54 protein-coding genes, 2 pseudogenes and 1 riboswitch (1 of these 57 only partly in view) are annotated in these 55413 nt (G+C 73.2%); of the genes and pseudogenes, 28 read left to right on the top strand and 28 right to left on the bottom strand.

Annotation, left to right across the window (positions count from 1 at the left end):
• From JL106_RS05155 to JL106_RS05145, 3 genes are all read right to left on the bottom strand, one after another.
• On the bottom strand, positions 1-555 hold the 5' portion of the coding sequence (locus JL106_RS05155; RefSeq protein WP_205259684.1) for a pyridoxal phosphate-dependent aminotransferase. It extends 555 nt beyond the left edge of the window; 555 of the gene's 1110 nt are visible here — the first part of the coding sequence; it begins with the start codon at positions 553-555; its stop codon lies off the left edge, out of view.
• Between the two features lie 104 nt (positions 556-659).
• A complete protein-coding gene (locus tag JL106_RS05150; protein ID WP_205259630.1) occupies positions 660-842 on the bottom strand; it encodes a hypothetical protein in 183 nt (60 codons plus the stop codon).
• 119 nt (positions 843-961) lie between these two features.
• Positions 962-1774, bottom strand: coding sequence for an HNH endonuclease family protein (locus JL106_RS05145; RefSeq protein ID WP_205259629.1), 813 nt, complete (start codon positions 1772-1774; stop codon positions 962-964).
• Positions 1775-1964: 190 nt separating this feature from the next.
• Here JL106_RS05145 and sigK point away from each other — a divergent pair, with 190 nt between their 5' ends.
• The 4 genes from sigK (at position 1965) to JL106_RS05125 (ending at position 4852) form a co-directional block, all read left to right on the top strand.
• On the top strand, positions 1965-2558 hold the full coding sequence (sigK, locus tag JL106_RS05140) for an ECF RNA polymerase sigma factor SigK (RefSeq protein ID WP_205259628.1): 594 nt from the start codon (positions 1965-1967) through the stop codon (positions 2556-2558).
• Entirely contained in the window at positions 2555-3367 is an 813-nt protein-coding gene (locus JL106_RS05135; RefSeq protein WP_205259627.1) for an anti-sigma factor, read from the top strand. Before sigK ends, JL106_RS05135 begins: the two co-directional genes overlap by 4 nt.
• A 73-nt stretch (positions 3368-3440) precedes the next feature.
• Positions 3441-3983 (top strand): SigE family RNA polymerase sigma factor, encoded by a 543-nt coding sequence (locus JL106_RS05130; RefSeq protein WP_205259626.1) that lies wholly within the window; start codon positions 3441-3443, stop codon positions 3981-3983.
• Positions 3980-4852: a hypothetical protein gene (locus JL106_RS05125; protein ID WP_205259625.1), complete on the top strand. Its 873-nt coding sequence runs from the start codon at positions 3980-3982 to the stop codon at positions 4850-4852. The genes JL106_RS05130 and JL106_RS05125 overlap by 4 nt, the downstream gene beginning before the upstream one ends.
• 37 nt (positions 4853-4889) lie before the next feature.
• Here the strand turns inward: JL106_RS05125 and JL106_RS05120 are convergent, their stop codons facing one another.
• A complete protein-coding gene (locus tag JL106_RS05120; protein WP_205259624.1) occupies positions 4890-6419 on the bottom strand; it encodes a carboxyl transferase domain-containing protein in 1530 nt (509 codons plus the stop codon).
• A 235-nt stretch (positions 6420-6654) separates the two neighbouring features.
• On the opposite strand from JL106_RS05120, the gene purB reads away from it, so the two are divergent.
• Positions 6655-8073, top strand: coding sequence for an adenylosuccinate lyase (gene purB / locus JL106_RS05115; protein WP_236006874.1), 1419 nt, complete (start codon positions 6655-6657; stop codon positions 8071-8073).
• A 5-nt stretch (positions 8074-8078) separates the two neighbouring features.
• Here the strand turns inward: purB and JL106_RS05110 are convergent, their stop codons facing one another.
• Complete coding sequence (locus tag JL106_RS05110; RefSeq protein WP_205259623.1) at positions 8079-8738, bottom strand: alpha/beta hydrolase; 660 nt, start codon at positions 8736-8738, stop codon at positions 8079-8081.
• Positions 8739-8802: 64 nt separating this feature from the next.
• Between JL106_RS05110 and JL106_RS05105 the strand changes: the two genes are divergently transcribed.
• Positions 8803-9216 carry a DUF1801 domain-containing protein gene (locus JL106_RS05105; RefSeq protein ID WP_205259622.1) on the top strand — a complete coding sequence of 138 codons (414 nt, stop codon included), beginning with the start codon at positions 8803-8805 and terminating at the stop codon, positions 9214-9216.
• Between the two features lie 2 nt (positions 9217-9218).
• On the opposite strand, the gene JL106_RS05100 is transcribed toward JL106_RS05105, so the two are convergent.
• On the bottom strand, positions 9219-10616 hold the full coding sequence (locus JL106_RS05100) for an HNH endonuclease (protein ID WP_205259621.1): 1398 nt from the start codon (positions 10614-10616) through the stop codon (positions 9219-9221).
• Positions 10617-11088: 472 nt separating this feature from the next.
• Between JL106_RS05100 and JL106_RS05095 the strand changes: the two genes are divergently transcribed.
• Entirely contained in the window at positions 11089-11523 is a 435-nt protein-coding gene (locus JL106_RS05095; RefSeq protein ID WP_205259620.1) for a hypothetical protein, read from the top strand.
• Positions 11524-11606: 83 nt separating this feature from the next.
• Here the strand turns inward: JL106_RS05095 and JL106_RS05090 are convergent, their stop codons facing one another.
• Both JL106_RS05090 and JL106_RS05085 read right to left on the bottom strand, forming a co-directional pair.
• Positions 11607-14135, bottom strand: a complete 2529-nt coding sequence (locus JL106_RS05090; protein WP_205259619.1) for a DUF2156 domain-containing protein — start codon at positions 14133-14135, stop codon at positions 11607-11609.
• A gap of 59 nt (positions 14136-14194) precedes the next feature.
• Positions 14195-15595, bottom strand: coding sequence for an alanine--tRNA ligase-related protein (locus tag JL106_RS05085; protein WP_205259618.1), 1401 nt, complete (start codon positions 15593-15595; stop codon positions 14195-14197).
• 236 nt (positions 15596-15831) lie between these two features.
• On the opposite strand from JL106_RS05085, the gene JL106_RS05080 reads away from it, so the two are divergent.
• Positions 15832-17244, top strand: a complete 1413-nt coding sequence (locus JL106_RS05080) for an amino acid permease (RefSeq protein ID WP_205259617.1) — start codon at positions 15832-15834, stop codon at positions 17242-17244.
• A gap of 3 nt (positions 17245-17247) precedes the next feature.
• On the opposite strand, the gene JL106_RS05075 is transcribed toward JL106_RS05080, so the two are convergent.
• Complete coding sequence (locus JL106_RS05075) at positions 17248-18651, bottom strand: CapA family protein (RefSeq protein WP_205259616.1); 1404 nt, start codon at positions 18649-18651, stop codon at positions 17248-17250.
• Between the two features lie 192 nt (positions 18652-18843).
• On the opposite strand from JL106_RS05075, the gene JL106_RS20730 reads away from it, so the two are divergent.
• Positions 18844-19500 (top strand): uridine kinase family protein, encoded by a 657-nt coding sequence (locus tag JL106_RS20730; RefSeq protein WP_236006849.1) that lies wholly within the window; start codon positions 18844-18846, stop codon positions 19498-19500.
• Here the strand turns inward: JL106_RS20730 and JL106_RS20725 are convergent.
• The 7 genes and pseudogenes from JL106_RS20725 to JL106_RS05045 all read right to left on the bottom strand — a co-directional run bounded on the left by JL106_RS20725 (position 19484) and on the right by JL106_RS05045 (position 23515).
• Complete coding sequence (locus JL106_RS20725) at positions 19484-19669, bottom strand: hypothetical protein (RefSeq protein ID WP_236006847.1); 186 nt, start codon at positions 19667-19669, stop codon at positions 19484-19486. The two genes, JL106_RS20730 and JL106_RS20725, sit on opposite strands and share 17 nt — an antisense overlap.
• Before the next feature lie 34 nt (positions 19670-19703).
• Positions 19704-19892 (bottom strand): annotated as a pseudogene (locus JL106_RS22410) (GPP34 family phosphoprotein); the annotation flags it as partial.
• Entirely contained in the window at positions 19889-20263 is a 375-nt protein-coding gene (locus JL106_RS05065; RefSeq protein ID WP_205259614.1) for an aminotransferase class III-fold pyridoxal phosphate-dependent enzyme, read from the bottom strand. The gene JL106_RS05065 and the pseudogene JL106_RS22410, both read right to left, overlap by 4 nt.
• A gap of 217 nt (positions 20264-20480) precedes the next feature.
• Complete coding sequence (locus tag JL106_RS05060; RefSeq protein WP_205259613.1) at positions 20481-21017, bottom strand: flavin reductase family protein; 537 nt, start codon at positions 21015-21017, stop codon at positions 20481-20483.
• Positions 21018-21102: 85 nt separating this feature from the next.
• Positions 21103-21618, bottom strand: a complete 516-nt coding sequence (locus JL106_RS05055; protein ID WP_205259612.1) for an NADPH-dependent FMN reductase — start codon at positions 21616-21618, stop codon at positions 21103-21105.
• 228 nt (positions 21619-21846) lie between these two features.
• Positions 21847-22503 (bottom strand): trimeric intracellular cation channel family protein, encoded by a 657-nt coding sequence (locus tag JL106_RS05050; RefSeq protein WP_205259611.1) that lies wholly within the window; start codon positions 22501-22503, stop codon positions 21847-21849.
• Between the two features lie 61 nt (positions 22504-22564).
• Positions 22565-23515: a PAS domain-containing protein gene (locus tag JL106_RS05045; protein ID WP_205259610.1), complete on the bottom strand. Its 951-nt coding sequence runs from the start codon at positions 23513-23515 to the stop codon at positions 22565-22567.
• A gap of 283 nt (positions 23516-23798) precedes the next feature.
• Between JL106_RS05045 and JL106_RS05040 the strand changes: the two genes are divergently transcribed.
• Positions 23799-24695, top strand: coding sequence for a phosphoribosylaminoimidazolesuccinocarboxamide synthase (locus JL106_RS05040; RefSeq protein WP_205259609.1), 897 nt, complete (start codon positions 23799-23801; stop codon positions 24693-24695).
• Between the two features lie 15 nt (positions 24696-24710).
• On the opposite strand, the gene JL106_RS05035 is transcribed toward JL106_RS05040, so the two are convergent.
• The gene (locus JL106_RS05035) at positions 24711-25649 is read right to left on the bottom strand and encodes a hypothetical protein (RefSeq protein ID WP_205259608.1); all 939 of its coding nucleotides are present in this window, start codon (positions 25647-25649) and stop codon (positions 24711-24713) included.
• 110 nt (positions 25650-25759) lie between these two features.
• Between JL106_RS05035 and JL106_RS05030 the strand changes: the two genes are divergently transcribed.
• The 4 genes and pseudogenes from JL106_RS05030 to JL106_RS05020 form a co-directional block, all read left to right on the top strand.
• On the top strand, positions 25760-26608 hold the full coding sequence (locus JL106_RS05030) for a DNA-3-methyladenine glycosylase family protein (RefSeq protein WP_205259607.1): 849 nt from the start codon (positions 25760-25762) through the stop codon (positions 26606-26608).
• Positions 26536-27018, top strand: coding sequence for an acetyl-CoA carboxylase biotin carboxyl carrier protein subunit (locus JL106_RS20720; protein ID WP_328841378.1), 483 nt, complete (start codon positions 26536-26538; stop codon positions 27016-27018). The genes JL106_RS05030 and JL106_RS20720 overlap by 73 nt, the downstream gene beginning before the upstream one ends.
• Positions 27019-27021: 3 nt before the next feature.
• A complete protein-coding gene (locus JL106_RS20715; RefSeq protein ID WP_236006843.1) occupies positions 27022-27234 on the top strand; it encodes an acyl-CoA dehydrogenase family protein in 213 nt (70 codons plus the stop codon).
• Positions 27164-27648 (top strand): annotated as a pseudogene (locus JL106_RS05020) (acyl-CoA dehydrogenase family protein); the annotation flags it as partial. The gene JL106_RS20715 and the pseudogene JL106_RS05020, both read left to right, overlap by 71 nt.
• 161 nt (positions 27649-27809) lie before the next feature.
• On the opposite strand, the gene JL106_RS05015 reads toward JL106_RS05020, so the two are convergent.
• From JL106_RS05015 to JL106_RS05005, 3 genes are all read right to left on the bottom strand, one after another.
• Positions 27810-28349 carry a hypothetical protein gene (locus JL106_RS05015; protein WP_205259605.1) on the bottom strand — a complete coding sequence of 180 codons (540 nt, stop codon included), beginning with the start codon at positions 28347-28349 and terminating at the stop codon, positions 27810-27812.
• 105 nt (positions 28350-28454) lie between these two features.
• The gene (locus JL106_RS05010; protein ID WP_205259604.1) at positions 28455-28997 is read right to left on the bottom strand and encodes a hypothetical protein; all 543 of its coding nucleotides are present in this window, start codon (positions 28995-28997) and stop codon (positions 28455-28457) included.
• Positions 28997-29560 carry an RNA polymerase sigma factor gene (locus tag JL106_RS05005; RefSeq protein WP_205259603.1) on the bottom strand — a complete coding sequence of 188 codons (564 nt, stop codon included), beginning with the start codon at positions 29558-29560 and terminating at the stop codon, positions 28997-28999. Before JL106_RS05005 ends, JL106_RS05010 begins: the two co-directional genes overlap by 1 nt.
• Before the next feature lie 214 nt (positions 29561-29774).
• Here JL106_RS05005 and JL106_RS21530 point away from each other — a divergent pair, with 214 nt between their 5' ends.
• Together JL106_RS21530 and JL106_RS04995 are read left to right on the top strand one after the other, a co-directional pair.
• A complete protein-coding gene (locus JL106_RS21530) occupies positions 29775-30659 on the top strand; it encodes a YceI family protein (protein ID WP_205259602.1) in 885 nt (294 codons plus the stop codon).
• Between the two features lie 77 nt (positions 30660-30736).
• A riboswitch (guanidine-III (ykkC-III) riboswitch) is annotated at positions 30737-30803 on the top strand.
• Positions 30804-30812: 9 nt separating this feature from the next.
• Positions 30813-31127, top strand: coding sequence for a DMT family transporter (locus JL106_RS04995; RefSeq protein WP_205259601.1), 315 nt, complete (start codon positions 30813-30815; stop codon positions 31125-31127).
• Positions 31128-31145: 18 nt separating this feature from the next.
• Here the strand turns inward: JL106_RS04995 and JL106_RS04990 are convergent, their stop codons facing one another.
• Positions 31146-32174, bottom strand: a complete 1029-nt coding sequence (locus JL106_RS04990; protein WP_205259600.1) for a PHP domain-containing protein — start codon at positions 32172-32174, stop codon at positions 31146-31148.
• A 154-nt stretch (positions 32175-32328) separates the two neighbouring features.
• Here JL106_RS04990 and JL106_RS04985 point away from each other — a divergent pair, with 154 nt between their 5' ends.
• Positions 32329-33489 carry an iron-containing alcohol dehydrogenase gene (locus tag JL106_RS04985; RefSeq protein ID WP_205259599.1) on the top strand — a complete coding sequence of 387 codons (1161 nt, stop codon included), beginning with the start codon at positions 32329-32331 and terminating at the stop codon, positions 33487-33489.
• 386 nt (positions 33490-33875) lie between these two features.
• Here the strand turns inward: JL106_RS04985 and JL106_RS04980 are convergent, their stop codons facing one another.
• The 4 genes from JL106_RS04980 to JL106_RS04965 form a co-directional block, all read right to left on the bottom strand.
• Entirely contained in the window at positions 33876-34505 is a 630-nt protein-coding gene (locus JL106_RS04980) for an MBL fold metallo-hydrolase (protein WP_205259598.1), read from the bottom strand.
• Positions 34506-34553: 48 nt separating this feature from the next.
• Positions 34554-37376 carry a helix-turn-helix transcriptional regulator gene (locus tag JL106_RS04975; protein ID WP_205259597.1) on the bottom strand — a complete coding sequence of 941 codons (2823 nt, stop codon included), beginning with the start codon at positions 37374-37376 and terminating at the stop codon, positions 34554-34556.
• A gap of 160 nt (positions 37377-37536) precedes the next feature.
• Positions 37537-38124: a TetR/AcrR family transcriptional regulator gene (locus JL106_RS04970; protein WP_205259596.1), complete on the bottom strand. Its 588-nt coding sequence runs from the start codon at positions 38122-38124 to the stop codon at positions 37537-37539.
• Positions 38125-38450: 326 nt separating this feature from the next.
• Positions 38451-39242 carry a CPBP family intramembrane glutamic endopeptidase gene (locus JL106_RS04965; RefSeq protein WP_205259595.1) on the bottom strand — a complete coding sequence of 264 codons (792 nt, stop codon included), beginning with the start codon at positions 39240-39242 and terminating at the stop codon, positions 38451-38453.
• 59 nt (positions 39243-39301) lie between these two features.
• Between JL106_RS04965 and JL106_RS04960 the strand changes: the two genes are divergently transcribed.
• The 5 genes from JL106_RS04960 (at position 39302) to add (ending at position 45843) form a co-directional block, all read left to right on the top strand.
• Positions 39302-40510 (top strand): acyltransferase family protein, encoded by a 1209-nt coding sequence (locus JL106_RS04960; RefSeq protein WP_205259594.1) that lies wholly within the window; start codon positions 39302-39304, stop codon positions 40508-40510.
• 685 nt (positions 40511-41195) lie between these two features.
• Positions 41196-41495, top strand: a complete 300-nt coding sequence (purS, locus tag JL106_RS04955) for a phosphoribosylformylglycinamidine synthase subunit PurS (protein ID WP_205259593.1) — start codon at positions 41196-41198, stop codon at positions 41493-41495.
• Positions 41492-42232: a phosphoribosylformylglycinamidine synthase subunit PurQ gene (gene purQ / locus JL106_RS04950; protein ID WP_205259592.1), complete on the top strand. Its 741-nt coding sequence runs from the start codon at positions 41492-41494 to the stop codon at positions 42230-42232. Before purS ends, purQ begins: the two co-directional genes overlap by 4 nt.
• 125 nt (positions 42233-42357) lie before the next feature.
• Positions 42358-44709, top strand: a complete 2352-nt coding sequence (gene purL, locus JL106_RS04945) for a phosphoribosylformylglycinamidine synthase subunit PurL (RefSeq protein ID WP_407940101.1) — start codon at positions 42358-42360, stop codon at positions 44707-44709.
• A gap of 117 nt (positions 44710-44826) precedes the next feature.
• The gene (gene add, locus JL106_RS04940; RefSeq protein ID WP_205259591.1) at positions 44827-45843 is read left to right on the top strand and encodes an adenosine deaminase; all 1017 of its coding nucleotides are present in this window, start codon (positions 44827-44829) and stop codon (positions 45841-45843) included.
• 234 nt (positions 45844-46077) lie between these two features.
• On the opposite strand, the gene JL106_RS04935 is transcribed toward add, so the two are convergent.
• Entirely contained in the window at positions 46078-46767 is a 690-nt protein-coding gene (locus JL106_RS04935; protein WP_205259590.1) for a TIGR03086 family metal-binding protein, read from the bottom strand.
• A gap of 59 nt (positions 46768-46826) precedes the next feature.
• Between JL106_RS04935 and JL106_RS04930 the strand changes: the two genes are divergently transcribed.
• Entirely contained in the window at positions 46827-47648 is an 822-nt protein-coding gene (locus tag JL106_RS04930) for a helix-turn-helix domain-containing protein (protein ID WP_205259589.1), read from the top strand.
• A gap of 26 nt (positions 47649-47674) precedes the next feature.
• On the opposite strand, the gene JL106_RS04925 is transcribed toward JL106_RS04930, so the two are convergent.
• Positions 47675-48214: a hypothetical protein gene (locus tag JL106_RS04925; protein WP_205259588.1), complete on the bottom strand. Its 540-nt coding sequence runs from the start codon at positions 48212-48214 to the stop codon at positions 47675-47677.
• Positions 48215-48606: 392 nt separating this feature from the next.
• On the opposite strand from JL106_RS04925, the gene JL106_RS04920 reads away from it, so the two are divergent.
• Positions 48607-49632, top strand: a complete 1026-nt coding sequence (locus tag JL106_RS04920; protein ID WP_205259587.1) for an SDR family NAD(P)-dependent oxidoreductase — start codon at positions 48607-48609, stop codon at positions 49630-49632.
• A complete protein-coding gene (locus tag JL106_RS04915) occupies positions 49625-50767 on the top strand; it encodes a hypothetical protein (RefSeq protein ID WP_205259586.1) in 1143 nt (380 codons plus the stop codon). Before JL106_RS04920 ends, JL106_RS04915 begins: the two co-directional genes overlap by 8 nt.
• A gap of 424 nt (positions 50768-51191) precedes the next feature.
• Here the strand turns inward: JL106_RS04915 and JL106_RS04910 are convergent, their stop codons facing one another.
• Positions 51192-51830, bottom strand: coding sequence for an alpha/beta hydrolase (locus tag JL106_RS04910; RefSeq protein WP_328841366.1), 639 nt, complete (start codon positions 51828-51830; stop codon positions 51192-51194).
• 126 nt (positions 51831-51956) lie between these two features.
• Here JL106_RS04910 and JL106_RS04905 point away from each other — a divergent pair, with 126 nt between their 5' ends.
• The 3 genes from JL106_RS04905 (at position 51957) to purM (ending at position 55331) form a co-directional block, all read left to right on the top strand.
• Positions 51957-52271 carry a sterol carrier family protein gene (locus JL106_RS04905; RefSeq protein WP_205259680.1) on the top strand — a complete coding sequence of 105 codons (315 nt, stop codon included), beginning with the start codon at positions 51957-51959 and terminating at the stop codon, positions 52269-52271.
• Positions 52272-52539: 268 nt separating this feature from the next.
• Positions 52540-54051 carry an amidophosphoribosyltransferase gene (purF, locus tag JL106_RS04900; protein ID WP_205259679.1) on the top strand — a complete coding sequence of 504 codons (1512 nt, stop codon included), beginning with the start codon at positions 52540-52542 and terminating at the stop codon, positions 54049-54051.
• Positions 54052-54227: 176 nt separating this feature from the next.
• A complete protein-coding gene (purM, locus tag JL106_RS04895) occupies positions 54228-55331 on the top strand; it encodes a phosphoribosylformylglycinamidine cyclo-ligase (protein WP_205259585.1) in 1104 nt (367 codons plus the stop codon).
• The last annotated feature ends 82 nt before the right edge of the window (positions 55332-55413 follow it).

Genomic DNA, 55413 nt, shown 5'->3' with positions numbered 1-55413 from the left:
CTCGTCCGAGATGAGCCGGATACCGCGGTCGGCGCACCGGGTGGCGAGAGTCGCCAGTTCCGCTTCAGGCAGCACCGTGCCGGTCGGATTGGCCGGGCTGGCCACGATGAGCCCGGCCAGGTCCAGCCCGTCGAGCATGGCGACGGTCGGCTGGTAGCGGGTGTCCGGCCCGCAAGGCAGGTCGACCACCTCGCAGTCCAGCGACCGCAAGATGTTGCGGTACGCCGGATAGCCGGGCCGGGCCAGGCCGACCCGGTCGCCGGCGTCGAACCCGGCCAGGAACGCGAGCAGGAACCCGCCGGACGATCCGGTGGTCACCACGATCTGCGCCGGATCCACGGGCAGGTCGTAGCGGTCCCGGTAGTGGGCGGCGATGGCCCGGCGCAACGGCGCGATCCCGACCGGGTCGGTGTAGCCCAGCACCTGCTCGTCGAGCATGCGGCGGGCCGCGGCCAGCACCGGTTCGGGGGCCGGGGTGGCCGGCTGGCCGGCGGCCAGGTTGAACACAGGCAGCCCGGCCTCGGTCCGGCGGGCCGCCGCAGCCAGCACCCGCATCACGTGGAAGGGCGCCACCCCGGACCGGGTGGAGCGGGAGAAGCGCGGGACCAGGTCGGCGGATCGCTCGGACACCCACCCATCCTGCCCGCCCCGGACGGTGGTCAGCGGCGCGGGCCGACCTGGTTGCGCGACTTGTTGGCGATGGCCGTGACGGCCCAGACCCCGCCGGCGATCAGCGCGATCCAGAACACCGCCGAGATCAGGAAGCCCAGCAGCTTGCCCACGATCGCGAACGCGACGAAGGCCAGCACGACGATGCCGACGATCTTCAGGAAGCGGTCCATCATTCCTCCTCGGAACATCCGGACCCTCGTCCGGCGACACCGTCCACTCTGCCCGTCGCCCGGCCGTCGTGTCCTCGGGGGGCACCCTGAATTCACCGTCCGGGGCGTCCGGGTGTTCCTCAGGTGGCCGGGTCCGGGGTGACCACGCCGGGATCGTCGGCTCCGGGCAGCGGCTGCCCGGGGCAGCCGTCGAGGATCCGGGCGATCGCTTCCTGCTCCGGCGGCGTGACCCACAGTCCGTAGCTGCGCTTCACCGCGACCTGCCGGGCCACGTACCCGCACCAGGACGAGCGGGCCGGCGGCAACCAGGTGGCGGCGTCCCCGGCGCCCTTGGCCTGGTTCACCGACCCCTGCACCGCCATCAGGTTGAGCGGATCGGCGGCCAGTTCGGTGCGTCGCTGCTCGTCCAGCTGCTGCGCCCCGGTCTGCCAGGCGTTCGACAGTGCGACCACGTGGTCGATCTGCACCTGCGCCGAGGTGTCCGGACCGCGGACGAAGGACACGGTGTCGCCGGTGTACGGATCGAGCAGGGTCCCGCTCAGCGGCACGCACCCCCGCGAGTCCGGCTTCAGGACCACCTCGCGCAGGTCCCGGCGCAGCACGTCGGACCGCTGGTCGCAGCCGTTGTGCCCGCTGGGCAGGTCCACGTCGTCGGTCCAGGCACTGCCGAACTCGTCCCGGTCGTAGCCGGTGCGCGGGGCCCGGCCCTTGACCGGCAGGGCCTCGAGGGCGGCCTGGGCGGTGAGCGCCCCGGTGGCAGAGGTGGTCGACACGCCGGCGCCGATCGCGGAGGACGCCGGCGCGGTGCCGGCCGACGGGGCCGGGTCGGTCGGCGGCAACCAGGCGCACCCACCCGTCCCGACGACCAGCAGCGTCAGCGCCGCGGCCAACCTCCGGCGCGCGTCGCCCGGACGGGGGACTGCACAGCGCACGGGCCTCACCGGTCGGAACTCCTCCTCGTCGATCGCGGCCGTCCAGGATCACCCGTCCAGGGCACCGTCCCAACCATCCACGCCGGTCCGTGGGCCGAATCACCGGCAGCTCGTCCGATTCGTCCCGACCGGCACCCCAAGCCATCCGGGGATGCGGGACGGGGAGATCGGCACGGGTGAGGATGGGGGCATGACGCCCCCACCACGACGCACCGGCGTCCCGGCCGGAGATCCGCCGGGCACGTCGGCCGAGGACCTGCTGCAGGCGATCGCCGGCGGCGGTCGCGGCGCGTTCGAGGAGCTGTACGACCGCTTCGCCCCCCGGATCTACGGGATGGCGCTGCGGGTGGTCCGGGACGCCAGCCAGGCGGAGGAGGTCGCGCAGGAGGTGCTGCTGGAGGTGTGGCGGCGGGCGGCCAGGTTCGACGCGGCCCGCGGGTCGGCGGCGGGCTGGATCCTGCGGATCGCGCACGCCCGGGCGGTGGACCGGGTGCGCTCGGCCCAGGCGTCGTCCGACCGGGAACAACGGTCGGCCGCGGTGATGACGGAACGGGAGGTGGACACGGTGAGTGAGACGGTGGAACGGACGGCTGAGCGCACGGCCGTGCGCCGCTGCCTGGAGACGCTGACCGCGCTGCAGCGGGAGGCCATCCTGCTCGCCTACTACGGCGGCCTGAGCTACCCCGAGGTGGCCGGCCGGCTCGACACCCCGCTGGGCACGATCAAGACGCGGATGCGGGACGGGCTCATCCGGCTGCGCGGCTGCCTGGAGGTGGGGGCATGAGCGCGCCGACCGGCAGTGACCGGCCGGGCGGGGACCGGCTGGCCGAGGACGCGGCCGCGATGGCGCTGCACGCGCTGCGCGGCGAGGAGGCCGAGGCCTTCCGCCGGACCGTCGCCGGCGATCCCGAGGCCGCGGCCGAGTACGCCCGCCACCTGGACACGGTCGCACGGCTGGCCGACCTCGATGCCCGGACCCCGCCGCCGTCGTTGCGGGCCGCGGTGTTCGACCGGCTGGCCGACACCCCGCAGGAGCCGCCGGCCACCGGGTCGCCGGTGTCTCCGGTCCCGCCGGTCACTCCGCCGACGGAGCTGGCCGGTCGTCGCCGCCGCCCGGATCCGGAGACCCCGTGGTTCCGCCGCCGCGGTGTGTGGCTCAGCGCCGCGGCCGCGGCGGTCGTGATCGCCGGCGGCACTGCGCTCGGCGTGGTGCTCAGCGGCAGCGATCATCCGGACAACCAGGTGGCCGCACTGACCAGTTGCGTGGTCAGCGCGACCGACGCGACCGAACTGGAACCGAGCAGCGGTGGCGGCATGCAGGTGACCGTCTCGCGCAGCTGTGGTGGCGCGGTGCTGGACATCACCCGGTTCCAGGCGCTGCCGGACGGAAAGCAGTACCAGCTGTGGGCGTTGTCCGAGGACGAGCCGCCGCGGTCGCTGGGTGTGCTCGGCCCGGCGTCGCGCGGGGTGACGCAGCAGCAGACGGTGGAGCTGCAGCCCGACGAGGGCACCGTGGCGGTGTCGGTGGAGCCCGACGGCGGCTCGGCCCAGCCCAGCGACGAGATCGTCTTCACTGCGCCCGTCCCGGGCTGACCGCAGACCCGGGCTCGTGCCGAGCAACCGATCACCGGTTACCGTCCGTCTTCACCGACAGTGGGAGGGCCGGGTGCGACCGGAACAGGAGTCGGCGTTCGCCGAGTACGTGGCGGCGCGCCGCGACCACGTCCGGCGCACAGCGTTCCTGCTCTGCGGTGACTGGCACCGCGCGGACGACCTGACCCAGATCGCCTTCGTGAAGCTCTACGGGGCCTGGGAACGGGTGCGGGACCGCGCGGCGCTGGACGCCTACGTCCGGTCGTGCCTGGTCCGGGCGGTGGTGGACGAGTCGCGTCGGCCGTGGCGGCGGGAGCGGTTCGTCGAGGTGCTGCCGGAACCCGATCCCGGCGGGACCGGGTCCGAGCCGGACCTGGCCGAGATGGTCGCCGACCGGGACCTGTTGCGGGTCGCCCTGCAGGAGGTTCCGCCGGGGCAACGGACAGTGCTGGTGTTGCGCTACTACGAGGGGATGGACGTGCGTCAGGTGGCCGAGGCGCTGCGGTGCTCCGAGGGCACCGTGAAGTCGCAGACCGCACGCGGCCTGGCCGCGCTGCGGGTCGCGGTGACCGCGTCGCGGGCGGACGACCAGGTCGGCCAGGGAGGCGACCGATGAAGGAGCGGCCCGGACCCGATCCCGACGAACGGCGTGCGGGAGCCCCGCTGGGCGCGGCCCTGGCCGCCCTGGCCGCCGACGAGTCGGCACCCCCGTCGGCGGTGACCCCGATGACGGTGCTGGCCGCGGTGCGGCGGGAGCAGCGGGAACGCCGCCGCCGCTGGGCCTGGACCGGCGGGCTGGCGGCGGCCGTGGTGGTGGCCGCGGCGGTGGTCGTGCCGTTGGCCGTCCCGGACCGGTCACAGGACGCGACCACCAGCGCGGCGATGGCATCGGCCATGTCCGAGGCAGCGTCGGGGGCAGCGTCGGGGGCTGCGTCGGGGGCTGCGGGGTCGGCCGAGCTGGCGCCGTCCGCGACGAGCGCCGCGGCGGACATGGCCGCGCCGATGGCGGCGCGGGGTGGCTGGGCGACCGGCAGCCCGTTGCCGCCCGGCGACGAGTCGTGCGTGGCGACCGGCCTGGACGAGGCGGCGACCGCGGCGGTGGTGGACGCCCTGCAGCAGGACGGCACGGCCACGCTGACGCCCGCCGCTCCGGCCCGGGTGGCGTGCGACGCCGGCAGCCTCGTCGGCACCACCTTCGACGTCCGGGTGGGGGACCGCAGCGGGTCGGTCCGCGTCGTGGTGCAGACGGCGGCGCCAGGCGGGTGCCCGGACGACCCGCAGCCGTGTCTGCTGCGCGATGACGCCGACGGGGTGCAGGTGGCCGAGCGGTTCGACAGCGTGGCCGGCTCGTCGGGCGTGCCCCGGTGGGTGGTGCTCGACCACCAGCGGGTCAACCTGACCGGGCTGCCCGAGCTGACCGAGCCGGTGTTCACGCCCGAGCACCTGGTCGCCGCGTCGGCCGCGCTGGTCGCCGCCTCCGGCTGAGTCCTCGCCTGGTCGCCGGGGACGCCCAGGCCGTCGGTCAGCGGGCGGCGGCGCCCGGCATGCCCAGCCAGCGGTACCGCTGGTGCCGGCGCCGGGCGCGCTCGGCAGGCGGCACCGTCATGAGCCGGAACAGCTCGTCGGCCAGCGCCGTGCCCATCCGGTGGCAGAACGCGGTGGCCTCGTCGGCCGCGTCCGGCAGCTCGTCGACGATGCGGTCGACGATGCCGGCCGCCTTGAGGTCGGCGCTGCGCACGCCCTGCTCGGCCGCCATCTGCGCGGCCTGGTCGGTGGTGCGGTGGATGATCGCGCTGGCGCCCTCCGGTGGCAGCGGCGAGAGCCAGCTGTGCCGGGCCGCGACGACCCGGTCGCACGGCACCAGGGCCAACGCCCCGCCGCCGGTGCCCTCGCCGAGCAGCACGCTCACCGTCGGAGCGTCGAGGGTGACGAGATCGGCCAAGCTGCGGGCGATCTCGCCGGCCATGCCGCCCTCCTCGGCCTCCCGTGACAGTGCCGCTCCCGGGGTGTCGATGACGGTGACCAGTGGCAGCTGCAGTTCGGCGGCCAGCCGCATGCCGCGGCGGGCCTCGCGCAGTGCGGCCGGTCCCATCGGGGCGTCGGGGGTCTGCCCCTGCCGGTCCTGGCCGAGCACGATGCACGGGGCGCCGGAGAACCGGGCCAGGGCCAGCAGGATGCCGGGGTCGACCTCGCCGGTGCCGGTGCCGTTCAGCGGGGTGACGTCCGTGGCCGCGGTGCGCAGCAGCCGGCGCACGCCGGGCCGGGACCGGCGCCGGGAGGCGACGATGGAGTCCCACGCGGGGACGGCGGGATCCGGGTCGACGTCGGTGGCCGGATCGGTCGGGGTCGCGCCGGTGGGGTAGCGCGGCGCGACCAGCACGTCGAGCACCCGGGCGGCGATGCCGGCCAGCTCCCTGGGCGGCAGGACGGCGTCGAGCAGACCGTGCCGGTACAGGTTCTCGGCGGTCTGCACGCCCTCGGGGAAGGTGTCGCCGTAGAGCGCCTCGTAGACCCGCGGCCCCAGGAACCCGATGAGCGCGCCCGGCTCGGCGACCGTGAAGTGACCCAGCGACCCCCAGGAGGCGAGCACACCGCCGGTGGTGGGGCTGCGCAGGTAGACCAGGTACGGCAGCCCGGCCCGCTTGTGCGCGGCCACCGCCTCGGCGATCTTCACCATCTGCAGGAAGGCGACGGTGCCCTCCTGCATGCGGGTGCCGCCGGAGACCGGCGACGCCAGCAGCGGCAGACCCAGGGCGGTGGCCCGTTCGATGGCCAGCACCAGCCGCTCGGCGGCGGCCACCCCGATCGACCCGGCCAGGAAGCGGAACTCCCCGGCGACCAGGGCGACGCGGCGGCCGCGGAGCAGACCCTCGCCGGTGATGACCGACTCGTCCAGCCCGGTCTTCTCCCGCGCGGCGTCCAGCGACGCCGCGTACTCCGGCGACATCGGGACGGTGATGGCCGGCTCGTCCCAGCTGACGAACGTGCCCGGGTCGAGGAACTGGTCGATCAGGGCGCGGGCACCGGTGCGGGCCGGGGCGGGGACGGTCATGCCGGGCGGGCTCCGTTCTCTGGGCGGTCGGGACCCACGCTAGCCAGGGGCGGCGAGGTCCGGTTCCGGATCGGGAGAGAATGCGGGTGTGACTTCCGTGCCGACCCCTGAGCCGACCCCTGAGCCGACCAATGAGCCGACCGCTGCGCCTGCTGTCCCCGACCCCGCCGGTGGCGGCCGGCCGGCCAAGCCGCCGGTGGAGAACGTGCTGGCCCAGCGGTACGCGTCGGCCGAGATGGTGCGCATCTGGTCGCCGGAGCACAAGATCGTCGCCGAGCGGCGGCTGTGGCTGGCGGTGCTGCGCGCCCAGGCCGCGCAGGGCCTCGGGCCCGGCCCGGGTGAGGCGGGCATCGAGCAGGTGCTGGCCGACTACGAGGCGGTCATCGACCAGGTCGATCTGGCCTCGATCGCGGCCCGCGAGCGGGTGACCCGGCACGACGTGAAAGCCCGCATCGAGGAGTTCAACGACCTTGCCGGGCACGAGCAGGTCCACAAGGGCATGACCAGCCGGGATCTCACCGAGAACGTGGAGCAGGCGCAGGTGCTGGCCGCGCTGTCGCTGGTCCGGGACAAGACGGTGAGCCTGCTGGCGCACCTGGCCGCGCGGGCCACCGAGTTCCGCGATCTGGTGATGGCCGGGCGGTCGCACAACGTGCCGGCCCAGGCGACCACGCTCGGCAAGCGCTTCGCGTCGTCGGCCGACGAGGTGCTGCAGGCGTACGCCCGGGTGGAGTCGCTGCTGGACCGGTACCCGCTGCGCGGCATCAAGGGGCCGGTCGGCACCGCGCAGGACATGGACGACCTGCTCGGGTCGCCGGACGCGGTGGCGGCGCTGGAGCAGCAGGTGATCAGCGAGGTGGTCGGGCAGGCGCTCGGCACTGATCCCCAACCGCGCGCCGTGCTGCACTCGGTCGGGCAGGTCTACCCGCGGTCGCTGGACTACGACGTCATCTCCACGCTGGTGCAGGTGGCGGCCGGCCCGGCCGCGTTGGCCACCACCATCCGGCTGATGGCCGGGGCCGAGCTGGCTACGGAGGGGTTCCAGCCGGGGCAGGTCGGGTCGTCCGCCATGCCGCACAAGATGAACGCGCGCTCCTGCGAACGGGTGTGCGGGCTCGCGGTCATCCTGCGCGGGTACGCCTCGATGGCGGGGGAACTCGCCGGGGCGCAGTGGAACGAGGGCGACGTCTTCGACTCGGTGATCCGCCGGGTGGCGCTGCCGGACGCGTTCTACGCGCTGGACGGGCTGTTCGAGACGTTCCTGACCGTGCTGGAGGACTTCGGGGCGTACCCGGCGGTCATCGACCGGGAGCTGGAGCGGTACCTGCCGTTCCTGGCCACCACCAAGGTCCTGATGGGTGCGGTGCGCGCCGGGGTCGGTCGTGAGACGGCGCACGAGGCGATCAAGGAGCACGCGGTCGCAGTGGCGCTGGAGATGCGCGAGGCGGGCCGGGCCGACAACGACCTGCTGGACCGGTTGGCGGCGGACGAACGGCTGCCGCTGAGCCGGGACGAGCTGGGGCAGTTGGTGGCCGACCGCATCGGCTTCACCGGCCTGGCCGGTGATCAGGTCGACGCGGTGGTGGCCCGGGTCGGCGAGATCACGGCGGCGCATCCAGACGCAGCCGCCTACCGGCCCGGCGCGATCCTGTAGCCCGGTCAGCTCCCGGCGTGCAGGAACCGGGTGAGGAAGCGTGCCACGTCGGTGATCTCGGGCAGCCCGACGCCGTGCCCGATGCCCGGGTAGCGGTGTTCCTCCAGCTCGGTGTGCTCGTGCAAGTACCGCCGGGCGTGATCGGTGGCTCGGATGGGGACGATCGGGTCGGCCGGGTCGTAGCCGAAGAACGCCGGCACCCCGGCGCCGGCCCGGACCCGGACGGACAGCTCCGCATCGCCGGGCTGCCAGTCGTCGTAGACGAAGCCGCTCAGCCCGACGACGGCTCGGACCAGCTCCGGGTGCCGGCGCAGCAGCGTGACCGCCATGCACATGCCCTGCGAGAAGCCGAGGACGACGGCCCGTCCGGTGTGCTGCCGGACCACTCCGGCCACCGCATCGACGGCCAGGGCCACCGACTCGGCCGGCGGTTGCTCCCGGACCGACCCCGGGAACCACGAGTACCCGCGCGGGCGGCCGAGGGCCGGGAAGGATCCGCGGACGGCCAGCACCTTCGCGTGCACGTCCGGCAGGAACATCTGCATGGCGGGGACGAGCTGGATGAGGTCCTGTTCGTGCGAGCCGTGTCCGTGCAGCAGCACCAGGGTGGGCACGGTCGGATCGTCCGGTTGCGGACGGCCGAGCCAGCTGATCACCGCGGTCATTCCCGCCACGGTAGGTGACGCCGCGGCCGGGTGGTCGTGGCGTGACCGGCCTACGATCCCGCGCATGGTGGAGACCGGCGGGGACACCCGCACCGTCGACGAGTTGCTGGCCGCGGTCCCGAACACCCGGCGGCGGGACGACGCCCGCACCGTCACCGACCTGATGCGTCAGGTGACGGGGGTCGAGCCGGCGCTGTGGAGCGGCAACATCGTCGGATTCGGCAGCCTGCACTACCGCTACGAGTCCGGCCGGGAGGGAGACACCCCGGTGGTCGGCCTGGCACCGCGGGCGCAGGCGCTCACGCTGTACGGGGTGATCAACGCCGACGCCGACGACGCGGCGGCCGAGGCGGAGCTGGCCCGACTGGGGCCGCACACCACCGGCAAGGGCTGCCTGTACCTCAAGGACGTGGGCAAGGTGGATCTCGAGGTGCTGCGCGGGATGATCCGATCCGCGTGGAGCGCTCGGGCTTCCTGATCTCATCGCGCGCCGGCCGGCTCGGCGAGCTCGCGGGGCGGGCGGTCCCAGTGGGCGGATCGGGGTGGTGCGGGCGGGGCACTGGCGTACTGATGGCCGGTGGGGGTGGTGACGACGGCGGCCGCTGCGGAACCAGTCGTGTGCCAGCCGTCGTGGTCTTTGGTGAGGTTGCAGCGCGCGCACAATCCTTGGCCGTTGTTGGTGGTGGTGGGGCCGTCGGCGGCGTGGGGTTGGATGTGGTCGGCGTGCCGGATGGGGGCGTCGCACCAGGGTGTTCGGCAGGTCTGGTCGCGGGCGATGAGGAACTGCCGGTCCTGGTGACCGAAACGGCGTCTGCGTGGATCGGCATGGCTGACCTGCCCGGCTGGGTCCTGGAACAGCCGCCGGACGAAGACGCGCGATGACTCCGGGGCCTCGCGGATGAGGTGCCGGGCGAGGCTGGCCGGGACGGGGCCGTGGCCGACGATGACGGCGGGCTCGGTGTCGCCGTCGAGCAGGGTGCGGTCGGTCATGACCAGGTTGATGGTCAGGTCGAGCCCGGCCGGCACGGTAGGCAATTCGCTGACGTCGGCGTCGTCGGAGTCGTCATCGCTGGACTCGACGATGGCGGCGGCGGGTGCGGCACCGGCGGTGACGCGGGCGACCAGCTCGTCGGCCATGATCTGGCCGCGGCCGCGCTCGTCGCCGGTGGCGAAGACGGTGTTCGCATGGTTGGTCAGGGCGGCGAACACGGAGACGCCCTGCACGACCGGCAGCAGTGCGGTCAGGTAGGTCATGCAGTCCGGCGCGGGTCGGAGGCTGACCCGGCGGTCGTGGTGGGCCTTGGCGTTCCGAGCCACAGCGTGCTTCGGATCGAGTCGGTAGGCGATCCGCGTCGCTTCGGCCGCCAACGCGCGGTCGCCGAGACCGGCGTACCGATCGGTCAACTCGCGGTCGGCAGCGCGGCGGAGCTCCGGCTTCAGGCAGGCGGTCTCCCGCGCCACCAGGGTTGCCTTCCACTCGCTGATTGCGCCGCGGCGCAGCGCCGCGCCCAGCTCCGGCAGCTCGTCCCGCAGTGCGACGGCCAGGCCGAGGTGCCGGCCGCCCTGGTACGGAGAGACCCGGCGGGCCAACGCCACCTGCGCACCGACCGACCGCCGCACGGACACCCGGCGCCGCTTGGCCACCTCGCCGGATTCGTCCGGGGACGCAGCCGCGTCGGAGGTGGTCAGTTGACGGTCCAGCAGCAGGGTGGTCGCTGCGGCCTGGGCGGCGCTTCCCGCCGCCTTGAGCCGCTCGATCGCGGTGATCAGCTCGACCAGCGCGTGTTCGTCCAGTCCGGCCAGGTCGGCGCCGAGCCGCTCGACCCACGACGCGACCACGGCTGGCAAGACCGGAGCGGCGGTCGTCGAGCTGGACATGCGTACGAGTCTACGTCCCTCAACACCGATGATCGAGGTGAATCCCGAGCGCGGACGGGTGGTCGATCGGCGTCGGAGTGAAGGTCAGATGCACAATCACGGCGCGTTCTCAGCGCGTTCCCAGCTGCGGAACTCGTTCGCGCGCAGCGGCTGTCGATGCGGTGAGTCGCGGTTCGGAGCGATGTGGTCCCGCCGTGGTCGGTCTGGCCGTCCAGGGTCCGTCTGATCGCCGACATCGCTGACGTCTCCGGCAGTCGAGCGAATGTCGTGGAGCACGCAGCGCGTGTACACGCCCGTCGTCCGGTGTCGAGGGCATACCCAGCCTGCGGAAGCAGGCGAAATCCGTCGCGGCGCAGACTCGTCGCCAGGCACAACGCGAGTGGCCGGGCCGACCGACATCGCTCGCTCGCTACGGTCAACCCCGTGCGTCCCAGACCAACGCCGCGCCGCCCGCCGACCCGGCCGACCAGCCATGAGCGCGCCCCGCACCTGGTGCCACCTGCCGCTGTACGGCCGCGTCCTCCGCGGCGTCGTCACGGTCGGCGGCCTGACCGGCGCCCTGCTCGAGAGCGCCACCCCGGAGTCCGCGGGCGACGCCCCGCCGTCGTTGCTGCTGGTCCGCTGGTCGGTCCGGGAGATCAAGCGCGGCAGGCGGTTCGCGCTCGAGACCACGGCGGCGTCGGCGACCGCCGAGCAGCGCATGATGATCGACCGCGATGCCCTGGAGTGGCAGCACCGCACCGGCGCCGACTGGGCGACGATCCACCGCTTCCCGTCCGGGACCGCCGTGCGGATCCTGGCCGGATGGTCGGGGCCAGCTCTCCGCTCGCACCTCGCTCCGGCCACCCCTCCGCCGCTGCCCGGCCACCGAGGCCGGCACCGCCCACTGCGAGCTGCTCGCCGCTGACGGCACCTGGGCGGCCATGGAGTCGCGGCCGAAGCCACTGGAGATCGCCGCGAGAGTCCTGGGATGGCGGGCGGCGTGACGGGTCAGGTCAGCTCGCCGATCATCCGCACCGTCTGCGTCACGGTCAGGTGCGGCAGGTAGGCGTGGCTGATGCCCAGCCCGATGCGGGGCAGCACGGCCTGCTCCGGGTAGTTCATGTACATCGGCTGGTACTCGGGCTGGAACTTGGCCTTGAACTTCAGCAGTGACCGGAACCCGTAGACCGGCTCCATGGTCCGGCCGATCCACTCCAGCACCCTGTCCACCGCCGTCGACGGCGCGCTCGGGTCCGCGTGCGCCAGCGGCGCCCCGGACAACGACAGGAACTCCAGCCCCTCGGCCTGCAGGTCCAACGCGGCCCGGCCGATGAGGAACTCCATCAACCCCTTGAGGTCGCCGGTACTGCGCCGCCGCATGAAGTCCAGCGTGTAGCCGATGACCTGCCCGTCCCGGAAGGACGGCATCCAGCTGGTGACCGCGTGCACCGTCCGCGACTCGTCCACCGCGATGAGGCAGCGCACGTGCGGGTCGTCCAGCTCGGCGATCCCGCCCAGGGTGAAGCCCATCTCGGGGAGCGCCTTGTCGGACACCCATTCCTCGGAGATGGCCTGGATCTGGTCCCGCACGGCCAGCGGCGCGGTTGGATAGCTGATCCACTCGGCGGTCACCCCGGCCTTGCCGGCGCGGGAGATGGCGGTGCGGATGTCCTGGAACTTCTTGCCGGCGAACGCGACCGATCCCAGCGGCAGCACCGTCTCCTCGGCCACCTGCAGACTCGGCCAGCCCAGCCGGTCGGTGACCTGCTTGACCGCCTCGGTGGTGCTGTAGAACGCGGGGATCCAGCCCTGGTGCGAGCAGTGGTCGACGAACTCCCGGATCGTCGCCTCGAGTCGATCGGCCGGACCGATCGGGTCGCCGGTGGTCAGGGCGACGCCGCCCTCCACCCGGTACGCCACGTACGACGAACCGTCGGCGCTGAACCACCAGCTGTTGCCCTCCCAGGTGGTCAGCCAGGCCAGCGAGGTCACCCCGTGCCGGTCCAGGATGTCCCGGGCCCGCTCGGCGTCCAGCGCGGTGCTGGTGACGGCCGCCTTCACGAAGCTGCGCAGCAGCCCGACCAGCACCACCAGCCAGACGACGACCCCCAGCCAGTCGGTGAGGAACTCGGCGAACGTGTCCCGGTCGGGTTCGAAGCCGGGGTTGACGATCTCCCCGTACCCGTTGGGCAGCAGCCGCAGCGGGTAGTCGGCGACCAGCTGCCAGAAGGTCGGCACCGGGGTGTACTGGTCCTCGACCAGGGCGCCCAGCCCGACCGACAACACCCAGCCGACCAGTACCGTGGCGCCGACCAGCAGGCCGAACCGCCGGTAGGTGCGGGCCGGCGCGGACACGGTGAACGACCGGCGGGTGAGCCACAGCAGCAGCATCAGCAGGACCGGGATCACCGCCAGTGGGGCGAGCGAGGCGACGAGCGAGATGCCCTGCTCGTCGGCCAGTTCGCTCAGCCCGATGTCGTCGGCCACGGCCAGCAGCTGGAACGCGAACACGACGCCGATGATCAGCAGGGCGGCGTGCACGCCGAGCATGGCCCACCAGGCGAAGCGGCGGCCGCGACGGAGTCCGGCCGTGAGCACCAGCACCAGCGCGGCGGGCACCAGGGCCATCACCATGTCGGCCACACCGCGGGCCTCGGCGACGTCCGGCCCGACGTAGAGGACCTGCAGGAACTGCAGGGGGCCGTCCATGTCGTCGGAGAACGCGCAGAGCACTGGGCCGAGCGTCGAGGCGGCGAACACCACCGCGACCAGCACCCGCGTCTCGTGGATGCTGGAACGGGTGGCCAGCACGTGCCGTTGCCCGCGGTGCAGCACGAACGCGCCGATCGCCAGTCCGACCAGGGTGCTGGCCAACCGCAGCACGTCCTCGATCCGCCCGCCGTACAGCAGCATGACCAGGCCGACGGCGACCAGGGCCAATCGCAGTCGTCGCCGCCACAGTGCCGACATGTCGGCGCTGGCCGCGGCCAGCAGCCCGAAGACCAGCGGCGTCGGGCTGACCGCGGTGCCCTGCTCGAGCTGGGACGCCCAGGTCCAGTCCGGGACCAGGGTGGCCAGCTCGATGACGGCCAGCCCGAGGGCGGTGCCCAGCACGAGCACGGCGATCGCGATGAGCAGGGTGCGCCGGCTGCCCCAGCGGCGTTCCACCGCAGCGGCCGTCGCCACCAGCAGCACCGAGGCACCGAGGTAGGTGATCAGGTCGGCTGCGAAGAAGGGTGCGGTGAACGGAGTCCACCAGTGCCCGTCGCGCAGCGTCGGGATGCCGACCGCCACCGCGTTCCACAGCCCGGTGCCGGACGGCGTGGCCAGGTCCGGCTGGCCGTCCGGGCCGTGCACCAGGCTGCCGGTGACGGCGCCGGCCGCCCAGAAGGCGACCAGCCAGACCAGCACCACCGGGGTGCTGCGCAGCTGCGGCAGCAGTCGCCGCAACGCCTCGCCGGCCCGACGGGCCGGCGCGGCGAACCGGCCAGGAGGAGCGGGGGCCGGTTCGGCCGGCGGGACGACGGTGGTGCTCATCGCAATTCTTGCCTTGCTCGTCGGGATGGTGCGAACGACAGGATGGTGCGAGGCCCGCGTCAGGGCTTCATCTTGCTGGCCTGCTGCGAGCGGCGCCGCTGTTCGTCGAGCTTGTCGTCGAACTCGGCCCGCCAGTTCGGGTCGAGCGCGATGCCCAGCGAGCCGGCCTCCTCGGTGGACAGCTCCACCGGGAACCCGAAGGTGTCCTGCAGGACGAACAGCTCGGCCCCACCGATCTGACCGGCGCGGCGGAACTGCCGGAGCTCCCGCAGTCCCTTGCGCAGGGTGCGACGGAACGCAGCCTCCTCCTTGACCAGGACGGCGACCACCTCGTTCTGCCGGGCGGCCACCTCGGGGTAGTCGTCGATGTACAGGCCGGTGATGACCGGGACGATGCCGGCGAAGAAGTCGTCCTCGATGCCGAGGGCGAAGGCGTACCGGACGGCGCGGCGGATGAGCCGCCGCATCACGTAGCCCTGCTCCTTGTTGCTGGGCTTCACGCCGTCCACGGCCAGGAACGTCGCCCCGCGCAGGTGGTCGGCGATGACCCGCATGGCCTCGGTGTTGTCCTCGTACTTCAGCCCGGACAGCGTCTGCAGCTGCTCGACGATCGGCCACAGCAGGCTGATCCGGTAGATGTCCGGGGTGTCGATGGCCGCGGCCGCGATCCGCTCCAGACCGCCGCCGTAGTCGACGTTGCGGCGCGGCAGCAGCTCGAACCCCGTCTCGGTCCGGCCGTACTGCATGAACACGGAGTTGCCCAGCTCGATGTACCGGCCGCAGTCGCAGTTCTGGTGGCAGTTCGCGCCGTAGGCCGGGTCGTGGTCGATGTCCGGGTAGAGGTAGAAGACCTCGCTGTCCGGTCCGCCCGGCTCACCCGGCGGCATGTCCGCGGCGCTGCCGCCCCGGCACCACCAGTTCTTCTTCTGGTAGAAGGCGATCCGGGCGCCGTGGTTGCCGACCTCGGCCCCGTGCTCCTCGGTCACCAGGTCGACCTGGTCGGCCGAGACTCCCGCCGCGGTGAACAGGTCCGTCCAGATCTGTGCGGCCTCGACGTCCTTGGGGATGTCGTTGTCCGGATCGCCGCTGTAGGCGGTGACGTAGATCCGGTCCGGGTCCAGCCCGACGATGTCGGTGAGGAAGTGCCAGAACGCCGGCAGCTGCTCGGCCTTGAAGTAGTCGCCGAGGCTCCAGTTGCCGAGCATCTCGAAGAACGTGGTGTGCCGGTTGTCGCCGACGTCCTCGATGTCCTGCACGCGCAGGCAGGTCTGGCTGTCGGCCAGCCGGACGCCGTCGGGGTGGTCAGCACCCAGCAGGTAGGGCAGCAGCGGCTGCATGCCGCTGCCGGTGAAGAGTGTGGTCGGGTCGTCGTAGAGCACCAGCGGCGCCCGGTCGATCACGACGTGTCCCCGCTCCCGCTGCAGGGTCAGGAAGGCCCGGCGGATCTCATGCGCGTCCATGCGTCGGATGATCGCAGAGCGCAACCGGCGCGACAACGGGTGATCAGTCCTGACCTGCGCTTTCACCCGCCTCTCGTCACGGACAGTGAACGATTGGGGTGGACATCGACCGGGCGGGTGCGGTGCGTGACACATCGGGTCACAGCGTCCACAATGCCGCTGATCTGCCGCTGATCTGCCGCCGATCCCAGGTCGGGCGCCGGGCGGACCGGAGTGGGGACCACGGGGAGGCCGGCGTGGGTGGAGCGGCAGTGCAGGAGCCGGGGTCGCCGGCGGCCGGGGACGAGCACCAGGACGGGTACGCCCGCGGGCTGAGCGCCCGCACCGTGCAGATGATCGCCATCGGCGGCGCGATCGGCACCGGGCTGTTCTTCGGCTCCGGCGCCGCCATCGAGCAGGCCGGACCGGCACTCATCCTGGCCTACCTGATCGCGGGTCTGGCCATCTTCGTGGTCATGCGCGCGCTGGGCGAGCTGCTGCTGCACCGTCCGGTGGCCGGCAGCTTCTCCGACTACGCCACCGAGTTCCTGGGCAGCTCCTGGGGTTTCGCGGTCGGCTGGACCTACTGGCTGGTTTGGGTCACCACCTGCATGGCTGAGATCACCGTGGCCGGCAACTACATCCAGTACTGGTTCCCGGGGATCCCGGTCTGGGTGACCTCGGCCGTGATGCTGGGCGTGCTGTTCGCGGCCAACCTCATCTCGGTGAAGCTGTTCGGCGAGGCCGAGTTCTGGTTCGCGTTGGTCAAGGTGGCCACCATCGTCGGGATGATCGTGCTGGGCATCCTGGTGCTGCTGCCGCTGGGTATCGGCCCGGACGAGGGGCCGACGCTGTCCAACCTGTGGGCCGACGGCGGGGTCTTCCCGCTCGGTCTGGCCGCGGCGTTGCTGAGTCTGCAGATCGTCATGTTCGCGTACATCGGCGTCGAACTGGTCGGCGTGACCGCCAGCGAGGCGGCTGACCCGAAGGTGACGCTGCGGAGGGCGATCAACAGCCTGCCGCTGCGGATCGGCCTGTTCTACATCGGCTCACTGGTGATCATCATGTCGGTGCAGAGCTGGCGGGCGTACCACGAGGGCGAGAGTCCGTTCGTCTCCGTCTTCTCGTCCATCGGCATCCCGGCCGCGGCCGGGATCGTGAACTTCGTCCTGCTCACCGCCGCGCTGTCGTCGTGCAACTCCGGCATCTACTCGACCGGGCGGATGCTGCACACGTTGTCGCTGAAACGGGACGCGCCCGCGTTGTTCTCCCGGATGAGCAGCCGCTCTGTGCCGTTGCCGGGGCTGACCCTGTCGGCCGGGGTGATGGCGCTCGGCATCGTCATCAACCTGGTCTCGCCCGAGCAGGCGTTCACCTACCTGGCCGCCTTCGCCGCGGCCGGCATCGTGTTCGTCTGGGGCACCCTGCTGGTGTGCCACCTGGTGTTCCGCCGCCGGGTGGCCCGCGGCGAGGTGGCGGCCGTCGACTACCGGCTGCCGGGTGCCCCGGTGACCACCGTGCTGGCGCTGACCCTGCTCGGCCTGGTCGTCGTGCTGCTCGCCTTCACCGCCGACGGGCGGTTGTCGCTGATCGTCGGCGCGGTCTGGTTCCTGCTGCTGCCCGTGGGCTACCGGTTGTCGCGGCGGCGGCAGCGGGCGCCGCGCTCCTGACGCTCAGCCGATCGGGTGGGCGCCGGCGCGATCCGCGCCGAGGGCGTTGACCACGTCGGTCACCCGGGCCAGCCCGTCCGGATCGTCCGGGCAGCCGCCGGGCGCGGTCAGCGGGCACCAGCGGAACGGGGACCGCAGGTCCTGGTAGGAGGCCACCCAGCCGAGATCACCAGCCGTCCACCGGCCCTCGGCGTCCTGGCTGAACTGCACGCGGACCAGCAGGCCGTTGCGGGTGCCGTGCACCTCGTCGAACTGGGCGGCCACGGTGTTGCCCAGACCGTGGATCGCCCACTTGTCGCCGATCCGCTCGATCGGCTGCACCACGTGCGCGTGATGGCCCACGATCAGATCGACGGCCGGATCGGCCAGCAGCCGGGCCGCGACGTTCCGCTGCTCGGCCGTGGGAGTGCTGTCGTACTCCTCGCCGGCGTGCAGCGCGACCACGACCACGTCCGCGCCGGCCGCCTTCGCGGCGCGGGCCTTCTCCAGCAGCCGCTCGACGTCGATGCCGGTGGCCCGCCAGGGTTCGTCGGGCCGGAACCCGTTCCAGCCGTAGGACGCCGAGATGAGCCCGACCCGGCCACCCGCGGTGTTGAGCACGAGAGGGGTGCGGGAGTCGGCCTCGGTCCGGTAGGAGCCGTCGTGCGCCAGTCCGGCGGCGTCGAGTGCGTCGAGGGTCCGCTGCACCCCCTCGGTGCCCTGGTCGAGGGTGTGGTTGCTGGCGGTGGTGCAGGCGTCGTAGCCGGTCTCCAGCAGCGCCGGCAACACCTGCGGCGGCACCGAGAACGCCGGGTACCCGGAGAACGGGCCGCCGGACGGGGCCAGCGGCGTCTCCAGGTGGCAGACGGCCAGGTCCGCGCCGGCGATCCACGGCTGCTGGGCGGCGAGCATCGGGAAGAAGTCCATGTCCGCGCCGGTGCCGTCGGCGTTGCGACGGGCCTGCTCGACCAGTTGCGGGTGCAGCAGCACGTCACCCGTCGCCGCCACGGTCAGGCACCGGACGCCCGGGCAGGGCAGCGTTCCCGCCTGTGGACCGGCCGCGGGGGCCACCTGCACGTCGGCCGCGGGGGTGGGCGTCGGCGCTGCGGGCGGTGGCTCCGGAGCCGGTTGCGGAGTCGGTTCCGGAGTCTCGGGGACTGGCTCGGGAACGGGATCGGGAACGGGATCGGAACTGACCTCGGTCCCGTCCGGCTCGGTGGTCGGCGCCGCGGTGAGCGCGGGCACGGTCACCGTCAGGTCCGGGGCGTCGGTCCGGACGTCGCTCATGGACGTCGTCCCGGCCGCCAGCGGTCGGACACCGGCGTCCAGGCCGGACCCGGGCGTGCCGCAGGCCGCGGTGGCGACCGTCAGGGCCGACGCCAGCGCGAGGGCCAGCGTCCGGGCCGGCCGTCGGCGCACTGCTCGCACCGCACCCTCCCGCCGGGTCGCTCGTCGTCCCCCCACCGTCGCAGCCGGTCCCGGCGGGCGGTGGGAGGCGCGGCCGACCCGATCGGAGGTGTACGGACGGTGACCGCCACCAGGTGCCGGTGCCACACTGCGGACGGGGCACCGGGATCGGCCGGAGCTCCGCGAGGTGGCCGGACCGGACGGGAGCACTGCATGGACCTGGAACCGGGCGAGCCGGCCGCCGGCCGCTGGCGGGTGATCCCGGTGACCGAACTGGTCGAGTCGCTGTACGCGGCCGCCGGACCGGTCACCGGCCGGCCCCGCATCGTGGCCGTCGACGGGCGCGGCGGGGCCGGGAAGACCCGGATCGTCGACCGGCTGCAGGTGGTGGCCCCGAGCTCCGCCGTGGTGCACACCGATGACATCGCCTGGCATCACTCGTTCTTCGACTGGGACGAGCTCCTCGCCGAGCACGTGCTGCGGCCGGTGCGGCGCGGCGAGGCCGTCGATCACCGGCCGCGTGCCTGGATCGACCGCGATCGGCCCGGCTCCATCGCGGTGCCGGCCGGGCTGGACACCGTCTTCGTCGAGGGCACCGGTATCGTCCGCCGGTCGCTCGCGCCCCTGCTGGACGCGTCGGTGTGGATCCAGGTCGACCGTCGGGTGGCGGCCCGCCGGCTGCTCGCCCGGGACGGCGACGACCCGGCCCACCGGCAGATGGTGGCGGACTGGGAGGCGGTCGAACGTCCCTTCCTGCTGGCCGAGCGGCCCTGGGCGCACGCCACGGTCGTCGTGGCCGGCAGTCCGGTGTCGGACGGATCCGCGCCGGACGAGCTGGCGGTGGCGGACCCGGTCAGTTCCCGGAGTTGATCACCGTGGTGGCGATCAGCGTGGGGAACACCGCGGCCGGCGTGGCGCGGACGCTGTCGGCGATGGTGCGTGAGACGACGTCGCCGTGTTCCGCCTGCTTCCGCAGCGCCACTGCAGTGGCCCGGGCCCGCTTGCGCTCGAGCAGCACCTCGGTGAGCCGGGTCCGCATCCGCTGTTCCGGCCCGGCATCCCGCTGCGGCCACCGGGTGGTCCGGGGTCGCACCGCTGGGGGTGACCCGGTCGTCCTCGACGAGGATCAGTTCGCGCAGGGCCAGGTCGAGCAGCAGGGCGCCGGACAGCACCGCGGGCATCCCGAGCGCCAGCCGCATCTTGCCGGTCTCGTCGTCGTGCCCGAGCAGGAACAGTTCCTCGATGAGCAGCAACTCGCTCATGCCGGCACTCCCACGGTTACCTCAGTCGCCTCAGCCACCTCGAGCAGGGCGGCGTCCAGGACGTCGAGACCCCGGTGCAGGTCGGCCTCCTCGATGGTCAGCGGCGGCGCGATGCGCATGACGCCACCGGCCCCGGGCACCTGGAGCAGGTTGATGTGCAGGCCGCGCTCCAGGCAGGCGGCGGTCACCGCCCGGCCCAGGTCGTCCGCGCTGATCGTGCCGTCGGGGGCGGCGAGCTCGATGCCCTGCAGCAGACCGCGGCCGCGGACGTCGACGACGAGGTCGCAGCGGTCGGCGATGTCGCGCAGCCGGTCGGTGAGCTGCGCGCCCAGCGTCGCCGCCCCCGCGGCCGATCCGTCCCGCTCGATCACGTCCGGACCCTCATGAAGATCGCGGCGCTGCCGCCGGGGCGGACGGTGGGGATCCTCTCCTCGACCGAGCACCAGGCACTGAGCAGGCAACCTGCTCGACGACGCGTCACTGCGGATGGTCTCCGAGGTGGTCCAGGACCTGGTGCAGACCCGGAACGCGGTCCGCCGCCCGGTGGCGGGGCCACCGGGCGGCGGGTGAGCGGTCGGACGGGGCGGCTCAGGCCTCGTCGGCCAGGTACGAGTAGGCGCTGCGGAAGTACAGCAGCGGCTTGTGCATCAGCTCGTGCGACATCGCCTTGACCCGGCCGATGACGATGAAGTGGTCGCCGGCGGGGTACTCGGTCTCCAGCTCGCACTCGACCACCGCGGCCACGCCGCCGATGACCGGGGCGCCGACCGCACCGAGCTCGTAGTCCACCCCGGCCCACTTGTCGGTGCCGCTGCGGGCGAACTGCCCGGCCAAGTCACGCTGGCCGTCGGCGATCACGTTGATGGCGAACTTGCCGGCCTCGCGGATCGACGGGTAGCTGGTGGAGGTGACCGCCGGCGAGAAGGCGATCAGCGGCGGGTCCAGCGAGAGGCTGAAGAACGACTGGCAGGTCATGCCCACCGGCTTGCCGTCGAGCATGGCGGTGACGATCGTGATGCCGGACGGGAAGCTGCCGATGACCTGGCGGAAGTGGTTGGAGTCGAAGGGGGCCTCGTCCTCCACGATCTGCGCGGCGGTCGGTTCGGGTGACTGCGGGTCGGTCATGTCCATCCTTCGTGGGGTCGCCCGGAGGCGGTCAGGAGTCGTCGGTCGGAGTGCGGGGACTGTGGAGCGGGAAGCCCGGCGCGGGTCAGCCGGTCGGGACCCGACCCAGCGCGGCCAGCAGCGGGGCTCGGTTGGCCTGCCACCAGTCGTCCAGGACGGTGTCGAGCCGGTGCATCCGGTCCATCACGAAGTACAGGCCCCGGCTCGGGACGGAGGCCCCCAGCTCCACCAGCAACGGGCGGAGCGCGGTCTCCACGGCCAGCGCGTGCACCTCGGACGACCCGGTCATCACCGGGACCGCGCACACCCCGGCCAGCCCGTTGTTCGGGTACCGGTCGAGGAAGGCCTTGAGCAGGCCGGTGTACGTGGCCTTGTACGTCGGTGAGCCGACGACCAGCAGATCGCTGTCGGCCACCGTCGTGGTGAGACGGGCCAGGCCGGCATCGGGCCAGCGGAACAGCCGGTCCGCGACCCCGGCCAGGTCGATGCTCGCCACCTCGGCGACCGGCAGCTCGTCGGCGACCCGGCTGGCCAGGGCGTCGACGATCCGTCTGGTCCGCGAGTCCGGTTTCGGATTGCCGGTCAGCACTGTGATCCTCATCCGTCACCTTCCTCCGCAGCTCGTCGGGCGCGCCAGGAGTCGACGGCGGAGTCGGTCCGCCACCGCTGGAGAGATCATGGTCCCCGGCGCATCGCCAACGCGGTGGGTGTCACGTGGCAGGTCGACGTCTCACGTCTGCCCGGAACGTAACACGCGTCTGTTGCACGGGCGTGACCCGCGGACGACCCCCCTTTGCGCCGTCCGGCGCGCTGTCCGGACGGCCGGTCGTCACAGGCGCGGCAGGTTCCAGTCGAGCAGTGCGGCCGGCACGCGGAGGGCGAAACAGGCCACGGCGCCCAGTGACATGGCCCAGATCCGGGTCAGACCGGCGCGCGCGGCGACGACGAACACGGCGGCCCCGAGCGCGGCGGCGACGGCGTAGATGTCGTGGGTCAGGATGGCCGGGACCTGGTCGGTGAGCAGGTCGCGGGCCACCCCGCCACCGACCCCGGTGACGACGCCCAGCAGGACGGCGACGATCGGGATGAGGCCGTGGTCGAGCGCCTTGGCCGCCCCGACCACCGCGAACATGGCCAGGCCGGCCGCGTCCAGGACGACGATCGGCGTCTGTGGCAGGTTCAGCCACCACTGGTCGACGAAGAAGACGACCGCGCCGGCCAGCACCGCGGTGATGACGTAGTTGGGGTGCCGCAGGGCCGCCGGCGGGGTGTCCCCCAGCACCAGGTCCCGGACGATGCCGCCGGTGGTCGACGCCACCAGGGCGATGGCCAGGGTGCCGAACAGGTCCAGGTGCGCGGTCACCGCGACCTGGGCGCCCTCGATGGCGAACAGCAGGGTCGCCGAGACGTCGGCGGCCAGCAGCAGTCGGGCGGACGACCACCGACGGGACGGGACCGGGCCGGCGGTGCGGTCGCGGCGGCTCACCGGCGGGTCACGGTCGTGTCGATCACGAGGCGATCATCGACCCCTCGCGGTGGGACGACCGTCAGAAGAAGTACGGGTCGTTGCGCTGCCGGGCCGCGCGGACCGCGTTGCGGGCCGCCCGCAGCACGTCGACCGGGGTGCTCCCGTCGTCCGGCCAGACGGCCGCACCGCTGGACACCCGGATCGGCAGGGACAGCCGGGCGGTCTCGATCGGCGCGGAGATCCGCGCGCCGACGTACTCGGCCAGCGCCCGGGCCGCCTCCCGGGCGCCGTCCCGGGGGAGCGGTCGCACCAGGGCGAAGGTCTCCGCGTCCAGCCGGGCGGTCAGGTCGCCGGGCTCGGCGATCTCGGCCAGCCGGCGGCCCAGGTGCACCAGCACCAGGGTGCTCACGTCGACGTCGTAGCTCTCGGTGATCTCGGCGAACCGGTCGACGTCCAGGAAGACGACCGCCGCGGCCTCGACCTGCGGTCGGCTGCCGGTGACGCCCGCCGCGTCGGTGGTCGACTCACCGACCAGCTGCTCGAGCGTCTCCAGCACCTGGTACCGGTTGCCCAGACCGGTGAGCTGGTCGGACAGGGCGAGGTGGGACAGCCGCTGCACCCGTTGCACGCGTTCGGTGATGTCGATCTGGTTGCCGATGAAGTGGGTGAGCCGGCCGTCGCCGTCCCGCACGGCCGAGACGGTCAGCTCGTTGTGGAAGGGCCGTCCGTCCCGGGTGTAGTTGAGCAGGACGGTGTGCAGGCTGCGGCCGTCCCGCACCGCCGCAGCCAGGGCGGCGACCGCGGCCGGGTCGGTGTCCGGGCCCTGCAGGAACCGGCAGTTGCGGCCGAGGACGTCGCCCTCGTCGTACCCGGTCAGGTCGAGGAAGGACCGGTTGCAGTACACCAGCGCGTTGTCCGGGTGCGTGGCGTCGGCGATCGTGATGCCGTGCTGGGCCGCGCCGACCGCCCTGAGCAGCACGGACGGCAGTTCCGCGGCGGGGATGGCGGGCAGGTCGAGGCCGAGGGTCACCCGTTGATCGTTCCACGGAGGGGAACGTGATCGCGTCCCCTTGCATCCCGGCCGTGGTCAGGTTAGCCTTACCTTGTTCGACGGCAATGACCTGGAGTGGCCCGGCGGTGGTCACCAGTCCCGCGGCGGGGACCGAGCTCTGCTCCCGCCGCCAGGCTGCTCCGGGATCACGTGGTGGTGAGCACCTCGTGCGTCGACGGGCCGGTGCGCTTCCGGGGTGGGAGCGCACCGGCCACATCTCTTCCCGGGGCCGGTCGCCGGTCGCGGCCAGTACCCTGCTCCGGTGACTCAGCCAGGCGGAGCCAGCCTCACCGACTACCAGCACCTCGGGTCCGGCAAGGTCCGCGAGCTGTACGCCGTCGACGACGAGCTGCTGCTGCTGGTGGCGACCGACCGGATCAGCGCCTACGACCACGTGCTGCCCACGCCGATCCCTGACAAGGGCCGGGTGCTCACCGCGATGAGCGTCTTCTGGTTCGAGGTGCTCGCCGATCTGGTGCCCAACCACGTGGTGGCCGTCGACGACCCGCGCATCCCGGCCGAGGTCCGCGGGCGCGCCCTGCTGGTCCGGCGGCTGGACATGCTGCCGGTCGAGTGCGTGGCCCGTGGTTTCCTCACCGGGTCCGGACTGGTCGACTACCGACGGGACGGCGCCGTCTGCGGGGTGCCGCTGCCCGCGGGCCTGGTCGAGGCGTCCCGGCTGCCGGCGCCGATCTTCACCCCGGCGACCAAGGCCGAACTGGGCGCGCACGACGAGAACGTCGACTTCGCGGCGGTCGTCGGAGTCGTCGGCGCGGGGCGGGCCGAGCAGCTGCGCGCCACCACCCTCGCCCTGTACGCGCGGGCCGCCGAGCACGCCGCCGGCCGGGGCGTGCTGCTGGCCGACACCAAGGTCGAGTTCGGGCTGCTGGGCGATGCTCTCGTGCTCGGCGACGAGGTGCTCACCCCCGACTCGTCCCGGTTCTGGCCGGCCGACGGTTACCGGGCCGGGCAGGTGCAGCCGTCGTTCGACAAGCAGTTCGTCCGGGACTGGTTGACCTCGGCGGAGTCCGGGTGGGACCGAGCCGCCGACCAGCCGCCGCCGCCGCTGCCGGACGCGGTGGCGTCGGCCACCCGTGACCGCTACGTCGAGGCGTACGAACGGATCTCGGGGCGGTCGTTCGCCGACTGGATCGGCTGAGCCGGAGCGCCGCGCTCAGCGCAGCGGCACCGGGCCGGTCCCGGTGCCGCGGATGGACGCCACCAGCTGCCGGGTCGGATCGGCCGAGGCGACCAGGCACATGGCGGTGAAGGCACCGTCCGCGCTGATCGCGGCGGGTCCGGTCACCGGCGGGCCGCCGACCGGACCGGGGCGGACGGCCAGCGCACGGGAGATGAGCGCACCGTCCCGCAGTGGGCTCTCGGCACCCACCGCGCGGACGGCGAGGTCCGCGCACGCCCTCTCCAGGGACGCCTGCGTGGCGCCGGGCTCACCGCGGCCCCGGCCGAGCATCTCGAACCGGTGCGGCTGGTCGCACGGCACGGCGTCCGGACCGGCCGGGTCGTCGGTGCAGACGGCGAACGGACGCTGCTCACCGCGGGACCAGGCGCCGGCCAGCGGATGGTCGACGGTGCCGGAGGCGGGTGCGAAGCCCAGCGTCGAGCCGGTCGACGCCGGCCGGGTCAGGGTGGCGACACAGGCCGACCAGCGCTGGCCCGCGGCGGCCGCCCGGGGATCCGGGCCGGTCAGGGCCAGCCCGACCTGCACCACCGGCAGGAACGGGGCCCGTTCCTCCGTCCGCAGGTCCAGCCCGATCAGCCGGTACACTTGGCCGCGGCACTCTTCCTGCCAACCCGAGGCGTCAGCCACGTCCACGGCGTCGTCGCCGGAGCGGACCTCGACCACCTCGCCGTACCGGGGGCCGGTGCACGGCGCCGTCCGCAGCGACACGTACGAGCCGCCCCAGGCCCACTGGTGCAGCTGACCGGCGATCTGGCGCGGGTCCTGGACCACACAGTCCCCGGCCTGCGGCGACGGCGGGATGGGCACGGCGACCGCCTCGCCCTCGATCACCCGACTCCGCAGCACCCCCAGCGCGAACACCACGACCAGGGCCGTGATCAGCGCCGCTGCTCCCAGCCGGCGCCGTTCCATGCGCCGAGGGTACGGCGGGTCCGTCGCCCCCGGCGTGGGCGGACCACTGTCGGGCACGGGCGGCATGCTGCTCGGGACGACGCGGGATCAGCCGCGGGGACGGGGTCGGCATGGCTCGGTACACGACGGAGTTGGTGGTCCGCGGCCCCTGGTCGCTGGGCACGTCCCGCCACTTCTGGGAGGGCTTCACCCCGGCCGCACTGCCCACCGACGGCGTCGGCGACCGGCTCTCGACGGTGTTCCGGGTGGACGCCGACTGGACCCGGGCCGAGACCGACGTCGTCCAGGACGGGGACCTCGCCCGGATCACCGTCCGCGGCGACGGCGACCTGGACGCGGCCGCCGCGCAGGTCGCCCGGTTCCTGGCCCTCGACGTGGACGCGACCGGGTGGCCGGACGTGGGGCGCCGCGACCCGGTGATCGCCCGGGCGCAGCGGGCGTTCCCGGGGCTGCGCCCGTGCGGGTTCCACTCGCCGTACGAGGCCGCGGCGTGGGCGGTGCTCTCCCAACGGCGGCGGATGACCCGGGCGGCCGTGCTCCGGGCGGACATGATCCGGGTGTACGGCGACGACGGGGCGTTCCCCACACCCGACCGGCTGCGGTCGGCGCCGCTGGAGCTGCCCGGCCGCGCGGCCGAGTACCTGCGGGCCGTCGCCGATGCGGCCGAGGCGGGCGTGCTCGACGGCGCCGCGCTGCGGGCCCTGGACCCGGACGAGGCGATCGAGCGGGTCCGGGGGATCACCGGGATCGGGCCGTTCGCCGCCGAGCTGGTGGTGTTGCGCGGGGCCAACGCCCCGGACGCCGCGCCCCGGCACGAGGCCCGGCTGACCGCGGAGATCGCCGAGCACTACGGCGTCGGCGCGGAGCTCGCGGCCGTCGCCGAGGCGTGGCGACCGTTCCGGACCTGGGCGTCGGTGCACCTGCGGGCGCTGCGGGCGCAGCGGCTGGAGACCGGCTGACCGTCGGCCCGTGCCGCGCACCGTCACCGAGCAACTCGGCGACGACCGGTACCGGCACGTCCAGGACGGATGCGGCCACACCGCGGTCGCCGTGCGAGGCGCGGACGGCACCTGGTGGATCGGTCGGGACGGCGACGTCTTCGCGGTCCGGGACCACGCGGCGCTGGACCGGACGCCCACCGCGGCCGCCACCGCGGCCGGGCCGGTCGCCCGTGCCGGGGACGGTGACCGTCGTCCATGTCGACGAGGGCGAGCACGTCCTGGCCGGCCAGCGGATGGTGGTCGTCGAGGCCATGAAGACGGAACACGTGCTCACCGCTCCGGCCGAAGGGGTGGTGCGCGACCTGGGCGCGCGGTCGGGAGCGGCCGTGGCCAAGGACGCGGTGCTGCTGACGATCGAAGCGGGGTGAGGGATGGACCTCGAGTTCAGTGACGAGCACGCCGAACTCCGGGCGGTGGTGCGGCAGTTCGCGCGGGCGGAGGTCGCGCCGGTCATCGGCGCGCTGTACGAGCGCGGCGAGTTCCCGTACGCGATCGTCCGGCGGATGGGCGCGATGGGGCTGTTCGGACACCCGCCCGTTGTGGTTCGACGACGTCCGGGTGCCGGCCGACCATCTGCTGGGTGAACGCGGCCGCGGGCTGCCCCAGTTCCTGGCCACCCTGGACGACGGGCGGATCGCCATCGCCGCGATCGCGGTCGGCCGGGCCCAGGGGTGCGTGGACGAGTCGGTCCGGTACGTCGAGGAGCCGACATGGAGGCACGGGTGCACACCGCCCGACTGGCGTACCGGTCCGCGGCGGCGGCGCTCGTGGCCGGCCGGCCGATCCGCCAGCAGGCGGCCATCGCCAAGCTGGTCGCCTCGAACGCGGCCATGGACAACGCTCGGGACGCGACCCAGGTGTTCGGCGGCGCCGGGTTCATGAACGAGTCCGCGGTCGGCCGTTTCTACCGGGACGCCAAGGTGCTGGAGATCGGCGAGGGCACCTCGGAGATCCAGCGGATGGTGATCGCGCGGGAGCTCGGGCTGGCCGGAGCGTGATCCCGGACAGGCGGGTCTTCGTGCGGTGGGCCCGGAAGTCGGGGTTCCCAGGCCCACCGCACCGGCCGGATGGTCGGAGACGGTTGCGACGCGGACGGTCTCGTCACGCGTCGACCCGCTGGCCGTCCGGTGGGCGGTCCGCGGGTCGGGAGCGGGTCAGGTCAGCTGAAGCGGACCGACCAGATGTGGTCGTTGAGGCTGCCGACGTTGGCGCTGGAGGCCACCCACCCGAGGGAGGTGCCTCCGTAGCCGGCCAGCTCGTAGGCCCGGATCCGGCAGCCGGAGTAGCCCTGGAAGGAGCTGATGCGTCCGCGCCACGAGGTGGTGTCCGACCACGAGCTGTTGATGTCGGTCAGCGACGACGTGCAGGGCGCTGAGCCGAACCAGTCGATGAACCCGGCCGCGGTGTTGAACTGGTCGTTGTCGAAGAACCGGCCGAGCAGGTAGGACGCCGTCGGGCTCACCGACCGTGCGGCGCCGTCGGTGCCGAGGGCGGCGGCCCGGGCGGCCGGGTAGTCGTGCAACTCGTCGACACAGGCGATCGTGCCGGTGACGGCGTTGGCCGCGCAGTAGTCGCCGGTCGGCGAGACCACCGGGTCGGCAGTGGCGGCGGGGACGGTCAGCACGAGCATGACCAGGGCGACGGAGGCGGCCGCGAGGGCGGACAGCGCGGTGCGCACAGAGCGCGGCAGGTGGGGCACGGGACTCCTTCGTCCGAACGATCAGTCGCCCCTCTCTGTCCGCACAGCGGTCGGCGCTGCACGTCCGGGCTGTGATGCCGATCACCCATCGCGGATCGGGGTCGGTCAGGGACGGAGGGTGCTCAACCCCAGGCCGTGACAGGTGGTCGCGTCGCCGGGGAAGACGCCGGCCTTGCCGTCGGGCAGCACGCAGGCGACGAGCGACGGGACCGGGGCGGAGCCGCCGGTCGGGGCGCGGTCCGGGTCGCCCCGGCCCCCGGCGAAGACGCCGGAGCGCCAGTACGCGGCGCAGACGTCCAGAGCGACCGCGGAGGCGTCCTCGGGCCGGTCCGGAGTGCCGGCCGCGGCGAACTCCATCCGGTTGGTGACCGACTCGTCGAGATCGGCACTGGCGTAGCAGTAGCCGGTGGCCGTGTCGGTGGCAGTGCTGAATGCCCCGATGGCCACGGCGGTGCCGCCGCCGACGGCCAGCACTGCCCCGATGGCCAGGCCGCCGATGACGCGGCCGCGGCGTCGTCGTGCGGCGGGCGTGACCGGCCGCTCACCGGGGTCGGGCAGCGACCGCAGCAGGGCCAGGTGCTGTTCCTGGGCGGCGGGCGCGAGCGGCTGGTCGCGCAGTTCGCCGGCGAACGCGTCGAAGTCGTGCATCACCAACTCCCTCCGGTCCGGCCGGGATCAGGTGCAGCATCGGTGAGCTCGGCGAACCGGACGCGGGCCTTGGCCAGCGCGCGGGACAGCCGGGAGCGGACCGTGCCGGCGGGTTCGCCGGTGACCTGGGCGACCACCGTCGGGCTGATCCCGCGGATCACGCAGAACTGGATGACCTCCTGCTCGGCGGTCGACAGACCGCGCAGCACCTCGATCAGCACCGCCAGCCGGGCCTGGTCCTCGGCGGCCTGGGTCACGTCGAGCGCGAGATCGGGGACGTCGGCGGGGCGTTCCACCCTGGCCAGGGCCCGGTGGGCCCGCCACAGCGACCTGCGCTTCGCCCGGAGCATGTTGTTCGCGGTGCCGAGCAGCCACGGCAGCATGCCGGCCTCGGGGTGGGGCTCGATCTCGCCGTGGCGTCGCCACGCAGTGGCGAACACCTCCGCGGTCAGGTCCTCGGCGTCCGTGCGCGTCATGCCCCGTTGCAGGAAATGGCTGAACACGGACGAGGCGTGCGTCCGGTACGTCTGCTCGAACGCCGCGCGCTCGGACTCCGGAACCACTGCCGCATCTTCTCCCGCCAGTCGCAGCCCCCTGGACCCCATGCCGGACCAATGTCCGCCAGGCGGGCAGCGTTGCGGGGCCGGCCGCGACCGCCGTCGCGGCGTGATCGACTGGGTCGACCCACAGCAACAGCACAGCCGGCTGAACCTTGAACGCTCAGCGATCCCGGCATACTCGGCACGGACCGCATCCGGCCCTGGAAGGGGAGACGCCGTGACCCGTCCGCAGACCTCCGGCTCGTCCGCACCGCGCGGCGCCGGCCCGGCCGGAACGCCATCGACGGACCGTCCCCGCCGGCGTCGCCGGAGCTGGCTCATCGCCGGCGCCGTCGTGCTGCTGCTCGCCGTGCTGGCCGTCATCTTCGGCCCGATGATCTACCGCTCCTGGACCGAGTCCCGGCAGCCCGATGCGCTCACCCTGCCGGGCGTCTCATCGTCCTCCTCGACCTCCGCGTCGACCTCCGCGTCGACCTCCGCGCCGGCCAGCGGCCAGGCCGCCGCGACGACCACCGCCGGATCGGGCGCGTCCGGATCGGCGTCGAGCACCGAGGCCGCCGCCCCGCCGGCGGGCTCGGACGCCGACGGCAGCTGGATCGTCGGCACCGACAGTGCCGCCGGCTACGTCGTCGACGAGGTGCTGCGCGGCGAGGACGTCACCGTCCGCGGCCGGACCTCCGAGGTGAGCGGGACGATGACCGTCGAGGGCGGCGCCGTCACCGCCGCCGAGGTCGTGGTGGACCTGGCGTCGGTGGCGACCGACTCGGGGGCCAGGGACGGACAGTTCCGCGACAACGTCATGGACGTGGCCAACCACCCGACGGCCACCTTCACCCTGACCGAGCCGCTGCCCGCGGAGGCGACGCCGGCCGACGGGCAGACCACCACCACCGAGGCCACCGGCGAGATGACCATCCGCGGCGTCACCCAGCCGGTCACCGTCACGCTGAACGCGCAGCGCAGCGGCGACGCCATCGCCGTGCAGGGCACCGTCCCGGTCACCTTCGCCGACTACGGCATCGAGGCGCCCGATCTCGGGTTCGTCTCGGTCGAGGACTCCGGGCAGATCGAGTTCCTGGTCGAATTCACCCCGGCGAGCTGATCGCTGCGCACCTGCGCCCGCTCTGACCGCACACCCCGGTCCGGTTGCCAACCGCGCCGGGGTGTGCGACTGTCGGTGCCGGGTCCGCGAGCCGGACCCCCGGACGATGGGTGCCGTACCCGGTGTGCGACAAGACGGCCCGCGGAGGCCGTGATGTCCTGGCTCGTGTTGGTGATCTCCGGTGTGCTGGAGGCCGTCTGGGCCACCGCGCTCGGCAAGTCCGAGGGATTCAGCCGTCTGGCACCCAGTCTCGTCTTCGGTGTCGCGCTCATCGGCAGCATGGCCGGGTTGGCCTGGGCCATGCGGGACCTGCCGGTGGGCACCGCCTATGCGGTGTGGGTCGGGATCGGCGCGGTGCTCACCGTGGTGTACGCGATGGTGACCGGCGCCGAACCGGTCTCGACGCTCAAGGTCGTGTTCCTGGTGATGATCGTCGGCGGCGTCGTCGGGCTGAAACTGGCGCACTGACGGGCGGTTCCGGTCCGGTCAGCGGTCCCGACGCGTCCACGCCAGCAGCTCGTCCACCGGCAGCGTGTTCACGATCTTCTCGACCGGGACCTCGCACTCCTGCGCCCGCTCGCAGCCGTAGACCTGCCAGTCGAGCTGGCCGGGGGCGTGCGCGTCGGTGTCGATCGAGAACCGGCAGCCGAGTTCGACGGCCTGCCGCAGCAGCCGCCGCGGCGGGTCCAGCCGCTCGGGCCGGCTGTTGATCTCGACCGCCACATCACGCTCGGCGCAGGCGCGGAACACGGCGTCGGCGTCGAACCGGCTCTCCGGGCGCTGACCGCGGCCGCCGGTGACCAAGCGCCCGGTGCAGTGGCCGAGGATGTCGGTGTGCGGGTCGGCGATCGCCGTCAGCATCCGCTCGGTCATCGCCGCCGGTTCGGACCGGAGCTTGGAGTGCACCGAGGCGACCACGACGTCGACCCGGCCCAGCAGCTCGTCGCTCTGGTCCAGGCTGCCGTCCTCGTTGATGTCGACCTCGATGCCGGACAGCAACCGGAACCCGGTGTCGCGGGCGCCGAGCGCCTCGTTCACCGCCGCGACCACGTCGAGCTGCCGTTCCAGCCGCTCCGCGGTCAGTCCGCGGGCGACCGTCAACCGCGGTGAGTGATCGGTGAGGGCCAAGTAGTCGTGGCCGAGTTCCATGGCGGTGGCGGCCATCTCCTCGATCGGGCTGCCGCCGTCGCTCCAGTCGCTGTGCGCGTGCAGGTCACCCCGCAGCCGGCGGCGCAGCTCCTCGCCGCCGTCGGTGAGCGGTCCCGACGCGGCCTCCAGCTCGGCCAGGTAGTCCGGCACCTCGCCCCGGACGGCCTGCCGGGCCGCTCCAGCGGTCTTGGGGCCGATCCCGGTCAGGTCGGTGAGTGAGTTCGTCGACACCCGCCGCTCCACCTCGCCCGGCGGCAGCGCCACCAGGATCTGTGCGGCGGTGCGGAACGCCTTCACCCGGTAGGTCGGGGCGAGCTGCCGCTCCAGCAGGAAGGCGATCCTGCGCAGCGCGGTCACCGGGTCCATGGGACCCAGCGTAGGAGGCGGGTTCCGCACGGGCGCCCGCACCCACGGCGGTCGGCCGCGCGCCGGAACACGGGATAGCGTGCAGCCCGGGCCGGATCGGCCGTCCCACCAGCACCGGCCGCGCGGCCTCGATCCCCGTGGAGGAACGACCTCGATGACCACCGCTCTGTGCCTGCCTCGGATCCTGCGCGTCGGTGGCGGCGCCGCCAAGGAGCTCGGCCCGATCCTGGCCGGGAACACCTGGAGCCGGGTGGTCATCGTGACCGACCGCTACCTGGAGTCGACCGGCGCGGCCGCGGCGATGGCGGCGGACCTGGCCGGTCACGGCGTCACCGCCGAGGTCTTCGCCGACACCCGTCCCGACCCCACCACCGAGTCCCTCGCGCCGCTGGTCGAGCTGCTGCGCGCGCACCAGGTCGACGCGGTCGTCGGCTTCGGCGGCGGCAGCCCGATCGACACGGCCAAGGCTGCCGCCTTCCTGTCGTCCCGGCCCGGCGAGATGCGCGAGTACAAGGCTCCCGTGATCAACGACGGGCCGTCGCTGCCGGTCGTCGCCATCCCGACCACCGCGGGCAGCGGCTCGGAGTCGACCCGGTTCACCATCGTCACCGACTCGGCCAGCGACGAGAAGATGCTCTGCACCGGTATGGCCTTCCTGCCGACCGTGTCGCTGGTCGACTTCGAACTGACCATGTCGATGCCCGCCCGGCTCACTGCCGACACCGGCGTCGACGCCCTCACCCACGCCATCGAGGCCTACGTCAGCCGGAAGGCGAACGACTTCGCCGACGCCTGGGCGTTGCAGGCGATGACCGCCATCAGCCGGCACCTGGTCACCGCGTACCGCGACCCGGCGGACCGGGACGCGCGCGCCGCCATGATGGCCGCGGCCACCCGGGCCGGACTGGCCTTCTCGAACGCCAGCGTCTGCCTGGTGCACGGCATGAGCCGGCCGATCGGCGCGCACTTCCACCTGGCGCACGGCCTGTCCAACGCCATGTTGCTGCCGGCCGTCACCGCCTTCTCGCTGTCCGGGGCGCCGGCCCGCTACGCCGACTGCGCCCGCGCGATGGGCGTGGCCGCGGCCGACGCCGACGACGTCACCGCCGGGCAGGCCCTCGTCGCCGGCCTGCGCGAGCTGAACGCGACGCTCGAGGTGCCCACCCCGGCCAGCCTCGGCCTGGACCGCGACCGGTGGACCTCGCTGGCGCCGCTGATGGCCGAGCAGGCCCTGGCGTCCGGCTCGCCGGGCAACAACCCGCGGGTGCCGACGGCCGAGGAGATCGTCGGGCTGTACGCCGAGCTCTGGGACTGAGCGTGACCCGTGCGTGCCCGACAGCTGCGATGCGGCCAGCTGGCTCGAGGTCACCGGCTCGACCGTGACCACGGATCAGATCCTGGCCGCCCGGGACGCCGATCGCCGGTGACGGCGACGCGTCGGTGGTCGTTGCTGCCCTGATCGCCCGGTCGGGTGCTCCCCGGTGTCCTGTGCGGACGCCCGGGCCCTGACGTCCGGCTCGTCGGGTCCGAAGACCCGGTGCGCGTCAGCCGGTGGCACCTCGTTCGGATCGAGATCGGTCAACCCGACCTCAGCCCGCTCATGCTCGGTGCGGCGCTCCGGCGACTCGTCCTGCGGTTCGGTCATGCCCGGGCAGTTCCCGCGGTCCGGCGTGCCGACCCGACCGACGGGAACTGCCGGCCTCAGACGTCGGTCGGCTCGCCCGCGTCCAGATCGAGCCACCGCGCCGGCGGGCCCAGCCGCTGCAGCAACTGGTAGGGCATGGACGGGTTGGCCAGCACCTTCTCGTGGATCGGGACCACCACCTGCGGGGCGACCGCACGGAAGTAGTCGATGGCCTCCTTGAGCGCCATCCACGGCGCCGACACCGGCAGGGCGAGGATCTCCACCGCCCGGTCGCGCAGCACGGTGAGGGCGTCGCCGGGATGCAGCAGCCGGTCGTCGACCAGGTAGCCGACGTTAGCCTGTGGCTCCAGATCGGCGTGGATCACGGCGTGCCGCTCGCCGACCACCTCGACCGGGACACCGAGGTCGAGCACCGTGCCGGGTCCGACCTCCCGGGCCTGCACTCCGGCACCGTCCAGAAACTGGGCGGTCTCGTGGTCGGCGATCACCTGCGCCTGCGGATTGGCCCGCAGCAGGGCCAGCACCCGTGCGACGTCGAGGTGGTCGGGGTGCTGGTGGGTGATCAGGACGGCGGTCAGCCCGGTCAGCGACTCGAATCCGGCGGAGAACGTGCCCGGGTCGATGAGCAGGTCGGCCGCCCCGCTCCGGACGCGCAGACAGGAGTGCCCGAACTTGGTCAGCTGCATCGCTGCACGCTACCCAGCAACCCAGGGCGAGAGCTCGTCCGGTCGGTCCTAGCCCGGACCGCTCATCAGCCCGAGCCGCACCGCCTGCTCGACCGCGGCCTGGCGGGAGCTGACGCCCAGCTTGCGGTAGATGGCACTGGTCTGGCTCTTCACCGTGTTGCGCGAGACGTGCAGCGACTGCGCGATCGAGGTCAGCGTCCGCCCGGTGGCCAGGTGCTGCAGGATGATCCGCTCCCGCCGGCTCAACTCCGCGTCGACCCGGGGGCGCACCAACTGGGGCAGCGCCGCCAGCATGTCTCGCAGCCGCTCGGCGTCGCCGGCGGACAGCGCCGCGGCCGCCTCCAGCAGCGGCTCGTGCGGCACCAACGCGAACGGCCGCCGGGCTCCGGTGGCACCGGCCAGCGCGATCGCCCGCCGCAGCGCGGCGAGTGCCTCCCGCGGTCGGTCCTGCAGCCACGCGGCGACGGCCTCGACCGACAGTGCCTCCAGCAGCGTCCCGGCGGGATGGTCGGAACGCTCCAGACACGGACGCAGCGCGGCCGACGCGGCGGCCGGGTCGCCCTGCAGCAGCAGCACCCGGGCCCGGGCCGGCGCCGCGCACACCTCGTGGCCCAGCCGACCGTCCGCCGCGCCGGCCAGCACCGTCAGCGCCCGGCCGAGCTCGCCCTGCACGGCGAGGATCTCAGCCCGGACCACGGCCAGCAGCACCGACTCGGTCGGCGTCTGGATCGGTGGCCCCGGGGGCAGCACCACCTCGATGCCCCGGTCGCCGCCCGCGGTGAGCAGGGCCAGCCGACTGCGGGCCAGGGTGCGGTACGGCTCCAGGTGCCCCGCCGGCCCGAGTGACGGGGTGCGGGTCCGGGCGTCGGTGAGCCGGTCGTCCAGCAGGGCGGCGGCCGTGTCGACGTCCCCCCGGTCCATGGCGATCAGCGCCCGGGCGAGCAGGGCGGGGATCACGTGCGAGGTGGCCGACCAGCCGCGTTCGTCCGCCGTCCGGGCCGCCTCGTCGACGAACCGGGCGGCCCGTGGCAGATCGCCGTCCAGCGCGGTGATCATCGCCCGGTAGCCGTCGGCCAGCACGGTGACCGAGGTCAGGCCCACCTGATCGGCGACCGACCAGGCCGCCTCGTTGGACTGCAGCGCCTCGGTCCGGTCGCCCGCGCCGAACAGTGCGAACCCCCGGGAGAGGCGGAAGTTCGGTACGAAGTTGGTGGCCGCCGGCAGCGGTGGCAACGACCCGATGAGGGCGTCGCCCTCGGCGATGAGCCGCCGGGCCGTCGGGGTGTCGTGCTGGACGTTGGCCCAGGTGAGCCGGGCCAGCATCCGGATGAACCGGTGCAGCGGCGGCTCGTCGCCGTCCGCCGCTGCGGCCAGTGTCTGACCGATGGCGTGGGTGGACTGCTCGTTGACCGGGGGCTGCCGGTCCAGCAGCGCGACGGCGCCGAGGTACGGCACGTTGTCGCGGATGAGGTCCTCCGGTACCTGGGACAGCAGCGCCCGGGTCCGCGGCAGTCCGGCGGCGGCCAGGGCCGGCCAGGCGGCCACGACCAGGTCGGTGACCTCCCGCCAGTCCTCGGCCGCGGCGAAGTGCTCCAGCGCCGGGCGGACCGCCCCGGTCCGGCGGAACCAGCGGCCCGCGGCGCGGTGGGCCTCCCGCGCACCGTCGGGGTCGGCGTGCCGGGCGTCCTGCTGCAGCACCGACCGCAACGCCGCCGACAGACACCACCGGGTCGGGCGGGTGGACGCGTTGGCCACGATGAGGCCCAGGTCCTCCAGCTCGGACAGCCGGGCGGCGGCGTCCGGGACGTCGGCGACCGCCGCGGCCGCCTCATGGGTGATCTCGTCCAGGACGCTGATCCGCCGGGTGAAGGCCCGCAGGCCCCGCTCGCTCAGCACCGGCAACACCGTCCGTTCGGCCAGCCGGTGGATGGCCGCGTCGCCCAGGTGGGCCAGCTGATCGTTGGCCCAGGCGTCCGCGGACAGTTCCTGTGGTCCGGAGCGCAGCAGCGTGGCGGTGACGGCGATGGGCCAGCCGGCCGTGGCGCTCTCGAGTGCCTCGGCCTGGACCCGCAGCTGGACGTCGGTCGGGGCGGACCCGGTGTCGTGATCGGTCTGGTCGGCGGCACGGACCGCGGCCAGCAGCACGATCAGCTCGTCGCGGTCGAATGCCAGGTCCTGGCCGAGCAGTTCCACCCGGTCGACCTCGGGCCGGTGGTGCAGCGGATGCACCGCACTGCCGATGAGGGCGACCCGCAGGTCCGGCACCGCGTCCAGCACCGCGAGCGCATCGTCCACCAGTTCGGGGTGCGGATGGCGCCAGTCGTCGAGCATGACCAGCACCGGCCCCGCCGTCGTCCGGCTGCGCACGGCGGCGCCGACCCGGTCGCCCAGTCGGCGGCGGAAGGCCGCGGCGGACTCCCCGGCGCCCGGTGTCAACGGCGTCTCCGGGTCGGGGGACGGCTCCCGGGACCACCGGCGCAGCCGGCTCTCCACCGCGTCCCACACCCGGGTGCGCGGATCCCCGGCGCCGTCCACCGCGACGTGCACGGTCGGCATCCGGCGCCGCCAGGCCCAGCCGGCCACCGCGATCGTCTTGCCCGCCCCCGGGGCGCCGACCACCGCCGCCACCCGCACGGGGCCCAGACCGTCGAGCCGGGCGTCCAGCCGCGGGCGGGGGATCACCGGGATGCGCAGCTCACGTCCGGCCGGGCGCCAGAGGCCCGTTCCCGTCGGTGCGCCGGTGTCGTTGCCGGTGCCGTTCCCGCCGGAGTGCGGATCGTGGGTCCCGTTCCGTCGCTCGGCGGTGGACCGACGGGCATCGGCCGGTGCACCCGCGGCAGGGGTCGCGTCCCCCACCGATGCCTCGTCCATCTGCGCGTCCTCCGCGTCGACGTCCCGTTCGCGGACGGCCCTCGACCGGCAGGACAGGCAATGAGCCTAGGTGCGTCCGCGTCATGGATGATCATGCGGGTGAAAGCCCGATTCCGCTCGGTGATCACCGTGTCCCGTCCGGGCCTGCGCTCGATCCGGGTCAGCTGGGGCGGCGAGTGCGCTTGACGCCCGCCTCGGGATCCATCACCAGCAGCACCAGGTGCCCGAGCAGGGCGTTCCCGATCTCGCCACGGGCCACCAGCGCCTGGTAGACGATCGGCCCGAGCAGCCGTGCGACCAGCAGGGCGTCGACGGGCTGCCGGTTGCCGACCACGGCGGCCACCCGACGCTCCTGGGCGGTGACGAACCCGCGCAGGTGGTCGGCGCTGATCGAGTTGCGCGGAGCCCGGCCGATGAGCTCCGCCAGTGCCCCGGCGGAACCGGTCCCGGGCGGGCCGTCCGGGATGAGCTGCTCGGCGAAGGTCCACAGCAGGTCGAACAACCGCCCGGCGTCGGTGGCCGCCGCCGCGCGGGGATCGGTCCGCCGCGAGTAGTCCAGGACGTCGCCGACCAGTTCGTCCCGGGTCTGCCAGTGCTTGCGGACGGTTGGCACCGAGACGTCCGCCCGGTGCGCGGTGGCCGCGATGGTGACCGACCTGGGTCCGTCCCGCAGCATCAGGTCGCGGGCGGCGGACAAGATGTGCTGACGCTTGCCGACCCGGCGCCGGTCCAGACCCACGGTGACCACGTCCGCCACCGTCAGTCGGCGGGAGGGAGCCGGGGGGAGCGGGGATCGACTCGCCATGGTCTGTGCCGGGTTGCTCATCGATCCACCCACCGTGTCTGGTGCTGGCGCGGCTGCACCTGACTGCAGTGAGCGCCCCTGGGCTCGAGTCGAGTCCCCGGACCGCGACGCTCCCTCGGATGAGGAGCCGACCGGTGCGGCCGATCACCCGGGGGACCCGGGCTGTGCTACGGAAAGTAATGCATCAATCACGGATCGGGTACGGGTGTGATCACGATCGGTGGGTGGCGAACGGGTGATTTCGCAGGTCGATCGCGGGGTCCTGCCGCTCAGCGCATGATCAACCAGGCCGCGACGAAGCCCAGCGAATTGGTCGCCCAGTGCAGCAGCATCGTCGTCTTGACGCCCTTGCCCAACCGGGCGAGCGCGCACATCAGCACGCCGGCCACGATCATGGACAGCACGGCCAGCAACGAGGTGACGAACTGGTTGCCGCCCAGCACGGAGGCCACCGCCGCGTTGCCCTGGTTGATGCCGATCGACGGCAGGATGTGCCACAACCCGAAGCAGGTCGAGGCGCCGAGCACCGGCAGCCACCGCCATCGGATGGCGGGCGAGGCGCCCATCAACGCGGGCAGCACACCGCGGAACGCCACCTCCTCGAGCACGACGGTGCCGAGCGGGATGCGCACCAGCACCTGGTAGAGCATGCCGCCGACGCCCCACTCCGCGGCCCGGCTGTCCAGGAAGGCGTCGCGAGTGGCCGGCAGGGCCATGCCGAGGGCGAAGATCGCCGCGGTGCCACCGGCCAGCAGCAGGCCGACGCCGACCGGGCGGTGCCAGTGCCGGATGCCGAGACCGACGGCGACCGGGCCGGCGCCACCCCACCGGGCCACGAACAGCAGCAGCACCGCCATGCCGAAGTTCCACGGCACGTACGCCCAGGACGCCGACGCCGGAAGGATCCGGTTGGCCATGATGTTGCTGCCGACCAGGAGCACGACGGCGACGGCGAGCGCAAGCAGGCGCCGACGCGTCCGGCGTCGGTGGGCGGCGCTCGTCGCCGGCGTCGACCCGTTCGGCCGTTGGTGCCGTGGCGAGGTCACCGTTCCCCTGGTCATCCACCTATGGTGCTGGACGGCCGGGTCGGCCGTGGTCAGGACGAGGTCGGAGGTGCTGGATGGTCGATCACCGCTCATCCGGTCACCGCACCCCGGCACCCGTCGAGCCGTCGGTCGCCCCGGCGACCCGCAATCCGTACGCCGATTTCCTGCGGGCCTTCTCGCTGCTCGTGGTGATCATGTGGCACTGGTGTTTCACCATCCTGGTCTGGAACGACGAGGGTCCCTATGCCACCAGCCCGCTGGGCTTCACGTCCGGGTTGTGGATCTTCACGTGGCTGCTGCAGGTGATGCCGGTCTTCTTCGGCATCGGGGCGTACGTGCACCTCAAGGCGTGGGAGCGGGCGGCGGCCCGGGGTGAACGGATCTGGCACTTCGCGCTCCGGCAGGCCCGGTCGCTGGTGCTGCCGTCGGCGCTGCTGCTGCTGACCTGGCTGGTCCTGGGCGTCATCGTCGGCGTGGTGTTCGACGTGGGCTGGATCGGCCGGGCCGTCCTCATGGTCGTCTCGCCGCTGTGGTTCGTGGCCGCCTACTCGCTGTTCGTCGTGCTCATGCCGGTCACCGTGTGGCTGCACCGGCGCTACGACTCGGTCGTGCTGGTCGTCATGGGCGGCCTCGCCGTGGTCGTCGACCTGCTGCGCTTCCGGTACCAGGTGCCGGGCATCGAGTGGGCGAACATGATCTTCGTCTGGGGCTTCGCGTTCCAGTTGGGCTACTTCTACGAACGGTTCACCGGGCTCGGTCAGGTGCAGGCGCGGGCCGACGGGTCGATCGACTGGTCCCAGCAGACCCCGAAGGCCCGGCAGACCGCGGTGATGTTCACCCTGGCCGGCCTGTTCGCGCTCATCGGCCTGGTGTTCTCCGGGCTGTACCCGGGATCCATGGTCGGCGTGCCCGGCGAGCTGTCCAACATGGCGCCGCCCACGGTGTGCATCATCGCCCTGACCATCTTCCAGTTCGGTATCGCCGAGCTGATCCGGCCGAGCGTGGTGCGGGCGCTGCAGCACGGGGGGCTGTTCAGTCGGGTGACCAAGGTCTTCACCCTGTTCGCGCTGCCCTTGTTCCTGTTCCACACCACCGGCATGGCCCTGTCCCGGGCCATCGAGTGGACGGTGCTGGGGTCCCGCACCGAGATCATCACGCCCACGCTGGGCTGGTGGTTGTTGCGGCCGTTGGCCGTCGTCGGTCCGCTGCTGTGCACGCTGCCGGTGATCTACCTCTTCGTCTGGCTGAACAAACGACACCTGGCCCGGCGCGGCCGGAGCTGACCCCTCGTCCTCAGCTCCGCCGACGCCGCGCGACCCTGGCTCAGTCCGTCTCGGGTCCCGTGCAGAACGGGCAGCCGTCGTCGCAGAGGTCAGCGGTCAGCGGGGCCAGCATGATGACCCGGGAGGCGGGGGTGACGTCGTCGAGGTCGAGGGTGCGCATGCTGTTCGGGTTCCACATCATGCAGAGCCAGACGCCCGCGCCTCGCCGAGGTGCCGTCGCCGGCGCCCGGTGTGACCCGGGTCACCACGCGCCTGGAGGCGTGGGGTCGGCGTGACCGAGCGACCCGGGCGCGTCCACGCTCGACGAACTGCTCGCCCTGGTCGCCGACCCGACCAGCGACGCGTTCGGGCGGGTGGACCGGTCGGGTCGCGACCCGGGGACGGCCGCAGTGTCGGGTCGTCCGTTGCTCCGGCCGACCCGACCGCGACCGTCCCGACCGCCGCGGTCCCGCCCACGACCGGGACGGACGACGGCACCGGGCCGGGCTGACGGCCGCGCCAGGCTAGGCTGGTCCGCGTCCGTGTCCGGCCGGCCCTGCCGACGCCGGAGCGGCGCCCGCACCGCTGGACGGCCCGTCGGACCGCACCGGCCGAGCTCGCCCGAGCTCGCCGATCGTCGCTGGTGACGCGCCGATGGGACGTCCGTGAACATCCCTCCGCTGGAACGAACTCCAGGAGTTGCGCCGTGGCCCGCGTGGCAGTCGACGTCGTCATCAAGCCCGAGATCCTCGACCCGCAGGGCAAGGCCATCCTCGCCGCGCTGGCCCGCACCGGGCACGCGGGGGTCTCCTCCGTCCGCCAGGGCAAGCACTTCGACCTCGAGGTCGACGACAGCGTCACCGACGCCGACCTCGAGGAGATCGCCGGCGGCCTGCTGGCCAATCCGGTCATCGAGACCTGGACCATCACCCGGCTCGACGGTACGGCCGATGGGGCTCCGCACGCCGGCGCGCCGGCCGACGCCGAGCCCGAGGCGGCCCTGTGACCGGGCCGCAGACCGGGCCCAGGATCGGCGTCGTCACCTTCCCCGGCACCCTCGACGACATCGACGCGGCCCGCGCCGTGCGGTACACCGGCGCCGAGCCCGTCGCTCTCTGGCACGCCGATGCCGACCTGCGCGACGTCGAGGCCGTCGTCGTCCCCGGCGGGTTCTCCTACGGCGACTACCTGCGGGCCGGCGCCATCGCAGCGCAGGCGCCGGTGATGCGGGTCGTCGTGGAGCAGGCGCGGTCGCCGCATCGCCGCCTGCCGGTGCTGGGCATCTGCAACGGGTTCCAGATCCTCTGCGAGGCAGGGCTGCTCCCCGGCGCTCTGGTGCGCAATGCCGAGCTGCGCTTCATCTGCCGCGACCAGTGGCTGCGGGTGGAGAACACCAGCTCGGTGTGGAGCACACGCTACGAGCCGGGCGCCGAGATCCTCATCCCGATGAAGAACGCCGAGGGCCGGTACGTGGCCGACGACGCGGTCATGGACGAGCTGGAGGGCGAGGGCCGGGTGCTGTTCCGGTACGTCACCGAGGGGCCGCAGCGGGGCGCCACCAACCCGAACGGCGCGCTGCGCGACATCGCCGGCATCTGCTCGGCGGACGGGCGGATCGCCGCGTTGATGCCGCACCCGGAGCACGCCATCGACGCGTTCACCGGCCCCAGCGACGACGGGATGGGCATCTTCCTGTCCGCGCTGGACGCCATCACGACCGGCGACCTGGCCGGTGCCCGGTGAGCGCCGTCGACCCGCACCACCGCCCCGGCGCCGAGGAGCTGCTGGACGTGACCGATCCCGTGGGCGCCGTGTCCCTCATCGACCAGGCCGACCATCACCTCGCGCCGGGCGTCGCCCCGGCCTCGGTGCAGGACACCGTGCACCGCGCCGCGGCCACCCCGCACCAGGCGCAGCCGTACCGCGAGCTCGGCCTCAAGGACGACGAGTACGCCCGGATCAAGGAGATCCTCGGCCGTCGGCCGACCGACGCCGAGCTGGCCATGTACTCGGTGATGTGGTCCGAGCACTGCTCGTACAAGTCGTCCAAGGTGCACCTGCGCTACTTCGGCGAGACCACCACCGAGGCCATGCAGGCCACGATGCTGGCCGGCATCGGCGAGAACGCCGGGGTGGTCGACATCGGCGACGGCTGGGCCGTCACCTTCAAGGTGGAGTCCCACAACCACCCGTCGTTCGTGGAGCCGTACCAGGGCGCCGCCACCGGCGTCGGCGGCATCGTCCGCGACATCCTGGCCATGGGGGCCCGCCCGGTCGCCGTGATGGACCAGCTGCGGTTCGGCCCGGCCGACGCCCCCGACTCGCAGCGGGTGGTGCCAGGCGTCGTCGCCGGTGTCGGCGGGTACGGCAACAGCCTGGGCCTGCCCAACATCGGCGGCGAGGTCGTCTTCGACGCGTCCTACGCGGGCAACCCGCTGGTGAACGCGGCCTGCATCGGTGTGCTGCGCAGCGCCGACCTGCACACCGCGCACGCCTCCGGCACCGGCAACAAGGTCGTCCTCTACGGCTCGCGGACCGGCCTGGACGGCATCGGTGGGGTGTCCGTGCTGGCCTCGGACACGTTCAGCGGCAGCGAGAGCGCATCGGGATCGACAGCGCGGCGGAAGCTGCCCTCGGTGCAGGTGGGCGACCCGTTCGCGGAGAAGGTGCTCATCGAGTGCACCCTCGAGGCCTTCGCCGCCGGACTGGTCGTGGGCATCCAGGACCTCGGCGGCGCCGGGCTGTCCTGCGCCACGTCGGAGCTGGCCTCCGCCGGCGACGGCGGCATGCACGTCACCCTGGACGCGGTGCCGACCCGGGCCGAGGGCATGACCGCCGCGGAGATCCTGTCCAGCGAGTCCCAGGAACGCATGTGCGCCGTCGTCATCCCCGACAAGGTCGACGACTTCCTGGCCGTCTGCGCCCGGTGGGAGGTCGAGGCCGCAGTCATCGGTGAGGTCACCGACACCGGCCGGCTGGTGATCACCCATCACGGCGAGACGGTGCTGGACGTGCCGCCGCGCACGGTGGCCCACGAGGGCCCGGTGTACGAGCGTCCGCTGGCCCGGCCGGACAGCCAGGACGCGCTCATCGCCGACACCACCGCGTCGCTGGCCCGGCCGCAGACCGGCGAGCTGCGGGAGCTGATCCTGCGGATGATCGCCTCGCCCAACCTGTGTTCCCGGGGCTGGGTCACCGATCAGTACGACCGGTACGTCCGGGGCAACACCGTGCTGGCCCAGCCTGCCGACGCCGGGATCATCCGGGTGCCGTCGTCGTCGGCCGCGTCCGGCGCGGCCGTGGTCGAGGGGGTCGATGCCAAGGATGACGCGACCACCGTCCGCGGCATCGCCATGGCCACCGACTGCAACGCCCGCTACACCATGCTCGACCCGTACGCCGGGGCGCAGCTGGCGCTGGCCGAGGCGTACCGCAACGTGGTGAGCACCGGCGGGGTGCCGACCGCGGTGACCAACTGCCTGAACTTCGGCAACCCCGAGGATCCGGCGGTGATGTGGCAGTTCTCCCAGGCCGTGCGCGGGCTGGCCGACGGCTGCGCGCTGCTGGGCATCCCGGTGACCGGGGGGAACGTCTCGCTCTACAACCAGACGGCCGGGGTGAACATCCTGCCCACGCCGGTGGTCGGCGTGCTCGGGGTCTTCGACGATGTCACCCGGCGGATCCTGCCGGGCATCGGGCACGAGGACGGCGAGACGCTCCTGCTGCTGGGCGAGACCCGGGACGAGCTGGACGGTTCCGAGTGGGCCAACGTGGTGCACGGCCACCTCGGCGGGGTGCCGCCACGCGTCGACCTGGACGCCGAGCGCAAGCTGGGCGAGATCCTCATCGCCGGGTCGCGGGACGGGATGATCTCGGCGGCGCATGACCTGTCCGAGGGTGGGCTGGTGCAGGCGGCGGTCGAGATGTGCCTGGCCGGTGAGACCGGCGCCCGGCTGGTGCTGCCGGCCGACACCGGGCTGGACGCGTTCACCCAGCTGTTCAGCGAGTCGACCGGCCGGGTGCTCGTCGCGGTGCCGCGCACCGAGGAGCTGCGGTTCACCGAGATGTGCTCGGCGCGGCAGCAGCCGTGGGTCAAGATCGGCATCGTCGACGCCGGGAACCCGGCGGGGCCGCACCTGGAGATCCAGGACGTGGCCACCTTCGGTCTGGGCGAGCTGCGCGAGGCATGGGAGGGGACGCTGCCGGCCCTGTTCGGGTGAACGTCCACGAGATCATCACGACCGTGCCCGTCCTCGACGTCGTGGGTCGCCTGGAACACATCGCGGCCCGCGCGGCGACGATCCGGGACGACCCGGGCGGAAGGGGATGATGCCCGGATGACCGCTGCCTCCACCGCACCCGCCGTCCGCGACCTCGCCCTGCTGCCCAAGGCGCATCTGCATCTGCACCTGGAGGCGGGCATGCGCTCGTCGACGTTGGCGGATCTGGCGGCCCAGAAGGGCCTGGACGTGCCGGTGATCGGTGGGTACGGCAGTTTCGCGGCGTTCGCGGACACCTACGACCTGGCCACCGTGGTGCTGCAGACGCGGGCGGACTGGGAGCGGCTGGCCGAGGAGATGCTGGCCGATGCCGTGGCCGAGGGCGTCGCGCACCTGGAGCCGGCGTTCTGGGCCGAGCGGTACCGGGAGCGCTTCGGCAGCGACCGGGAGATCTGGACGATGGTCCTGGAGGTGTTCACCGAGGCGGCGCGGCGGCACGGGGTGTCGATCAGCTTCATCTCGGCGGTCGACCGGGTGCTCGACGACGAGGCCGCGTCGGTGGCCTGTGCCGAGCTCGCGGTGGAGCTGGCCCCGCTCGGGGTCACCGGCTTCGGCCTGCACAACGACGAGGTCGGCCACCCGCCGACCGATTTCGTGACGGCGTTCGCGATCGCGCGGGACGGCGGGTTGATCGCGGTCCCGCACGCCGGCGAGCTGGACGAGGGCCGGCACGTGCTCGATGCCATCGAGCGGCTCGGTGCGGTGCGGATCGCGCACGGCGTGCGCTGCGGGGAGGTGCCGGGTCTGATCGAGCGGATCGCCGCGGACGGGATCGTGCTGGACATCTGCCCGACGTCCAACCGGCTGCTCGGGGTGGTGCCGGACACCGCTGACCATCCGATCCGCGGGTTCCTGGACGCCGGGGTGCGCTGCACGCTGAACGCGGACGACCCGCTGCTGTTCGACTCGTCGATCCTGGGTGACTACCAGGTCGCGCGGGACGTCATCGGGCTGACCGACGAGCAGCTGGCCGGCATCGCCCGCACCTCGATCGAGGCCGCGTCCATGGCCGACGCGCCGCGCGCCGCGGCGCTGGCCGGCATCGACGCCTGGCTGGCCGGTCCCACGCCCTGACGGGATGGAGGACGCCCGCGGCGCGGCTGCGCTCCGCTCGGCGGGCGTCCTCCGCCCCAGGACGGTACGGAGCGCGGGCCCCGGCCGGGAATCACGGATGCGGTTGATCGATCGTCGGGCCGGACAGCGTTCGGCGACGGCCGGTGACCGGCCCCACAGGGGCGCGCTCCCGGGAGAGCGAACGGCTCGGCCGCGCGGGTGATCACCGACCGATCCACAGCTCGGGCCAGACGGTCAGGGTGTCCAGTGCGGGTCCCGGCCGGACAGGGCCAGCACCCGGTGCAGCAGGGGAGCGTCGGGTCCGACCGGAACGGCATCGGCGTACACGCCCATCTCGCGACCCTGCGGCCCCATCTGCTCGACGCCGCGCAGCACGGCCGCGAGCACCGGGTCGGGCCACTGCGGCGTGACACCGACGGCCATCCCGAGGTCCCAGCCGTGCAGCACCAGCTCGCCCAGCACCATGTCACCGATCATCGGGGCGGGCAGCGGATCCGGGCCGCCCATGGTGACCGCCCCGGTCCAGGCCTGCGGGTCGGACCAGGCGGCGACCAGCTCGGTCCGCCCGGCGGCCAGTGCGGCCGCCCAGTCGCCGGTGACCAGGTCGACCTGGTCCTCCTCGGCGTTCGATGGTCGGCGCCCGCGCTCGCTCGTTCCTCGCTCGCGCGACTCCTCGGCCGCCTGGCCGTCCGGGGCCGGCGGTGCCTCCCGCCGGCCGGTCGCCGCCAGCACCGGGGTCCAGAACAGCAGGTGGTTGAGCAGGGCCCGCAGGTCCCAGTCGCGGCAGGGGGTCGGGCGGTCCAGGGGCTGACCGGCGGCTGCGGCCACCAGATCCCGGTGCGGCGCCGCCGCAGCGGCCATCAGGGCGGCGGTGCCGGTCGGGTCGGTCTCAGGACTCGTGTCGGTGCTGGTCGGTGCGTCCATGACCGGCACGCTAGGCACCCCCGCGCCGGACCGTCTTGAACGAACGCGACACTGGGCGGATGACCGGCCTGACCGATCGCGACCCGCGTGAGCTGGCCGGCGCATGGACCCGGTACCAGGAGCATGCGTTCGCCGATCCGGCGCCCGAGCTCGCCGGGTTCGTGCGGTCGTACTGGGCGGTGCGATGGCGATACGCGACGCCGTACCGGCAGAAGATCGTGCCGGCGCCGATGATCGGGTTCTCGGTGACCTCGGCGTCCCCGGTGCGGGTGCACGGCGTCGCCACCCGGTTCGTGCTGCGCGAGCTGCGGACCCAGGGGTGGGCCACCGGGGCCGTGCTGCAGCCCGGGGTGGCGCGGTGCCTGCTGCGAGGGCCGGTGTCGGCGCTGACCGACCGGGTGGCCGGTCTCGAGGAGCTGGCCGATCCACCGGCGGACGGGCCCGAGCTGGTCGGGACCTGGCCGGACCCGGGGCCGGAGTTCGCCCCCGCGGCGGTCTTCCGCGCCTGGGACCGCTGGCTCCGACCACAGCTGGCCGGTCTCGTCGTCGATGCGGCGGGCCGCAGCGCGGCCGCGGCGGTCGCGGCGGTGTCCGCGGATCCTTCGTTGCGCCGGGTCGACGACCTGGCGCAGCACTGCGGCATCGGTGTCCGGCGGCTGCAGCGGCTGTTCGCCGACCACGTCGGTGCCAGCCCGAAGTGGGTGCTGCGCCGATCCCGGTTGCAGGAGGTCACCGACGTGCTGGCCGCCGGGGGCCCGGTCGACTGGGCCGGTCTGGCCGCCGATCTCGGGTACGCCGACCAAGCCCACCTGACCCGGGACTTCGCGGCCATCTTCGGCGAGCCACCGACGGCCTGGGCGCGGCGGTACCCCGACCGCTGACCGGCCGACCCGTCTCGACCCAGCGGTCAGCGTTCGATCTCGACCAGCAGCACCCATGCGTTCAGCACCGCGACGACGAAGCCGGCGATGAATCCGGCGACGAGCCAGTACAGCCCGCCCCCGGCCTCGGCCAGGACGCTGATCCCGCCCACCAGGACGAGCAGCGCCGGGACGCAGAGCGACAGCACGTGGTAGGCGCGAGCGACGGCCGAGTGCGCGTACTCCCGCTCGCTGTCGGGGCCGGACACCGCGGCGGCGGGTCGGCGCGGCGCGGCGGCCTGCCGGAGTCCGGCCAGGATCGCCAGCGTGCAGTAGAGCAGCCCGGTCACGGCCAGGGTGATCCCCAGGGCGGTGTGGTCCATCGGGACCAGCACGAGCAGCGCGCCGACCAGCACCACCAGCAGCAGGCCGAGGGTGCTGCCGGCTCGCCAGGGCAGACGGGCGAAACTGAGGATCTTGGCCAGGTTCAGCGAGACGGCGACGAAGATCAGGCCGGCCAGTGCTGCGGCGGCGCCGGCCGTGGCCACGGCGAGGTTCTGCCATGCATCCGGGTCGTAGGCGTTCACCGACCGAGCATCGCGGGCGCCACTGGGACCACATATGAGACGTGGATCACAGGCACTCCTTCGGCTGATCCTCGATCCCGATCGAGATCGACGCGATCGTCCCGATCGAGTGGGGCCTCATGGCGGCCTCTTCGCAGGACCACCGGATCAGGGCAACGGAAGGGCCTCGGTTCCCCACGGACGGTGGATCGTCGCCGGAGGAGGCACGCGCCGCCGGTGCCCATCCACCCGTTGGTGACGTATCGATGCAACTTGCACGCATTGTCGTGCCGATCGGGTGATGACAGTCCCGAACGGGCTCACTACATTCCGCCCCATTCACTGATCGTCATCGTCGACGGGCCCGCCCGTCGGCATGCGATGACGGCACGGATCGAATGGAGCGGCAACTCATGGACTGGTCCCAGCGGCGCGCACTGGTCACCGGCGGAGCCTCGTTCATCGGCTCCCACTTGGTGGACGCCCTCGTCGAGCGCGGTGCCACCGTGCGAGTGGTGGACAACCTCTCCAGCGGACGGCTGGCCAACCTCTCCGGTGCGCTGGAGTCCGGTCGGGTCGAGTTCCGGGAGGGCGACCTGCTCGACTCGGACACCATCCGGGAGGCCATGGAGGGTGTCGACGTCGTCTTCCACAACGCCGCCGACCACGGCGGTCGCGGCTACATCGACCTGCACCAGGTCAACTGCTCGACCAACCTGATCCTGGACGGCATGGTGTTCCGGGCCGCGGAGCAGGCCGGCGTGGACAAGGTCGTCTTCGCCTCGTCCGGTTGCGTCTACCCCGAGCACCTGCAGACCGATCCGCGTGAGGTGCTGTACCTGACCGAGGATCTCGTGCAGCCGCCGTACGCGGCCGACAACCTCTACGGCTGGGCCAAGCTCATGGGTGAGCTGACCCTGCGCGCCTACGTCACCGAGGGCCGTATGAAGGCCGCCTCGGTGCGGTACTTCACCGCCTACGGGCCGCGCTGCCCCGAGAGCCACGCCGTCATGGCCATGATCGCCCGCGCGCTCACCGACCAGGACCCGTTCGTCATCTGGGGCACCGGCGAGCAGATCCGGAACTGGACGCACGTCGCCGACATCGTCGAGGGCACCATCCGGGCGGCCGAGGAGGTCGACGACGGCTCGGCGATCAACATCGGCACGATGGAGCGCACCCGGGTCGTCGACTGCGCCAGCGAGGTGCTCGCCTACATGGGCAAGACCGTCGACTTCGCCTTCGACACCACGAAGCCGACCGGTCCGTACAACCGGGTCTGCGACCTCACCGTGTGTCGCGAGAAGCTCGGCTGGGAGCCGCAGATCGACTTCAAGTCGGGCCTGCACTCCACGATCGACTGGTACATCGCCAACAACGACGCGACCGCCGTGGCCGGCTCCCTCGAGCAGATGCTGACCGAGCGCCGACATGGCTGACGACACCACCGGCGCGGTGGTCGGCACCCGGCGCCGCCCGCTCATCTCCTTCGTCCTGTGCTCGCGCAACGACCAGTTCCAGGGCGATTCCCTGTGGCGGCTGGGCACCTCGCTGAACGTGTTGGCCCGGACGCTGCAGGAGCTCGACCGTCTCGACGACGCCGAGGTGGTGGTCTCCGACTGGGGCAGCGCCGAGCCGCTGCGGGACGCCACCGTGCTGACCGACGAGGCGCGCCGCATCGTGCGGTTCCTGACCGTGCCGCCGGAGCTGGCCAAGGCCAAGCAGCGGGACAGCCCGTTCGCCGAGGTGATCGCGATCAACGCGGCGGCGCGGCGGTCCACCGGCGAGTACGTCGGCCGGATCGACCAGGACACCGTGGTGGGCCGGGAGTTCCTGGAGTGGTTCTTCGACACGGTCGACCCGCGGCCGGTCGCACAGGGCGGTCACGGCGGCCGGCTCGCGGCCGCCCGCAACCCCGAGGGGTTCCGGCCGGAGACCACCGCGATGATCGCCAACCGGCGCCGGGTGCCGTACCACCTGGCCGTCCGGACGCCGGCCCTGCCGCTCATCGAGCGGTACGTCGACACGTTCGGATCGCGGCTGCCGCGGATGGACGACGGTCCCGAGGATCGCTACTGGGAGATCTACATCGGGATCATCGTGTTCCACCGCGATCTCTGGGAGGCCTGCGAGGGGTACGACGAGACGTTCCTCTACTACGGCTACATGGAGTTCGACCTGTTCCTGCGGCTGCTCATGAAGTACGAGGGGGCGGAGATCAGTCGGCGGGTCGGCACCAGCTTCTTCCACCTGGACCACGTGCCCGCGTGGTCGGTCGGCGCCAAGCTGGCGCGGAAGACGAACGTCGCGCGCCGACCCGACTCCGACCCGCCCACCGAGATGCGGCCGAACGGACCGGACTGGGGGCTGGCGGCCTACGACCTGCCGCTCGAGCCGTCCACCCGCCCGGCCGGCTCGGCCGCGGCGAACCGGCGGTGGCACCGCGGCGACGGGCGGACCCTGGCCGCGCTGACCGCGGCCAGCACAGCCCGCACGGCGGTGCAGATCGCCTACGAGGCCGCCCGTCGCACCGCGGGCAGGATCGTCCGACGGGTGGTCCCGGCGGCGTCCTGACCGTCGCCGGCCTCCGGTCCGATCAGGTCGCCGGCGCCCGCGGACGTCCGTCCGCGGGTTCCGACGGTCCGGGCTGTGGGGGTCCGGGTTACGGCGGCTCGGGCTGCGGCGGCCCGACGCAGTTCCGCTCGCAGCCGGAGGCTCCCCGGGCTGCAGGGGGATGGCCACCGCGACCGCGGCCAGCATGATCCGCTCGGTGACGCCGCTGACCGCCACGGCGGTGGCCGTGAGGAGGTGCGATGCCAACCGGGCCTGCAGCGCACGGGCCGCGAAGATCCGCCAGATCAACAGCCCGGTGACCAGGTACCCGACCGCCCAGGCCACCAGGTACTGCTTGAGGATGTCCCCCCGAGCGGTGCCGTTCCAGCGAGAGGTCGCGGACCGGCAGAGCCACCGACAGGACGTTGTCGACCCCGCACCAAGGTCAGTCGTCGTCGGTCAGCAGCCGGCGGACCGCGGCGGCCGTGTCCCGGTGCCACCGGCCGGCGTTGCGCAGCATCGCGTGGTCGCCGGTCGGGTCCTCGCGCGCGGAGATCGGCGTCCCGGCCGTGCGGGCGGCGTCGACCCAGCGCAGTACCTGTTCTCGCGGCACAGTGCGGTCCCGCGCACCGGACAGCACCACCACCGGGACGGCCAACGCGACCGGATCGTCGGGCAGCCACGGTGCCAGCAGGACCAGGCCGCGCACCTGCCCGGGGCCGTCCGTGCCGGCCGCCGACCGGACCGCCACCCGGGCGCCGAGCGAGTGGCCGACCAGGACCACCGGCCGCCCGGGGAACCGCCGGCCGACCAGGTCCAGCGCCCATCGCAGGTCCCGGACCACCCCGTCACCGTCGGCGTTCCACGCGGCCACGGCGAACCGCAGCACGAACACGGCGGTCCGTGGGGCGTCGGCGGCCAGGTGCCCGGCCAGGACATCCATGCGCAGCAGGCCCGGGTGCCACCAGCGGGTCGATCGAGTCGAAGTGTCCTCACTGCCACCGTGCAGCGCCAGCACCACCGCATCGACCGCCGCCGGGGCCTGCACCATCCGCAGCCGCGCCCCGGACTCCGACCTGATCACCCGGTGCAGGGTAGGCGCCGAGCGGAGAGCGGGCTCCGACCATGAGTGCATCCGTAGGATCGCCGCGTGGTCAAACGGGTGGTGGACGTCGAGGCGGTGGCCGCGGCGGTGCAGGACCTGGCCGCGATGACGACCGACGAGCTGGCCGGCCTGGACCGGGCCCGGGCCGGCGGTCTGGTCCGCACCACCCTGGCCGGACTGGCCCAGGCCCATCCCGGCCGGTCGGTGGAGATCCGGGTCCCGCCGTTCGCGGCGGTCCAGGCCATCGACGGACCCCGGCACACCCGGGGAACCCCGCCCAACGTGGTGGAGACCGACGGCCCGACCTGGCTGGCCCTGGTCGACGGCCGGCTCACCTGGGCGGACGCGGTGGCGGCCGGGCGGGTGCGAGCCTCGGGGATCCGGTCCGACCTGTCGGCCGTGCTCCCACTACGGGCCTGAACCGAGCCGGACCGAGCCCGCGGGGTTCGATCGGGCCGGGGACACTCCGATCCGGACGCCACGTGACGGACATGACCCGTTCACCTCGACGGGTCACCCGGTACAGTTGGGTACCGCTGTTCCCCCCCCGTTGACGTCCCCACGAACAGGAGCACGGTACGTGGCTTCCGGCCCGGCCCCTCGCCCGTCCGATCCCGCTTCCGGCCACCCCGTCTCCCCGGGGCTGCGCGGTGTCAACCTGATCAGCCCGGCCGGCTCGCCGGCCTCGCTGGTCGATCCGGAGTTCGACGCCGCGACCGACCAGGGCCCGCGCGAGGAGTGCGGCGTGTTCGGGGTGTGGGCGCCCGGCGAGGACGTCGCCAAGCTCGCCTACTACGGCCTCTACGCGCTGCAGCACCGTGGTCAGGAGGCCGCCGGTATCGCCGCCGCGGACGGCAGCCAGATCGTGGTGTTCAAGGACCTCGGCTTGGTCTCGCAGGTCTTCGACGAGCAGACGCTGTCCTCGCTGCAGGGACACATCGCCGTCGGGCACTGCCGCTACTCGACCACCGGGTCGACCACCTGGGAGAACGCGCAACCGACGTTCGCGGTCACCGACGTGGGCTCCGGGCTCGCCCTGGGGCACAACGGCAACCTGGTCAACACCGTGGAACTGGCTGCCCGGGTGGCCGAGCTGCCCGGCCGCAACGGCCGCTCCAAGTGCACCACCGACTCGGACATCGTGACCCGGCTGCTGGCCGCCAAGGCCACCGACGCCGGGGTCGAGGCCGCCGCGCTGGAGCTGCTGCCCACCTTCGAGGGCGCCTTCTGCCTGGTCTTCTGCGACGAGAACACGCTCTACGCGGCGCGCGACCGGCACGGTATCCGGCCGCTGGTGCTGGGCCGGCTGGACCGCGGCTGGGTGGTCGCCTCCGAGACCGCGGCGCTGGACATCGTCGGTGCATCCTTCGTCCGCGAGGTCGAGCCCGGCGAGCTGCTGGCCATCGACGCCGACGGGCTGCGCAGCGAGCGCTTCGCGCCGCCGGAGCCCAAGGGCTGCGTCTTCGAGTACGTCTACCTGGCCCGGCCGGACACCTCCATCGCCGGCCGCGGCGTCAACGCCGCCCGCCTGGAGATCGGCCGCCGGCTGGCCCAGGAGTCCCCGGTCGAGGCCGACCTGGTCATCCCCACGCCCGAGTCCGGCACCCCGGCGGCGATCGGGTACGCGCAGGCGTCCGGCATCCCGTACGGCCAGGGCCTGGTCAAGAACGCCTACGTCGGGCGCACCTTCATCCAGCCGTCCCAGACGATCCGGCAGCTCGGCATCCGGCTGAAGCTGAACCCGCTCAAGGACGTCATCCGCGGCAAGCGGCTCATCGTCGTCGACGACTCCATCGTCCGCGGCAACACCCAGCGCGCGCTGGTGCGCATGCTGCGCGAGGCCGGGGCGCTCGAGGTCCACGTCCGGATCGCGTCGCCGCCGGTGCGCTGGCCCTGCTTCTACGGCATCGACTTCGCCTCCCGCGCCGAGCTCATCGCCAACGCGGGGGACGTCGAAGCGGTGCGCCGTTCCATCGGCGCCGACACCCTGGGCTACGTGTCGATGGAGTCGCTCATCGCCGCCTCGGAGCAGCCGCGGACCCGGTTGTGCACCGCCTGCTTCTCCGGCGAGTACCCCATTCCCATCCCGACCCAGGTCGGCAAGCACGTGCTCGAGGGCATCGCCCGGGGCGTGGCCGGCGACGCCGAGCCCGTCACGGCGGCCGGGTACGGGGGACAGGACGCACTCAGCCGTCCGTGACCGCCGGGTGCGGACGGACGGCGGAACGCGGCGAGTTCGGTCGATCGTCGCTGCGGCGACGGGTCGGATGCGCACCGCCTATCGTGGTACGCGGAACGTCGGTGCGTCCTGCGACTCCTGGTCCGAGCCCACCACTGTCGTTCCACCTGTCCGCAGCTTGATCGGAGCCTTTCGACATGAACCGCCATCCCATCGGGCCCGGAGCCACCTACGCCGGGTCGGGGGTGTCGATCGCGGCCGGTGAGGCCGCCGTCGACCTGATGAAGCCGCATGCCCGCCGCACCCACCGCACCGAGGTGCTCGAGGGGATCGGCGGTTTCGCGTCGCTCTTCCGGTTGCCACTGAACCGCTTCCGCGACCCGCTGCTGGCGTCGTCCTCCGACGGCGTGGGCACCAAGACCGCCATCGCCCAGGCCATGGACGTGCACGACACCATCGGCATCGACCTGGTCGCCATGGTGGTGGACGACGTGGTGGCCTGCGGCGCCGAGCCACTGTTCCTGCAGGACTACATCGCCTGCGGCAAGGTCGAGCCACAGCGCATCTCCTCGATCGTCGCCGGCATCGCCGAGGGCTGCGTCCGGGCCGGCTGCGCGCTGGTCGGGGGCGAGACCGCCGAGCACCCGGGCCTGATGTCGCCCGAGGACTACGACCTGGCCGCGACCGGTGTCGGGGTCGTCGAGGCCGACGCCGTGCTGGGTCCGGACCGCGTGCGGGCCGGTGACCTGGTGCTGGGCATGGCGTCGTCCGGTGTGCACGCCAACGGTTTCTCGATGGTCCGGCACGTGCTGCTGGACATCGCGCGGCTGCGGCTGGACGGGCACGTGGAGGAGTTCTCCCGGACGCTCGGCGAGGAACTGCTGGAACCGTGCCGGATCTACGCGCTCGACTGCCTGGCCCTGGCCCAGGAGTACGACGTGCACGCCTACGCACACATCACCGGGGGCGGCCTGGCCAACAACCTGGCCCGGGTCATCCCGGACGGGCTCACCGCGGTGCTGGACCGGCGCACCTGGTCGCCGCCGCCGGTGTTCGGCTACATCGCCGGCCACGGCCGGGTCAGCCGCGACGAGATGGAGCAGGCGTTCAACATGGGCATCGGCATGGTCGCCGTCGTCGCGTCCGACGACATCGACCGGGCCTTGGCCGTGCTCACCGCCCGGCACCTGCCGACCGTGGTGCTGGGCACCGTGGAGACCGCCGAGACGGCGGCCGTCCACCTCGACCACGGCGGCCGGCCGCCGCGGGTCGTGCTCAGCGGCGACCACCCGCGGTTCTGATCGTGCGTCCGCGCGGCCCGGCGACCGGGGCGCGCGGTCCCGGGCCATGGGGGGCCACACGGGTTTTGGGGCCCCGCCCCCC

This window comes from Nakamurella leprariae, assembly GCF_016918035.1.
GTDB lineage: Bacteria > Actinomycetota > Actinomycetes > Mycobacteriales > Nakamurellaceae > Nakamurella > Nakamurella leprariae.
The sequence above is the reverse complement of the archived record's forward strand: the minus strand, read 5'-3'. Positions and strand labels throughout refer to the sequence as shown.

Excerpts from the sequence above, each read along its gene's own strand:
- JL106_RS05150 (WP_205259630.1), bottom strand. The coding sequence starts at position 842 with ATGGACCGCTTCCTGAAGATCGTCGGCATCGTCGTGCTGGCCTTCGTC.
- sigK (WP_205259628.1), top strand. The coding sequence starts at position 1,965 with ATGACGCCCCCACCACGACGCACCGGCGTCCCGGCCGGAGATCCGCCG.
- JL106_RS05135 (WP_205259627.1), top strand. The coding sequence starts at position 2,555 with ATGAGCGCGCCGACCGGCAGTGACCGGCCGGGCGGGGACCGGCTGGCC.
- JL106_RS05125 (WP_205259625.1), top strand. The coding sequence starts at position 3,980 with ATGAAGGAGCGGCCCGGACCCGATCCCGACGAACGGCGTGCGGGAGCC.
- JL106_RS05120 (WP_205259624.1), bottom strand. The coding sequence starts at position 6,419 with ATGACCGTCCCCGCCCCGGCCCGCACCGGTGCCCGCGCCCTGATCGAC.
- purB (WP_236006874.1), top strand. The coding sequence starts at position 6,655 with ATGGTGCGCATCTGGTCGCCGGAGCACAAGATCGTCGCCGAGCGGCGG.
- JL106_RS05110 (WP_205259623.1), bottom strand. The coding sequence starts at position 8,738 with ATGACCGCGGTGATCAGCTGGCTCGGCCGTCCGCAACCGGACGATCCG.
- JL106_RS05105 (WP_205259622.1), top strand. The coding sequence starts at position 8,803 with ATGGTGGAGACCGGCGGGGACACCCGCACCGTCGACGAGTTGCTGGCC.
- JL106_RS05100 (WP_205259621.1), bottom strand. The coding sequence starts at position 10,616 with ATGTCCAGCTCGACGACCGCCGCTCCGGTCTTGCCAGCCGTGGTCGCG.
- JL106_RS05095 (WP_205259620.1), top strand. The coding sequence starts at position 11,089 with ATGAGCGCGCCCCGCACCTGGTGCCACCTGCCGCTGTACGGCCGCGTC.
- JL106_RS05090 (WP_205259619.1), bottom strand. The coding sequence starts at position 14,135 with ATGAGCACCACCGTCGTCCCGCCGGCCGAACCGGCCCCCGCTCCTCCT.
- JL106_RS05085 (WP_205259618.1), bottom strand. The coding sequence starts at position 15,595 with ATGGACGCGCATGAGATCCGCCGGGCCTTCCTGACCCTGCAGCGGGAG.
- JL106_RS20730 (WP_236006849.1), top strand. The coding sequence starts at position 18,844 with ATGGACCTGGAACCGGGCGAGCCGGCCGCCGGCCGCTGGCGGGTGATC.
- JL106_RS20725 (WP_236006847.1), bottom strand. The coding sequence starts at position 19,669 with ATGCGGACCCGGCTCACCGAGGTGCTGCTCGAGCGCAAGCGGGCCCGG.
- JL106_RS05060 (WP_205259613.1), bottom strand. The coding sequence starts at position 21,017 with ATGACCGACCCGCAGTCACCCGAACCGACCGCCGCGCAGATCGTGGAG.
- JL106_RS05055 (WP_205259612.1), bottom strand. The coding sequence starts at position 21,618 with ATGAGGATCACAGTGCTGACCGGCAATCCGAAACCGGACTCGCGGACC.
- JL106_RS05035 (WP_205259608.1), bottom strand. The coding sequence starts at position 25,649 with ATGGAACGGCGCCGGCTGGGAGCAGCGGCGCTGATCACGGCCCTGGTC.
- JL106_RS05030 (WP_205259607.1), top strand. The coding sequence starts at position 25,760 with ATGGCTCGGTACACGACGGAGTTGGTGGTCCGCGGCCCCTGGTCGCTG.
- JL106_RS20715 (WP_236006843.1), top strand. The coding sequence starts at position 27,022 with ATGGACCTCGAGTTCAGTGACGAGCACGCCGAACTCCGGGCGGTGGTG.
- JL106_RS05010 (WP_205259604.1), bottom strand. The coding sequence starts at position 28,997 with ATGCACGACTTCGACGCGTTCGCCGGCGAACTGCGCGACCAGCCGCTC.
- JL106_RS04995 (WP_205259601.1), top strand. The coding sequence starts at position 30,813 with ATGTCCTGGCTCGTGTTGGTGATCTCCGGTGTGCTGGAGGCCGTCTGG.
- JL106_RS04990 (WP_205259600.1), bottom strand. The coding sequence starts at position 32,174 with ATGGACCCGGTGACCGCGCTGCGCAGGATCGCCTTCCTGCTGGAGCGG.
- JL106_RS04985 (WP_205259599.1), top strand. The coding sequence starts at position 32,329 with ATGACCACCGCTCTGTGCCTGCCTCGGATCCTGCGCGTCGGTGGCGGC.
- JL106_RS04980 (WP_205259598.1), bottom strand. The coding sequence starts at position 34,505 with ATGCAGCTGACCAAGTTCGGGCACTCCTGTCTGCGCGTCCGGAGCGGG.
- JL106_RS04975 (WP_205259597.1), bottom strand. The coding sequence starts at position 37,376 with ATGGACGAGGCATCGGTGGGGGACGCGACCCCTGCCGCGGGTGCACCG.
- JL106_RS04965 (WP_205259595.1), bottom strand. The coding sequence starts at position 39,242 with ATGACCAGGGGAACGGTGACCTCGCCACGGCACCAACGGCCGAACGGG.
- JL106_RS04960 (WP_205259594.1), top strand. The coding sequence starts at position 39,302 with ATGGTCGATCACCGCTCATCCGGTCACCGCACCCCGGCACCCGTCGAG.
- add (WP_205259591.1), top strand. The coding sequence starts at position 44,827 with ATGACCGCTGCCTCCACCGCACCCGCCGTCCGCGACCTCGCCCTGCTG.
- JL106_RS04935 (WP_205259590.1), bottom strand. The coding sequence starts at position 46,767 with ATGGACGCACCGACCAGCACCGACACGAGTCCTGAGACCGACCCGACC.
- JL106_RS04930 (WP_205259589.1), top strand. The coding sequence starts at position 46,827 with ATGACCGGCCTGACCGATCGCGACCCGCGTGAGCTGGCCGGCGCATGG.
- JL106_RS04920 (WP_205259587.1), top strand. The coding sequence starts at position 48,607 with ATGGACTGGTCCCAGCGGCGCGCACTGGTCACCGGCGGAGCCTCGTTC.
- JL106_RS04915 (WP_205259586.1), top strand. The coding sequence starts at position 49,625 with ATGGCTGACGACACCACCGGCGCGGTGGTCGGCACCCGGCGCCGCCCG.
- JL106_RS04905 (WP_205259680.1), top strand. The coding sequence starts at position 51,957 with ATGACGACCGACGAGCTGGCCGGCCTGGACCGGGCCCGGGCCGGCGGT.
- purM (WP_205259585.1), top strand. The coding sequence starts at position 54,228 with ATGAACCGCCATCCCATCGGGCCCGGAGCCACCTACGCCGGGTCGGGG.